Origin of the sequence: Kribbella jejuensis (assembly GCF_006715085.1) — a bacterium.
Lineage (GTDB): Bacteria > Actinomycetota > Actinomycetes > Propionibacteriales > Kribbellaceae > Kribbella > Kribbella jejuensis.
Map to the genome: position 1 here is coordinate 1 of NZ_VFMM01000001.1, position 56,296 is coordinate 56,296.

A 56,296-nucleotide genomic window follows, 5' to 3' on the forward strand; every position below is an offset into this window, starting at 1 on the left:
GGCCGGCAACCGGCGCGTCGACGGGTTCACCAACATCATCTCGAACCCGCACGTCGGGCTGATCTACTTCGTCCCCGGCCGCGGCGACACGCTGCGGATCAACGGCCGCGCCCGGATCGTCAAGGAAGCGCCGTTCTTCGACGAGATGGTGGTCAAGGGCAACCGGCCGCAACTGGCCCTGCTGATCGAGATCGACGAGATCTTCCACCACTGCTCGAAGGCGTTCCTGCGTTCGCAGCTGTGGAAGCCGGAGACCTGGGAGCCGGACGCGATCCCGAGCCGGCCGCGGATCGCGAAGGCCCTGGAGCGTCAGGACGCCGACCTGGCGGAGCTCGAGGAGTACTACGGCGCCGCGTACGAAGAGAAGATCTACAAGGTCAAATACTGAACTACTACAACGGGCGCAGGCCGAAGTACTCCGGGGCGACGATGACAGCCGCCCCGGCTGCCCTCTACGGTTCCGTAGTGTGACCCAGCCCGTCGACGTCCCCGATCTCGGGACCCGAGTGCGCCGCTACACGTTGCCGGTCGTGCTGGCGGTGTTCCTGGTGGTCGGGACGTACGGCGCGGCGCGCGGTCAGACCGACCGTCAGCACCCCGACGCGTTGATGGTCGTACTGCTGCTGATCGCGGCGCTCGCCCTGTTCTGGCGCAGCACCCACCCGGTCCCCGTGTTGTGGGTGATCGCCGCCGCGACGCTCGTCTACATGCTCCGCGAGTATCCGTGGGGTCCCGTGGTCATCCCGTTCGTGATCGCGGTCTTCACCACGATCCGTCTCGGCCACCGATCAGCCGGCTGGGCGGGGCTGATCTCCTTGTACGTCGGTCATGTCGGCGGCCGCCTCATCCTCGGTCTGAATCAGGACGGCATCTACCAGGTGCTGCTCGTCGGCCTGTGCTTCTGCCTCCTCGGGTTCGTCGCCGAACTCTTCCGCGCGCACCGCGACCGCGTGATGGCCGCCGCGAAGACCCGTAGAGAGGAGGAGCTTCGCCGTGCCGGTGAGGAACGTCTACGGATCGCACAGGAGCTCCACGATGTCGTCGCGCACCACATCTCCCTGATCAACGTACAAGCGTCCACCGCGCTTCACCTGGTCGACAGGCAACCCGAGCAGGCAGCCCCGGCGCTCTCGGCGATCAAGGACGCGAGCAAGGAAGCCCTGGTAGAACTCCGCTCGATCGTCGGCATCCTGCGGCAGTCCGACGAGTCCGCGCCTCGCCAGCCGGTCGCCGGGCTCGACCACCTGGACCACCTGGTCAGCCGGACCAAGAGGGCCGGGCTCGACGTCCACAAGATCGTCCACGGGGATCCACGTCCGCTACCGACCGGCCTGGACCGCGCCGCGTTCCGGATCATCCAGGAGTCACTGACGAACGTCGTACGGCACGCCAAAGCCACGTCCGCGACCGTGCGGATCCAGTACGGCGAGCAGGCCCTGGTGCTGCAGATCGACGACAACGGCGAATCGCTGACCGCGCAGCCCCAGGAAGGCAACGGCATCTCCGGCATGCGCGAACGCGCTACCGCGCTGGGCGGCACGCTGACCGTGATCCGTACGCCGGCAGGCGGCCTACGGATCACGGCGACGCTGCCAGTCTAGGAGGGCAGGCGGACGTGGGACGGGTTCAGCTCGGCGACGCTGGAGACACCGAGGAGGGCCATCGTGCGCCGCACCTCCTTGGTCAGGATCTCCGCGGCCCTGGCGACACCGCGTTGCCCGCCGGCCATCAGGCCGTACAGGTACGCGCGGCCGACCAGGCAGGCGTCCGCGCCTAGCGCGATCGACGCGACGATGTCCGCGCCGGACATGATGCCCGTGTCGAGGTAGATCTCCGCGTCGCTGCCGATCGCCTTGCGGACGTCCGGGAGGATCCGCAGCGGTGTCGGGGCACGGTCCAGCTGGCGGCCGCCGTGGTTGGACAGTACGACCGCGTCCGCGCCGGCGTCGACAACCCGGCGAGCGTCCTCGACGGTCTGGATGCCCTTCACGATCAGCGGTCCGTCCCAGATCGAGCGCAACCAGTTCAGGTCGTCGATCGTCATCGTCGGGTCGAACAGCTTGTCCAGCAGCTCTGCGACCGTGCCATCCCAGGTGGACAGCGAGGCGAACGTGAGCGGCCGGGTCGTAAGCAGGTTGGCCCACCAGGCCGGGTGCAGCGACGCGTCCAGCACGGTCTTCACGGTCAGCGACGGCGGGATCGTGAAGCCGTTGCGTACGTCGCGGAGGCGGGCGCCGGCGACCGGTACGTCGACGGTCAGCATCAGCGCTTCGAACCCGGCGGCGGCTGACCGCTTCACGAGGTCCTCACCGGCGTCGCGGTCCTTCCACACGTACAGCTGGAACCACTTGCGGGCGTTCGGTGCGGCGGCCGCGACGTCCTCGATCGAGGTCGTGCCCATCGTGGACAGCGCGTATGGGATGCCGATGTCCTCGGCCACCTTGACGACCGCGCTCTCCCCTTCGTGGTTCATCATCCGGGTGAAGCCGGTGGGCGCGAACGCGAACGGCAGCTCGGAGCGGCGCCCGAGGATCGACGTACCGAGGTCGATCTCGGAGACGTCGCGCAGGATCGACGGCTGCAGCTCCAGCTCCGCGAACAGCCGGCGGGCGCGGCGCAGGCTGATCTCGGCCTCGGCAGCGCCGTCGGTGTAGTCGAAGACCGAGCGTGGCGTCCGGCGGCGGGCGATCGTCCGCAGGTCCGCGATCGTCAGCGCCTTCTCCAGCCGACGGTCGGTCGGGTTCACCGTGATCGGCTTCGGCCGGAGCAACGGCTTCAGCTCGGACCATTTGGGCATCTGACGATCGGTCATCACAACTCCCGGCTGATTCTGTGGTCGGACCACACCCTATCCTGTGGTCCGACCACACCGGTAGAGTGTCCGGATGAAGAACTACGAGCTGGTTCTGCACCGGGTCGAGGCCGACCTCGCGGCCGGGCGGCTGCGGATCGGCGGGCGGCTGCCCGGCGAGCGGACGCTCGCGGAACAGCTCGGGATCAGCCGGCCGTCGGTGCGCGAGGCGGTCCGGGTGCTGGAGGCGATGGGTGTCGTCCGGACCGCGACCGGGTCCGGGCCGGAGGCGGGCGCGGTGATCGTGGCGGAGCCGGAGTCGCCGCTGACCGCCGTACTGCGGTTGCACCTGGCAACGAATCATCTGCCGATGGGAGACGTGGTCGAGACGCGCTTGCTGCTCGAGTCGTGGGCCGCGCGGGAGGCGGCCGGCCGGTCGCTCGAGGCGGGTGAGTTGAAGCTTGCGTCGGAGTTGCTGGATCGGATGGATGACGAGGGCTTGTCGCCGGAGGAGTTCCATCTGCTCGACGCGGAGTTTCATGTCGCGTTGTCGGGGTTGGCCGGGAACGTGCTGATCGCCGCGGTGATGGCTTCGTTGCGGTCCGCGATTCACGGGTACGTGCTGGCCGCGGTGCCGAATCTGCCGGACTGGGAGGCGACAGTAGTCGGCTTGCGCGGCGAGCACCGGGCGATCCTGGCAGCGGTACGCGGCGGCGAGCCGGAACGCGCCGCCGCGTTGGTGGCCGCGCATATCCGCGGGTTCTACCAGGCGGCGCAGCTAGCGGGGTTCAGCGGAGACGACAAGGCGGAGTGAGGGCTCCCCCACCGGCTGGAGGGTTCGACTTTGGTCGGTGGTGGGGCGGGAGGGGGACGCTTACGCTCAGGGGCATGGACGAGTTGTGCGCGCCGCGGAAGCCGCCGAGGTACGGCGAGGTGGTGGCTGTTGCGGCGATCGCAGTGCTGGTGGGGCTGACGATCGTCGGGCGGTTGCCGGACGCGGAGCACCGGAAGTTCCTGCCGTTGGACCTCGTGGTCGGGATCGCCTCGGTCGGGCTGATGCCGTTGGTGTTCCGGCGGCCGGTACCGGGCGCGATCGCGGTCGCCGTACTCGCGGCCTTCTCCCCTGCCGCGACGCCGCCGTCGACCGTCGGCACGTTGAACGTCGCCCTCCGGCAACCGCTCCGTACGTCGATCATGGTCGCGGCGGTCGGCACCGCGAGCCATCTCATTCAGGGCCTCTGGCAACCGATCCACGGACTCCCGTACTTCTGGTACGCCCTCCTGGTCGTCGTCGTCCACGCGGGCCTGCTCGGCTGGGGCCAAGGCACCCAGGCACGCAAGCAACTCCTCGCGTCGTTGCGGGAACGTGCCGTCCGCGCCGAGGCGGAGCAGGGTCGCCGGGTCGCGGAGGCGCGGTCGCTCGAGCGTACGAAGATGGCGCGCGAGATGCACGACGTACTGGCGCATCGGCTGTCGCTGCTCGCGACGTACGCCGGTGCGCTCGAGTACCGTCCGGACTCCTCCCCCGAGAAGCTCGCGAAGGCGGCGGGCGTGATCCGTACCGGCGTACACCAGGCGCTCGACGAGTTGCGCGAGGTGATCAACGTGTTGCGGGACGAGGAGGTGTACGAGGGGCGCCCGCAGCCGACGTTCGGCGATCTGCGCGCGCTGGTGGAGGAATCGCGCGCGGCGGGTTCGGCGATCTCGTACGACGATCGGGTCGCGGACGCCAGCTCGTTGCCTCCGGCAACCGGGAGAACGGCGTACCGGGTCGTGCAGGAGGGGCTGACGAACGCTCGCAAGCATGCTGCCGGATGTCCCGTGAAGGTGATCGTCACCGGGCAGCCGGGCGACGGCTTGCGGATCGAGCTGATCAACCCGGCGTCGAGCGGTACGCCGCTGGTGCCTGGCAGCGGGACCGGTCTTGTCGGGCTGACCGAGCGCGTCCAGCTCGCGGGGGGCACGCTCGACCACGGGCGGGAACCCGGTGGCGCGTTCCGGCTCGCGGCCTCGCTACCGTGGCCCGCATGATCCGGGTACTCGTGGTCGACGACGACGCATTGGTCAGGGCGAGTCTCGAGATGATGCTCGACGGCGCGAACGGGATCTCGGTCGTCGGCCAGGCCGCCGACGGTGACGAAGTACCGGCCGCCGTCGACGCGCACTTCCCGGACATCGTGCTGATGGATCTACGGATGCCGCGCGTCGACGGCATCGTCGCAACCCGCCGGCTCCGGGCGCGGACCAATCCGCCCGAGGTCGTCGTACTGACGACCTTCGACACCGACGAGAACGTCCTGCACGCGCTCCGCGCCGGGGCCAGTGGATTCCTGCTCAAGGACACGCCCCCGGCCCAGATCGTCGAGGCGGTACGGCGGGTCGCGGCCGGGGACCCGATCCTGTCCCCCGCGATCACGCGCCGGCTGATGGATCGCGCTGCGACGCAAGCCGATGCGCACACGATCGCGCAGCAGAAGCTGGAGCGGTTGTCGCCGCGGGAGTACGACGTGATGCTCGCGGTCGCCCGGGGCAAGGCGAACGCGGAGATCGCGACCGAGCTGTTCATGAGCCTCGCGACCGTGAAGGCCCACATCTCGCACATCCTCACCAAGCTGGAGCTCGGCAACCGCACGCAGGTCGCGCTGCTCGCCCACGACGCCGGGCTGGCATAGGCTCCCCGCATGATTCGGGTGTTGCTGGCGGACGATCAGGCGTTGGTGCGGGCCGGGTTCCGGTCGTTGCTGAACTCCGAGGACGACATCACCGTGGTCGGCGAGGTTTCGGACGGCGCGGAGGCGGTCGTGGTCGCGCGGCGCGAGAAGCCCGACGTGGTGCTGATGGACATCCGGATGCCCGGTACCGACGGCCTGGAGGCGACCCGGCGGATCGGGGCCGACCCGGAGCTGTCCGGCGTCCATGTGGTGATCCTGACGACGTTCGACCTGGACGAGTACGTGTTCGAGGCGTTGCGGGTCGGGGCGAGCGGCTTCCTGGTGAAGGACACCGAACCGGTCGAGCTGCTGCAGGCGGTGCGCGTGGTGGCGCGCGGGGACGCGCTGTTGTCGCCCGGGGTGACGCGGCGGCTGGTGGCGGAGTTCGCGTCGCGGTCGCGTCAGCCCTACGCGAGCAAGGAGCTCGACGTACTCACGGAACGCGAGAAGGAGATCGTCGCGCTCGTCGGCGAAGGCCTGTCGAACGACGAGATCGCGCAACGGCTCGTGCTGAGTCCGGCGACCGCCAAGACCCACGTGAGCCGCGCGATGATCAAGCTGGGCGTGCGCGATCGCGCGCAACTCGTCGTCCTCGCGTACCAAACCGGGCTCGTCCGCCCCGGTTGGTTGGGTTGACCTTCCAGTTGGTCGAAGCCTGAGGCTGGCGGGTATGGAGCACCTCGAGGAGATCGCCGCTGCCGTCGAGCTCGGCCGTACTGGTGACCGCGCAGCCGCCCGGCGCCAATTGAACGACCTATGGACTTTCACGGCTGACCGACAGACCCGCTGCGCGATCGCACACTACTTGGCTGATCTGCAGGACGATGTCGACGCCGAGCTCATGTGGGACCTGCGGGCGCTCGAGCTGGTCGAGGACGATGGCTGGCTGCCCTCACTTCACCTGAACCTCGCGGATGACTACCGGCGACTCGCAGAACCTGAGCTGGCGAATGAGCACCTCGAAGCAGCACGTACGCGTCTGTCCGGACTGCCCGAGGACGGTTACGGGCAGGTGATTCGTGGGGGCGTTGGGCATGTGGCGGAGGCGTTGGCGGCGGGGAGCGTGCAGCCGCTGCCGTCCAACCCGAGCACCTGAGAGGTACTCCGCGTGCAGTAGGTGGGGTCACTCCCGGGGGACGACGCGGTGGACGGGGTTGAGCCGGGACCCTCGAGGTATGGATGCGTTGGTGGAGGTCAGTGGGCTGACCAAGAGGTACGGCGAGACGGTTGCGGTTGACGGGGTTGATCTGACCGTGTTGGCGGGTGAGGTTTACGGGTTTCTCGGGCCTAACGGGGCGGGTAAGACGACGACCCTGCGGATCCTCACTGGGTTGATCGCGCCGACCAGCGGGAGGGTGCGGGTGCTCGGTGGTAGGCCAGGTGAGTCGGCGGTGTTGGGGCGAACAGGGTCGATGATCGAGTCGCCCGCGTTCTACCCGTACCTGTCGGGGCTCGACAACCTGCGGCTGCTGGCGGAGTACGCCGGTGTTGAGCGGCGGCGGATCGACGAGGTGCTCGAGCTGGTCGACCTGGCGGAGCGCGCGAAGGACCGGTTCTCGACGTACTCGCTCGGCATGAAGCAGCGGCTCGGTGTCGCGGCCGCGTTGCTCAAGGATCCCGAGCTGGTGATCCTCGACGAGCCGACGAACGGGCTCGACCCGGCCGGGATGCGCGGCATGCGGCGCCTCATCCGCGAGCTCGGTAGCGGCGGGCGGACCGTACTGCTGTCCAGCCACCTGCTCGGCGAGGTACAGCAGATCTGCGACCGGGTCGGCATCATCAACGCCGGCCGGATGGTTGCCGAGCACAACGTCGACGAGCTCCGCGGTGAGCAGGAACTCGTCGTACGGGCCGCGCCCGAGCAGCAGGCGAAGGCGCTACTGGCCCGCTTCGGCACGGTCCATCAGTACGACGACACGCTGCGGGTCCAGGTCGATCCGCGACGGGCCGCCGAGGTGAACCGTGCGCTCGTCGAGGCCGGAATCGAGGTGTCCGAACTGCACACCACCGAACGCGCTCTCGAGGACATCTTCTTCGAGTTGACCAGTGAGGAGAAGGCCGATGTTGGGTAGCTATCGGGCCGAGATCCTCAAGCTGCGCAAGCGATCCGCCGTCTGGGCGCTGTTCGGCGCCGGCCTCGTGCTGAGCCTGATCTTCGGGTACCTGCTGCCGTACGTCGCCTACACGACGGGCGATGACACGCCGGGCACAACCGGCGTACCCCGCGCTGAGGTGCTCCGCGGGATGTTGCCGGAACGCGTCATCGACAACACGATCGGCGGCTACCCGATCTTCGCCGGCGCGCTCGCTCTGGTCCTCGGCGCGATCGTGATCGGGGCCGAGTACACCTGGGGCACTCTCAAGACCGTCCTCACCCAGCACCCGCGCCGCCTGACCATCTTGAGCGCGCAGTTTCTTGCCCTGGGCACCATGATCGCGTTCTGGGTGCTCACCATCTTCGCCGCCTGTGCACTGTGCAGCATCGCCATCGCCGCCGCGGAGAATGGCGCCACCAACTGGCCAAGCCTCGGCGATCTCCTCCAAGGCCTGGCCGGCGGCTGGCTGGTCCTGCTGATGTGGTGCCTGGCCGGCGCCACCCTAGCCGTTGCCTTCCGCAACGTCGCGCTACCGATCGGCCTGGGCGTCGTCTGGATCCTCGGCATCGAAACCCTCCTGGCAGGAGTCGTCAGCAGCCTCCTACCAAGCCTCAAGTGGCTCGCCAACGTACTCCCAGGCACGAACGCCGGCTCCCTGGTCTTCAGCGTGACAGGCATGGCCCCCACCGACGCACCCACGCCGTCCTGGGGGCCTGGACGACCAGGAGACGCGACGTCACCTGATGCCGGCGTGGACCAGGGCTAGTTCGCAGAACATGGCGTTGGCCCAGGAGAACCATTCGCGGGTGTAGTTGTGGGGGTTGTCGACGTCGAAGCCCTCGTGCATCTGGCCGGTGCCGCCGGTGGTGTCGCGGAGGAGCTCCAACAGCTGCTGGCGTTCGGCGGCGGACGTGCTCGAGATGCCCTGGACAGCCAGGGCGATGTGCCAGATGTAGCGCGGGGGTGTGTGCGGGCTGCCGATGCCGGCGGCGACGGTGCCGCTGTAGTAGTACGGGTTGTCAGGGCTGAGCAGTAGCTGACGAGTCGCGAGATAGGTCGGGTCGTCTTCGGCGGCGTACCCGGTGAGGGGGATTCCAAGGAGGCTCGGCATGTTGGCGTCGTCCATCAGCAACGCCTCCCCCAGCCCGTCGACCTCGTACGCGTAAACCCGGCCGTGCACCGGATGCTGCACGATGCCGAACGTGGCGATGCCCTCGTCGATCTCCGCCTTCAGCGCCTTCGCGCGATCGGCCAGCGGCTCGTCCCGCAGGACTTCGGTCGCGATCTCCTGCAGGTAGCCGAGCACCACCGACGCGAACATGTTCCCCGGAACGTTGAAGCCCAACTCGGTCGCGTCGTCACTCGGCCGGAACGCGCTCCACGACATCCCGGTCGGCTTGGTCAACCGGCCGCGTCCCTCCCGGACCAGCGTGTCCGAGTCGCGGTCGTCGTGCCGCTGGAACCGGTACGGCGACCGCGCCTCGTGGTCCTGCTCCACCGTCCACAGGTCGACGATCGCCTCGGCCGCGGCCCGGAACCGGCCGTCGATCACGTCCGCGCGGCCGGTGATCCGCCACAGCCGGTACGCCAGCTCGAGCGGGAAGCACAGCGAGTCGATCTCGTACTTGCGCTCCCACACCCACGGCGACATCTCGGTCTCGTCGGTGACGTGGCCGGCGCCGTTCGGCTCCTTGTTGAAGGCGTTCGCGTACGGATCGAGGACGACGTACTCCAGCTGCCGGTGCAGTACGCCGATCAGGACCTCCTGCAGCCCCGGATCGTCCTTGCACAGCAGCAGGTACGGGCGGAGCTGGGCGGCGGAGTCGCGCAGCCACATCGCCGGGATGTCGCCGGTGAGTACGAACGTCGTCCCGTCCGGCAGCCGCTCGGCGACCGCGGGCAGGTTCTCGGCCATCGAACGCCGGAACATCTCCGCGATCACCTCGTCGCCACTGGCCTGCCGAACGGCCACAACAGCGCGAGCCAGGACCTCGGGGTCGATCATCAAGACGTCTACCTTTCACCAGCGAGAGAAGGGTTGGGCGAGAAGGTCCGGTCCAGGACCAGGCTCGCGGCGCCGATCGCGCCGACATCGGCGCCGAGGGCGGTACCGGTGACCTCGAACGGGTGCACCGCCTGCAGGAGGAACCGGCCGTCGAGAGCCGTACGGACGGCGTCGCCGAGGACCGGAGCGAGTTGTTGCCAGTGCGGACCGCCGAAGACAACGCGGTCCAGGTCGAGCAGGTTCGCGATGTCCTCGACCACCTTGGCGATCCGCGCCGCCAGCGTGGTCACGATGTCGCGGGCCGCACCCGGTTCGCCCGCCGACGCGCACAGTTCGGCGAAGGCGGCTTCGACCGCGAGCCGGTCGTCCAGGTCGATGCCACCGGCAAGTACGCCGGCCCGCACCGCCTGCGCCACCAGATACCGCGGCTGGCTGGCCTCGCCGACGCAGCCGCGCCGTCCGCAGAAACAGACCGGCCCGTCCGGATCGACGATCACGTGACCGATCTCGCCGACGTTGCTGGAGGCGCCGCGGATCACCTCGTCGCCGATCACCAGCCCGGCGCCGACACCTGTACCGAGGTAGAAGAACACGAAGCTCCCGCCCTGCCCGGCCCATCTCTCCGCGGAGGCGGCGGCCGTCACGTCCTTGTCGAGGATGATCGGCAGACCGGTCCGCTCCTGCAACTGGTCGCGCAGCGGGACGAGGTGCCAGGTCGAGAGATTCGGCGGGTCCACGACCACGCCACGTTCGACGTCGATCGGACCGGGCGCGGCGATGCCCACCCCGGTCACGCGCTCGCGCGGCGCACCCGACGCGACGACGACGTCCTCGATCGTCTTGGCGATCCCGTCGATCAGCGGGTCGGGGTCGTCGGCGTACTGGTCGACCACTCGCCGCGCGACCACCTCGCCGGTCAGGTCCAGCAGTACGACGGTGACGACCGACGGGTCGAGGTGGACGCCGACGGCGTACCGGCCGGTGGGTTCGAGTTCGAGGAGCGTCCGTGGTTTGCCGAGGCCCGCGCCGCGGAGCCGGCCCGCCTCGCGGACCAGGCCGGCGTCGAGCAGCCGGCGGGCGATGTTCGAGATCGCCTGCCCGGACAGGCCGGTCGCCTCGGCGAGCTCGACCCGGCTGAGCTGTTCGCTGCGGCGGATCGCGTCCAGGACGACGGCATCGTTGAAGTCCCCGACCCGATCGAGGTTCGTCCCCCGTCTAGCCATGGGGGTCTGCGCCCCACGGCTGCGACCAGTCGTACTCGACCAGCTCGTCGCCAGAGCGCCAGGTCGTCGGCGTGGTGTTCACCAGCCAGTCCGTCGGCTCGATGCCGCCCGGGTCGCCGCCGTCGAGCGCGAGCCGGATGCCGGCGCGCAGCGCGCGGTCCGTTTCGGGGGTTCTTGCGGCCGGGTCGATCGACAGGAACAGCGCCGTACCGGAACGCGCGATCAGGTCGAGGAAGCGCGCGTTCAGCTCCCACGGCGTCTGCGGAGTACACGGGACGCAGTCGGCGTCGACGGTGAAGAACCGGTTGTGTTGCGGGAGGCGGAACGCGAGCGTGTTGACGCCCATCTTGCGGGTCCGTTCCCAGTCGCGGCCGGAGGTGTCGTCGCCGATCCGCTGGATGTCGACGAGGCCAGCGGCGAGGTGGCCGACGGTGTTGCAGCCGATCACCAGCAGGTCGCTCGCGGCGGTCCGGATCTCACGGTACAAGTCCAGGATGATCTCGGCGGTCGTGCGGCTCGGGTCGTGGAACTGCCAGCCGTCGGCGGTCAGGCGCGAGCCCATGGCCGGGCCGAAGTTGCCGAAGACGTCGTACGTGCTGAAGTCGTGCTTGACGAGTTCGAAACCCCAGGACCGGAAGCGATGCAGGTCGGAACGTAAACCGTCCAGTACTTCGGGGTGGGTGGGGTCCAGGGCGCGGCCTGGTTTGTCGTGCGGGACCTTGGACGCCAGCGGGGACGGCTCACGGACCAGGAGGGGACGGAACCAGATCCCCGGGCGGGCGCCGATGTCCTTGATCGCGGAGGCTGTGGCGGCCAGGTCGTCGAAGACACCGGGGATGCCGCGGTCCCACGGGCCGCCGGAGCAGACGCCGCCCGGGTACCAGCCGTCGTCGACGACGCTGAACGGCTTGACCGGGTGCCCGTCGGCGAGCTCGACGATCGTCGACGCGTCCTTGAGGACAGCCTTCTCGTCGAAGTTCTCGCCGTAGGCGTAGTACCAGTTATTGGCCCCGACCACCGGCGCGGGCTCAGGTCGCGCCGGTGGCCGGGTGCTCATGGAGGCGACCGCTGCGTTCAGCGTCTGCCAGGGAGTACCCCCGTCGTCGAATCGTCGCACGACTGCTGCTGCCAGCCTACGACCGCCCAGGTGAACGGGCCCGCCGCCGTTGCGCAGATCCAGCCAGAGCGTGTACCCGTCGCCGTCGACCGTCCAAGCGCAGAACGTGTTCGGCTGTACGTCGACACCCATGCCGAACGTGCCTGCTCCCGAGTGCACGAGGAAGTACCACGGCAGCAGCCGCTCGGGCTGCAGGTGCCGCCATTGCAGGTCGCCGTACGAACGCTCCCACGCGTCGCCGAGGATCAGGGCGTCGGCCGGGAGCTTGTCCGACCAGCGCAGCGCGACCCGGGAGACGCGTTCCGCGGTGACCTCGACGACTCCGTCGTTCCAGCTGATCTCGACGCCCGCGCGGGCCGGGCTGACCAAGCCGGCCGAGGCGTCCGAGCGGTCCGTCTGGACGAAGAAGGCGGTGGGTTCTCTCATTTCCCCAGAGACTTTAGTTAGTGCCTCTCGGGCCGGTCAAGGCGGACACCGCCGCGACGAGACGGTCGACGTCCGACTGGTCGTTGTACGGCGCGAGGCCCGCGCGGACGGCGCCCGCCGCGCCGAGGCCGAGCTGCCGGGCCGGCTCGTACGCGTAGAACGAACCTGCCGGGGCGTTCACGCCGGCCTTCGCAAGGTGGTCGGCGATCGCCGACGGCTCATGTCCTTCGAGCGTGAACAGCAGGGTCGGCGTGCGGTTCGCGGCGTGACCGTACAGCGTGATGCCAGGGATCGCGGCGAGCCGTGCCTCCAGGTCGTCGCGGAGCGCGTCCTCGTGTGTCTCGACGAGTTGGAGCGAGTTGATCAGGCGCTCGCGGCGGGTGCTCCCTGAGCCGCCGAGGCTCGCGATGAACTCGACCGCGGCCGTCGTACCGGCGAGCAGCTCGTACGGCAGTGTCCCGAACTCGAACCGCTCGGGCACGACGTCCGTCGACGGCAGCAGCTTGTCGGGCTTCAGCGTCTCGAGCAGCTCCGGCGCAGCGGTCAGCACACCGAGGTGCGGGCCGAAGAACTTGTACGGCGAGCACACGTAGAAGTCGGCGTACCGCGCGTCGACCGGCGCGTGCGCGGTCAGGTGCACGCCGTCGACGTAGACGAGCGCGCCCACAGCGTGGGCCTGGTCGGCGATCTTCTGCGTGTCGGGGCGGGTGCCGAGGAGGTTGGAGGCGGCCGTGACGGCGACGAGGCGGGTGCGGTCCGTCAGCAGTGGAGCGATGTCGTCGAGCTCGGATGTCTCAGGGTCGAAGCCGAGCCACTTGAGCGTGGCGCCCGCGGCCTCGGCAGCCTGCACCCATGGGCGGACGTTCGCGTCGTGGTCCAGGCGCGTGACGATCACCTCGTCGCCCGGCCTCCAGGTCTTCGCGAGCGTCCGGGAGAAGTCGTACGTGAGTTGCGTCATGCTGCGGCCGAACACGATGCCCTGGCCGGTGGTCCCGAGCAGATCCGCCATCGCCTGGCGGGCGTTCACGACGGTCTCGTCGGCGCGGCGCTCGGCCGGCGTCAGCTGGCCGCGGTTCGCCAGCGCGGACGTCATGGTCGCCGCGACCGCGTCCGCGACGGCTTGCGGGGTCTGCGAACCACCGGGCCCGTCGAAGTGCGCGGCGCCCTCCTCGAGCGCGGGGAACTGCTTGCGGACGGCGACGATATCGAAGGCAGGCTCGGAGGCACTCATGCGCGTCATCCTCTCTCGCTCCTGACATCGGTCGCTACCACCTGCCCGAATACGGATAAAAATGCACGAACTGTCCGCCCCGTGGTGCAGGATGTCAGGAGTGAGCATGCTGACGACTCCTGACACCGCCCCGGCGCGGGCGTGGCTCCCCACGATGATCACCCTCGCGGCGATCTGGGGCTGCAGCTTCCTGTTCATCTCGGTCGGCGTCCGCGAGCTGCCGCCGCTCTACCTGGCGCTCGGCCGGGTGCTGGCCGGTTCCGTCGTACTGCTCGCGATCCTGATCGTGAAGCGCGAGCCGCTGCCGCGGGACCCGCGGCTGTGGGCGCACTCGTTCGTGGTCGGGGCGATCGGCTCGGCCATCCCGTGGACGCTGTTCGGGTACGGCGAGGAGCGGATCCCGTCGCTGCTGGCCGGCATCTGGAACGGCATCACCCCGCTGGTCGTGCTGCCGATCGCGGTGCTGCTCTTCCGGACCGAGAGGTTCTCGGCGCAGCGTGGGTTCGGGTTGCTGATCGGGTTCGTCGGAATGCTCGTCGTGCTCGGGGCGTGGCGCGTGCAGGGCGGCGCCGACCTCGTCGGGCAGGGGTTGTGCATGCTGGCCGCGGTTTTCTACGGGCTCGCGATCCCCTACCAGAAACGGTTCCTGGCCGGTACGACGTTGTCCGGTACGGCACTGTCCACCGCATTGTTGCTGTGCGCATCGGTTCAGCTGGCTGTCGTGGCGCCGCTGGTCACCGGGCAGGCGCCGCCCGCGCCGTGGTCGCTGTCGCTGAAGGTGCTGCTGAGCGTGCTTGCGCTCGGTGCGCTGGGCAGCGGGGTCGCGTTCGTCCTCAACATGCGCAACATCCGGCTGATCGGCGCGAGCCGCTCGTCGATGGTGACGTACCTGATGCCGGTCTTCTCGATCATCGTCGGCGTCATCGTGCTGCACGAGCACCTCACCTGGTACCAGCCGGTCGGCGGCCTGATCGTCCTGCTCGGCGTCGCCGTCTCCCAAGGCGTGTTCACCGGACTCCGTAAGCCGGCAGTCGCCGCAGCGACCACCTAGGAGCGGCGAAGGTTCGGTACCCCGGCGACGACCACCGCGACGAGAGCCAGCAGCGTGCCGACGACCACCGGTGCCGTGATCGGCTTGTCGGCGACCGGGACGAAGATGTCGATGAAGAGGCTGGCGATGAGTTGGCCGGCGATGGTGCCGAGGCCGAGGACGAAGACACCGACGACGCGGACCACGGCGGCCGCGGCGCTGATGAAGATCACGCCGCACATGCCGCCGAGGTACAGCCACGGCTCGCTCGGTAGCTGCCTCGGAGCGCCGCGGAACGCCAGGTCGACGGCGAACACGAGCAGCAGCGCGAGGAAGCCGACGAGAAAGTTCACCACGCCCGCCGCGACCGCGCCGTACGCGTCGGTGGAGGCTGTCCGGGCGACCCGGCCGTTGATGGCCTGCTGTACGGCGGTGCCGACTCCACCGAGCGCGGGCAGGATCGCGAGAAGCAGTCCGCCAGGGTGACTCAGCTGCTCCGACACCGCGAGCCCGACCGCTAACAGCGCGATCGCCGCACCGACGATCCGGAGCGTGGTGAGCGGTTGCGGACCGGCCGGGCCGAAGCCGAGACGATCGACAACGAGGCTGCTGATCGCCTGCCCGGCAACACCCGCCACCAGGAACACCGCGACGCCGATGATCGAGACGGTGATCGACTGCGTCGCGACCAGGAACGCACCGGCGACCCCGCCGAGACACTGCCACCAGCGGAGGCCGCCGTACCCGCGCATCGGCGTACGGATCTGACGCCAGACGTTCGCCAGGCCGCGGCGAACGCCCGGCACCAGGGCGGTGAGGACGAGCAGCACCACCAGGCCGGTGCCGAACGAAATCAGCGCCGCCGGGATCCCGTCGCCGAGCAGGCTGCCGAGCTCACCGTTGATCCTGGACTGGACCGCGACCAGCATCCCGATCCCGAACGCCGAGGTCAGCCCGATCAGGTGGTGGTTCCGGTTCATGTCCCGGCAGACCGGCGGATCAGCGCCAGGTACATCGCGTCGGTGCCGTGCAGGTGCGGCCAGAGCTGTACGTCGGGCCCGTCGCCGAGGTCCGGTACGCCGGGGAACAGTGCGCGAGCGTCCTCGAGGGAGGCGTCGTCGCGGCGATCCAGTACGGCGTCCACGACGGCGCGGGTCTCGTCGGGATGCGGTGAGCAGGTCACATACGCGACGACACCGCCCGGTCGGACGGAGCTGATCGCGGACTCGAGCAGGGCTTCCTGGAGCGGCCGGAGCTCCTCGACGTCCTTCGGCGTACGACGCCAGCGCGCCTCCGGTCGGCGCCGGAGCGCCCCGAGCCCGCTGCACGGGACGTCCGCGAGTACCCGGTCGAACGAGCCCGCCGGCCAGGTCGGCTTCGTACCGTCGCCGACGAGCACCTTGTGGTCGCCCGGGACGGTCCGGAGGTTCTGCCGGACGAGCTCGGCGCGGTGCTTCAGCGGCTCGACCGCGGTCAGTCGCCCGTCCTTGACCAGCGACGCCAGCAACGCCGATTTCCCGCCCGGACCCGCACACAGGTCGAGCCAGTCGGCGTCGTCCCCATCCACCTTCGCCGAGGCCAATGCGATCGCCACCAGCTGGGAACCTTCGTCCTGCACCCCGGCCCGGCCGGCCGCAACGGCCCCGATCCGCCCCGGATCGCCACCGCCCTCGAGCACAGCCCCGAACGGCGACCAGCGCGCTGGGCTGGCACCCGCCGCGACCAACTCGTCCACCTCGGCAAGCCCGGGCCGAGCCACCAGCGATACCCGAGGCGGCTCGTTGTCCGCCACGAGCAACCGCTCCAGCTCGTTCACAGCCTCACCCGGCGGAGCGGCGCCCGGCCCGTCGGAGAGCGCACGGTCGAAGGACTCGACCACCCACCGCGGATGCGCCTCGGCGATTGCCAGGTGGCCCAGCGGGTCGTCCTCCCAGCGGGGCGCGACGGTGGTGATCCACTGGCCCATCTCGCGCTGGCTGATCTTGCGGAGTACCGCGTTGACCAGGCCGGTGCGTTTCTGGCCCAGTTCGGCGCGGGTGAGGCTGACCATCTCGGACACGGCGGCGTACGAGTCGACGCGCATGTTGAGCAGTTGGTGGGTGCCGAGGCGGAGCATGTCGAGTAGTTCGGGGTCGAGCTCGTCGAGCGGGCGTGACACGCTGCGCGCGAGGAAGGCGTCGTACGTGCCCTGCCAGCGCAGCGTCCCGTGGACTAGCTCGGTGCAGAACGCGGCGTCACGCCCGGACAGACGCGAATCCCGGAGCGCCTTGTTCAGCGCGAGGTTCGCGTAGCCGCCTTCGGCGTTGACCTGGCGGATCACCTGGTACGCGACCCGTCGTACCCGATCCGGTGCGCGCTGCGGCCCGCGATGACGCGGAGAACGATCGCTCACGCGATAGGCCCCAGGACATCGTCGTCGGTCAACCGCACGCCACGCGCCCAGTCCGCGGCAGCCATCGGCTTCTTGCCCTGCGGCTGAACCGTCACCAGCTCGACCGCCTTGCTCCCGGTGCCGACCTTCACCGTGGACTTCGTCGCCTGCAGCTCGCCCGGCTTCAGTTCCTCGTCGGTCAGCCGTACGGCGAGCACCTTCAGCCGCTCGCCCCGGAACGTCGTCCACGCGCCCGGCGCCGGGTTGCAGCCGCGGACCAGCCGGTCCACCCGCTGCGCCGGCGCGTGCAGATCCAGCTCCGCGTCCTCGACGGTGATCTTCGGCGCCAGCGTCACGCCGTCCGTTGGCTGCTCGCGGGCCTCGAGGACGCCGGCCTCGATCCCGTCGAGCGTGTCGACGAGCAGCTTCGACCCCGACACCGCGAGCCGGTGCAGCAGATCGCCGGACGTGTCCTCGGGACCGATCGGCTCGGTCAGTACGCCGTACACCGGACCGGCGTCGAGCGCCTTGACGATCCGGAACGTACTCGCACCGGTCACGTCGTCACCGGAGATGATCGAGTGCTGCACGGGCGCCGCACCGCGCCACGCGGGCAGCACCGAGAAGTGCAGGTTGATCCAGCCGTGCTTCGGGATGTCGAGCGCCGCCTGCGGTAGCAGCCCGCCGTACGCGACGACCGGGCAGCAGTCCGGCGCGATCTCGCGCAGCCGCGCCAGGAACTCGGGGTCGCTCGGCTTCACCGGCTTCAGGATCTCGATCCCGCCGAGCTCCTCGGCGTACTGCGCGACCGGCGAGGCGACCAGCTTCCGCCCACGTCCGGCCGGGGCGTCCGGCCGGGTCACGACCCCGACCAGTTCGTGGCGGCTGGCAACGATCGCCTCGAGCGCGGTGACAGCGGGTTCCGGCGTACCGGCGAAGACGACTCTCACAACCCGAATCCGTTCGTGGGGTGGGGGGAAACCTTGATCTGGGGTGGGCCGGACAGGCCGGACCATTCGGCTTCGCGGATCGCCTTCATCGCCTGCTTGCGGGTCTCGCGGTCGAGGCGGTCGACGAACAGCACGCCGTCGAGGTGGTCGGTCTCGTGCTGGATGCAGCGCGCGAGCAGGTCTGATCCCTCGATCACGACCGGGTCGCCGTACATGTTGAAGCCCTTGGCGATCACCGACTGAGCGCGGCGGCAGTCGAACGTCAGGCCGGGGATCGACAGGCAGCCCTCGGGACCGAACTGCTCCTCCTGCGACAGTGTCAGCTCCGGGTTGATCAGGTGCCCGAGCTCACCTTCCACGTGGTACGTGAACACGCGCAGGCCGACGCCGATCTGCGGCGCGGCCAGGCCGGAGCCGGGTGCGTCCTGCATGGTGTCGGTGAGGTCCGCGACCAGGCGGCGCAGCTCGGCGTCGAAGTCGACGACCGGCTCGGCCTTGGTGATCAGCACGGGGTCGCCGAACAGGCGGATGGGTTGGACCGACACAGACACTCCACAACACGTCACGGACCTGGATCGGAACAGTTTAGTTGGCCGCTCAGCCGGGCCGTGCGGTGGATTCCGCTGGGAGGCCCCCTCCCGTTTGTTGCCACAAGCACGTACTGTGGTCCCAGGCGTACCCACAGTCACTGCCGTCACACGCCACTCGGGAGACCCAATGCTCACAGCAGCACGGGGGGCAACTTTGGTCCTCCTAGGTGCACTGCTGGCCCAGGCACCCCTCAGCGCTCAGGCCTACCAACCCCGCGACCCGGAGTTGCGTACACAATCCGGTACGACGCCCACCGGCCAGCCCACCGACCAGCCCGGGGGTTCGCCCACCGTCGGCGCGACGGCGGAGCCCACTGCGGTCGCGAGCGGGGAGCCTACGGCCGATCCGACGGCCCCGGACGGTACGCCGACGGCTCGGTCGTGGAGTGAGGTGGTCAAGGAGGTGACGGAGACGTCGCCGGGTGATGTTCAGTTGCGGTCTGCGGATGCGTCTGCGCAGGCTGCGTCGATGCTTCGGTGTTTCAAGCTCGACACCGAGAACTACTGTCTCGGGCTCGGGTTCGTGGATCAGGTGCCGACCGGGGTTCAGCGGCACGCGTTGATGGAGCAGCCGAGTGTGCGCGCGGCCGACGATGCCGAACAGGACATCGCGACGGGTGACCTCACCCCCGCCGCGTTCGTCGCGCAGCGCGCCGCGCTCCCGAAGAGCCAGCGCGTCACCGCCGAACTCGACGAGATGCAAGCCGCCTGGAACGGCCGCGAGAAAGCCCGCGAACTCCGCGAACTCGCAGAAGCCAACGCACCGGGCACGAGCAACCCGAGCACGCCCCAGCCCACGGGAGCTGGCCAGGCGGGCACAGCCCAGCCCACGGGAGCAGGGCAGGCAGACACGGCTCAGCCGTCGGCTGGCTCCGGGCAGCCGAGTGCTGCGGCCGCGGCGACGGTCGGCCCGACCAGTACACCGACCAGTTCGCCGACTGCCACGCCAACCAGTACGCCGACTGCTACGGCGACGATTGTTCCTACGCGGACGGCTCCGACCACCGGGACTTCCACCACCCCGGCGCCGACGACTCCGGCGGCTCCGGTTGTCGTGCCGGGTTCGGCGTACATCATGAAGGGGTATCAGACGTCTCAGGAGAAGGGGTACTGGTGCGGCCCGGCGACGTTCCAGTCGATCGACTGGGCGGATGACAACCAGAAGGACACCCAGGCGTCCTGGGCCAAGGACCTCGGTTCGACCACCGGTGGTACGGCGATCTCAGCCATGGTGCAGCAGACCAACCTGAAGACCAGTTGGCCGAAGTCCGCCGGCACGTACATCGTGCAGAGTGTCTCGAGCTGGAACGCGCAGACCTTCTTCGCCGTGCACCAGAAGCACCTCGGCGTCTACAAGGCGCCGGTGATCGAACACGTGCAGCTGCTCAAGCGGTACTTCCCGTACCTCGCGTTCAACCACAGCGGCCACTACCAGGTCGGCCGCGGCTACGACCAGAAGAACGGCACGATCGCGATCTTCGAGGTGTTCAACGAGCGCCGCTTCAACAGCCGCGGCAACGTCACCGACGGCCCGCGGAACATCCCCGCGAGCGCACTGTTCAACGCCACCCTGGCCAACTCCTTCCAGAACATCGGGCTGTAGATGCGTCGCCGTACCGTTGCCGTAGGCACCCTTGTCCTGGTCCTGGCCGGCTGCTCCGGCACCAAGCCGGAAACCAGTCCGACGCCCACACCGACGCCCACCCCGGCACCGACGCCGACACCCACCCCGTCAAGACCGACGGATGTGAGTACAGCGTTACCCACCTGGGCGAACGTCCTGCGCCAACCGGTCGACGGCCAGCATCTCGTCACCCAGCAGGGCAGGTACGTCGTCACCCGCGGCAGCGACGAGGCCGGTACGACGACCATCACCGACCGCACCAGCAAGAAGGTTGCGGTCCGGCACGTCCCGGCGACGGACTTCGTCGCCCAGTCCCCCGTCGTGATCGACGACCGCTACGCGCTGCTCGAGGACATCCGCTCCGACGGCCCGGACCCGCAGATCAAGGTCTTGCGGTACGACCTCACCACCGGCAAGGCCAGCACCCCGGCGATCCCACCGGTGTCGGAGCCCGAGATCGGGGCGTACGACGGAACGTTCGCGTACAGCTCCACCGACGCGAAGAACCGCTCCTGCCTGATCGTCGCGGACCTGGCAAACCTGAAGTCCCGCAGCATCACGTGCGTGGCAGCACCCGGGTACGTCGCCGACCCGGTCGTCTCCGCCGACACCGTCACATTCAGCGAGATCATCGCGCCGGAGACCTCCCGCCGCTGCAAACGCGTCCTCACCGCACCACTCACCGGCGGCGCGGCCCAACCGGTGCCCGCGGCAACTAACTGCATCCAGTGGAGCGGCGCCACCCTGAAGGGAGCGACAGTCTGGTCCGAGGTCAGCGCGGCCGACCCGGACCAGTACCAGAGCAAGGCCTACGTCCGGGAGTCCGGGGACTCCCCCGCCCGCCCGCTCGGCACCGTCGTCACCGACACCATCCTTGCCTGCGGCAACTGGATCCTCTGGGAGACGCGGACGGTCAGCCCGACCGGCGCGGAGACGTACCAGATCAACCGCTGGCGGCCCGGCCTGGCCAAACCACAGGTGATGTACGGCGGCAAGCCCGGCGTCGCACTCACCCCGATGACCTGCCAGAACAACACGATCTACGTCGAAGCGGCATACCTCGCGACCACCCCGGCGTACACCGAGACCATCTCAGCCGCGCTCTAACGCCGCGCGTGCCGAATCTTCAACCGTCCGAACCCGATCACGCCCGTGATCCGCACCCGCGGACCGTCGCCGGTCGAGCGCCGCGGCGGCTTGTACCGGGTGTCCTTCCACTCGGTGTGCACCGACTCGAAGTCGACGACCGCGTCGCGCGGCAACGTCAGCTTGACGCCGCCATGCATCACGTTGAGATCGATGTCGACTGCGCCGTCCTCGAACTGCGCCTGCGACAGGTCCAGCCGGACCCGCCCGTACATCGAAACCACCTTGAGGTTCCGCGGCACCCGCCACACACCACGCCGGACGATCCGCCCGGATGCCGCATTGATCGTCGACGTACTGGCCGGCCGCAGGGCCGGGAGGCCGGCGGACGCGACGTCGAGCTCGATCCGGGTCCGCGCGGACAGCACCTGGTGGAGCTGCTGCTCCATCTCCTCGTGGGTCAGATACCCCTCGCTGTACGCCGACTGCACGCGCTCCACGACAGCATTGCGGTCCGCGTCGCCGATGGCAGGGGAGCGATCTTCCGGCATGGAGGTCACTGTAGTGGCAGGCCCCGGTCGCGGAGTTGGGCGCGGAGGTCTGACGCGCCGGTGAACACCTCGGCGTCCAGGCCGACCGCTCGGGCGCCGTCGACGTTGTACGCCATGTCGTCGGTGTAGAACGTCCGCGCCGGATCCAGCCCGAACCGCTCGATCAGGATCCGGTAGATCTTCTCGTCCGGCTTCGCGATCTTCTCGACGCCGGAGACGATCTCGCCGTCGAAGTGCCTCAGGACTCCGAATGCATCCTTGGCGATCTCCCACTTCTCGGCGGAGAAGTTGGTCAGCGCGTACGTCGGTACGCCGGCGGGCTGGAGCTCCGTGAGTACGGCGGCGGTGTCCTCGAAGACCCCCTTCACCATCTTCAGCCAGCCCGTGTCGTACGCCTCGATCCACTCGGCGTGCTCCGGGTGCAGGCTCTTCAGCTCCGCGACGGCCTCGGCCCACGGACGGCCCTCGTCCTGCTTGTGGTTCCAGGCGGGAGTCGCGACGTTGGTCAGGAAGTGTGTCCGCTCCTCCTCGTCCGGAATCAGGTCGGCGTACAGGTAGGTCGGACTCCAGTCCAGCAGCACCCCACCGATGTCGAACACGACCGCGTCGGTCATCCGCTCAGTCCGCTCAGTCATACCCGCCACCCTACGAGACCCGGCGCGAACGGTGCCGCCGCTTTCACGGTCCGCAGGATCGGCGCGGTCTCGATCGCGGTGATGTGCTCGATCGCGCCGAGCCGTTGCGTCAGATACGTGTGCAGCGCGTCCGGCCCGGAGCAGATCGCCTGCGTAACCAGGTTGGTCCGGCCGGTGGTCGCGGCGACGAAGACCAACTCGTCGTGCTCGCCGAGCGCCCGCCCGACTGCGTCGAGGTGCGCGGGCGGTACGGACAGCCACAGCATCGCGCTCGTGGTGAACCCGAGCGCCATCGGATCGACGTCGACGTCGAGGAAGATCGCGCCGCTCTGCAGCAGCTCGTCGAGCCGCCGCGCCACCGTCGTCGTGGACCATCCCGTGCGTACGGCGAGGTCCGCGTGGGTGGCGCGGCCGTCCTCACCGAGGGCCGCGAGAAGCTTCCCGTCCTCGGCGCTCAACCTGGTCGGCTCGCCGGTGCGGGTGGGCGTCAACGCGGCGACCTGCGCGTCGTTGAGTGTCTTGGCGCGTCCACGCCAGGCCGTCGGACCACCGACGTACAGGTGCAGAAGGTACTGCGCCGAGACCGAGGTGATGCTGCTCGTCCGCGGGATGTCGTTCAGGAGCAGGGCGTTGCCGTCGGTCGGCGTACTGTGCACGATCGACACGATCTCGGTGCCGCCGGACGCGAGCTTCACCCAGCTGGTGTCCGGGCGGCGCGAGAGCGCACCGGCGAGATCCCGGGCCGTCTGCGGTGCCGCGGTCAGTCGGAGCAGCCACTGCGAGCGGCCCGCGGCCTGCGGGTCGGGCAGCGCGGTCACGCGGAGCCCAGCCTCGGCGCGGAGGCGGTTGAAGCGGCGCGCAATGGTCTGCGTCGAGACGCCGAGCACCTCGCCGATCCGGCTGTACGGCGCTCTACCGTCGAGCTGCAACGCGTGGAGCAGGGCCCGGTCGATCGCATCCACCATGGTGACAATCATCGCTTGAAGCCCGCTCCAATGGAATATTCCAGGAAATCACGGCCAATAAATGGAAGATCGGCGGCTGAGATCGGATTGTGGCGGCATGAAGAACATGCGATGGATCGGGCTGATCGCCCTCCTGGTCGCCGAGGCGATGAACCTGCTCGACGCGACAATCGTCCAAGTAGCGGCCCCGGTGATCCACACAGACCTCGGCGGCCGGACAGCGGACCTCCAATGGTTCAGCGCGGCGTACACGCTCCCGTTCGCGGCCCTGCTGATCACCGGCGGCCGCCTCGGCGACCGCTTCGGCCGAAGGCGCTGCTTCCAGCTCGGAGTAGCCGTCTTCGTCCTGACGTCGACCGCGTGCGCGCTCGCCTCGACGTCGTCGCTGCTGATCGGTTTCCGCGCGGTGCAGGGCGCGTCCGCCGCGTTGGTCATCCCGGAGACGATCGGCCTGATCAAGACGAGCTTCACCGGTCGCGAACTGTCCAAGGCGCTCGGCACGATCGGCCCGGTGATGGGCCTGGCCGGCATCTCCGGGCCGCTGCTCGGCGGCGTGATCACCGAGGCGACCTCGTGGCGCGCCGTCTTCCTCGTCAACGTGCCGCTCGGTCTCGCTGTGCTCGCCCTCTCACACCTGCTCCCGGAGTCGGCCGCGCCACAGCGGATCGACCTGGTCGGAACGCTGCTGCTGACCGGCGGTACGGCCCTCATCGTCTACCCGATCCTGCAGTCGCAGTCGTGGTACCTCCTCGTTCCAGGCGCTGTGTTGCTCGGACTGTGCTTCCTGCGGAAGGACCTGATCGAGGTGAGCCTGTTCGCGCATCGGGGGTTCGCGCCCGCGCTCATCACGTCGGCGTTGTTCTTCGCGGTGATGAGCGGCGTGACGCTGGTCGTCGTACTTCACCAGCAGCTGACGCTGCACCACACTGTGATGCGTTCAAGCCTCGTGTTGCTGCCGTGGTCCGCCGCGTCCGGGATCGCGTCGCTGGTCGCCGGCCAGTGGCTGGTCGCACGGTTCGGTTCGCGGCTGATGTACGTCGGACTCGGCGTACTGCTGGCCGGTCTGGCGCTCGCGCCGTACGTGTTGCTGCCCTCACTCGCGCTGGGTGGGGTCGGTGTCGGATTGTTTACCACCTCGTTCTTCACCGAGGCATTGCACCGGGTCGAGCCACACCAGACCGGGTCCGCGGCCGGGCTGCTCAACGCGGTGCAGCAGTTCGGCGGGACGCTCGGCGTGGCGGTGTTCGGGACGGTGTTTCTGCGTCACCCGGTCGCGATCGACCGTTCGACGTGGGTGGCGGTCGCGGTCATCGTGGTGACTGCCGCGACCGCGCACCTCATGCGGCGTTTGCCTGAGCGCGGGCGTGCAGAGCCGGTGCCAGCGAGTACTGGCCGATGAAGATCGCGACCCCGAGGACGGCACAGCCCAGCCAGGTCGCCGTCGGGCCGAGGTGCTCGAGCGCGTTCGTACCGGCCAGCGGGCCGACCACCGTACCGACGCCGAACGCCATCCCGGACAGGCCCATGTAGCGGCCGCGCAGGTCGACGGGCGCGAGGTCGGCGAACACCGCGCCGATCACCGCGGCGAACCCGATCTCGCCGATCGTCCACACGACGACCGACAGCGCGTAGCCCCACCAACTGTGCACGACCGCGCCGACACCGAACCCGAGACCCACGACGAGCATCGAGGCCGCGAGCAGTTTCGGCCGGTCGAGCGTCACCATCCACTTGCCGAGGAACGGCTGGATCAGCACGATCACGACACCGTTCAGCGCGATCACCAGCCCGTACGTCCGGGAGGAGAGGCCGTCGTCCGACATCGCCAGCGGGAGCGTCGAGTAGCCCTGCATGTAGATCGTCGCGTAACCGATCTGGATCAGGATCATCAGCAGGAACACGTGGTCGCGGATCACCACCGGCAGCAGTGACCGGCGTACCGAGTCCTCCTCGGGCGCCGGGCGGCTCTCCGGCACCATCGACCAGATCACCAGGCCGGCGATCACCGAGGTGGCCGCGTTCACCCAGAACAGCAGGCCGTACCCGAACGACGCGAGCACACCGGCGGTGACGGTCGAGACCGAGAAACCGAGGTTGATCGCCCAGAACAGCAGGCCGTACGCCCGGACGCGCTCGGTCGGATCGAGCAGATCGGCGACCGTCGCCTGGACCGCCGGGCGGAACAGATCGCCGAGCAGACCGACGAGGAACGCGCAGACCCAGATCAGCGCCATCTCGCGCGCGGATCCGAGCAGGACCAGCGCGGCCGCCGTACCGAAGAAGCAGATCAGCATGGTCAGGCGACGCCCGACGCGGTCGGCCAGGAAGCCGCCGGCGAGCTGCGCGGTGACGGTCCCGGCGCCGACGGCGGCCGCGACGGCTCCGGCCGTACCTGCGGAGAGGTGCCGGCCGTGGGTGAGGTACAGGACGAGGAACGGTTGCACGAAGCTGCCGAGCCGGTTGACCAGCTGACACACCCACAGCGCCCAGAACGCCCGCGGGAGGGCGGTGCTGCGGGGGCTGCCGACGGCGATTGCGCTCATGGGATCAACTCTCCGGGGTCGCCGTGGCATTGTCGACGATTAGTCCCAGGGCTAATCTTGGCCGGTGATCACGATCAGGTTGAACGCGGCGGACGTCGGGCGGATCCGGTTCGCGCTGTCGCCGCTGTGGGAGACCATGACGAGTGTCCGGGCGCTGAGCAACAACACCGCGCGCAGCGTGCACGGCCCGTGGCTGCAGAAGGTCCGGCCGACCATCGAGGGCGACGACCTGACGTTGCTCAAGGCCCTTATTCCGCCGTACGGCTACGTGCCCGACTTCGTCACGCCCGCGCCGCCGCGACGGTCGACGAGCTTCGAGTCGGGCCTGGCCGCGATCGCCGCCACGCCCCATGACCTGGTGGTGAGCGAGCTCGGCAAGCTGCACACCGACACCCCGCATCCGCTGCTGCCCGAGCTGATCGCCGATCCGGCGCGCGGTCTGGAGCGCATCACGTCCGCCTTGGAGTCGTACTGGCGCCGCGCCATCGAACCCGACTGGCGCCGGATGCGCGCCCTGCTCCAGGAAGACCTCGCGTTCCGCCTGGACGAACTGGCGAGCGGCGGCTTGGAACGCCTGTTCCGCAACCTGCACCCGTCGATCCACTACCGCAGCGACCGCATCGAGATCGACCGCCCGTACTGCTGCGACGGCGAACCGATGACCGGCCAGGGCGTCCTGCTGGTCCCCTGCGTCTTCACCTGGCCCGCCGGCCTGGCCGTCACCGCCGCACCGCACGTCCCCACCATCACCTACCCACCTCGGGGTCTCGGCCGCCTCTGGGAAGACCGCCAGGACACCACCGACTCACCCCTCGCCGACCTGGTAGGCCGCACCAGAGCCGCGATCGTCAGCCACCTGGACCTCCCGATGTCCACCACCCACCTGGCCAACCAGCTAGGCGTCTCGGCCCCCACCCTCAGCGTCCACCTCAGCATCCTCCGCAACGCCGGCGTAGTAACGTCCCGCCGCGACGGCCGCACCGTCCTCTACCACCGCACCTCGCTCGGCAACCAACTCCTCTCCGCCTCCACGCCCCTCGCGACAACCGCCTGATCCTTGACAACCGCAGCGACGGTCCGGGAGGTGTCGACGAGGAGGCTTGTCATGACCAAGGACGGCAATTTCAAGAAGGTCGTACGGCGGCACGCGCAGGAGACCGGGCAGCGGTACACCGAAGCCCTGACGGATCTCCAAGGGCTCACCGACCGCATCTACCACGAGCCGGACGGCGACCGGCTGCTCGTCCATCTACGGGATCACTACGGGATCGACGCGGTCGCGGCGACGAAGGTCAGCGTGCACAAGACGTACGTGTTCCGCATCGACCGGAACGACGGCGTGCCGTGGATCGCGCGAGCATTTCCGCCGGCTCGGTCGCGGGCCGACGTCGAGGGCGACGCGGCGATCCTGCGCTTTCTGGAACAGCACGACTATCCAGCGGAACGGCTCGCGGCCGAGGACGCGGTGTCGGAGTGCGACGGAAGCGCCGTTCTCGTCACCGAATACGTCGAGAGCACCCGGCTTCCGGACGAGACCGGGTTCGCGATCATGGGTGATCTGCTCGGCCGACTGCACGCGCTGCCGTTCGACGAATCGGTCAGCCGGCCCGGCGGCGCGAGTGGTGAGGACCCGCGTCGAATGGGGACGCCACGGCAGGATCTCCTGGCCGGCTTGGCGTTTCTCGACGCCGTGGACACGAAGGTCGCGGCGGCCGATCGCGCGCGGTTCGAGCAGCTGCTCGACCAGGTGCGCTCAGCGGACGACGGCGACGGTCTGCCCGAGGGCCTGGTACACGGCAACCTGCTGCATGCTCCCGATCACGCGACCATGGGCAAGAACGGGCCATTGGCAATCAACTGGAAGGCGTCCGGGCGCGGGCCTCGGCTCTCCGATCTGGCGTACCTGCTGTGGGGAACGGGGAACTGGGCTCCGACCAGATCCACCGACGTCGAGCGCGTTGAGGCAGTCGTCAGCGCCTACCGCAAGCACGTCGAGCTGACCGACGAGGAACTCGACCGCCTCGAAGGCGTGATGTACATCAGGCCGCTCTACCTGGTGTGCTTCGGCTATCGCCGCGACCTCACCAACGGTGTGCCCTTCGACGAGTGGTGGTTCCTCGAGCCGGCGGAGTACTTCACGACCACCGCGGCGGCGACCAGGCGAGCGTTCGGACGGTAGCTCAGCCGAAGGTGGGTGGGTCGACCTGGACGCGGACCGTGCCGGGGCTCTTCTTGGTGGCGCGGGCGGATTGGGCTTCCTTGAGGGAACGGACCAGAGTCGCGCCGTGAGTCCGAGGGGTGCGGACCACGGCGCGCGCCGTCTCGTCGTCGATGTCGACCGGGCCGAGGACTTCCAGGCCGGCCGACGGCGGGATCAGGTCGCGGAGGCGGGCGATCAGGTCGTTCACGGACTCGGGCGGGCCGGTGAGTTCCGCGAGTTTGGCGGCCGGGGCGAGGCGGGCGGTACGGCGTTCTTCGATCTCGCGCAGGGCGTAGCCCTCGGGGCTCCAGCGGACGATGGCCTGGAGCGGGAGGGCGGACGGGTCGCCGACGAGGATCACCGGTGCGCCGGCGCGCACCAGAGCGGCGGCGTTGAACCAACGGCGTACAGCTTCTTCGGCAGCTCGGAGGTCGGGGCGGGAGAGCATCAGCCACGTGTCGAGCAGAAGTGCTGCTGCGTACCCGCCCTCGGCCACGGGTTCGGCTCCGGGCGTGGTGACGATCAACGCAGGGGCCTCGGAGACCGAGTCGAGCACGTTGTCGCCGCCCGACGTACGCACGACGACTCCGGGGAACGCGCGCCCGAGTTCCTCCGCCGTACGACGCGCACCGATAATCGCCGCGCGCATCCGGGTGTCGCCACACTCCGGGCAGCGATGGTCGGCCGCCGGCCGTCCGCACACGCTGCAGCTCGCGGGCCCGGATCCCCCGGTACGGCGCAACGTCCCGCCACACGTCGAGCACCGCGACGGCGCCCGGCACGTCTGGCACACCAGGCTCGGCAGGTATCCGGCGCGCGGGACCTGCACCAGCACGGGCCCGGAGCGCAGGCCCTCGCGCGCGATCTCGAACGCCCGGTGCGGCAACCGCGCCGCCCGCGCCGAGGGGTCTCGCGCCAGGTCGATGTCCGACTCCCCCGCGATGTGCACCGACGGCGCCGCCGCGCGGATCACCTTCCGGTCCGCGATCAGCTCGTGCGCGAACCCGGACTCGATCAACGCCGCCGCCTCCGCGGACCGCGCGAACCCCCCGAGGAGCGCGGCACACTGCTGCCGGAACGCCCGCAACAGCAGGACTTCGCGGGCATGTGGGTACGGCGCGCGCGGTTCGGCGTACGACTCGTCGCCGTCGTCCCACATGGCCACCAGCCCGAGATCCGCCACCGGCGCGAAGGCTGCCGCGCGCGTCCCGATCACGACCCGCGCCCGCCCGTGCAACGCGGCCAGGAACGCGCGGTAACGGGCCGTCGGCCCCAGATCCGCCGACAACGTGACGAACCCCGACTCCCCCAGCACCGCCGTACACGCGGCCGCCAACCGCTCCAGGTCCCGCGCGTCGGGCACCAGCAGCAACGCCCCGCGACCGGACGCCGCACACACCGCGGCAGCCTGCGCGAACGCCAGCGGCCAATCAGCCCCCGGTACGGCGGTCCACACCGCCCGCGGTGCCTCGCCCCGCGCGATCGCGTCGAGAAAGCCAGGAGGGTACGGCGACCACTCGGTGCGCGACGTCGACGCCGGCGGGCGCGCGGGCTGGTCGCAGCGCAGCGGCTCGTTCTCCACCTTCGCGTGCCGGGGCGGGACCGCTAGGCGCGTGACATCCGCGAGCACTCCGGCGTACCGGTCGGCGACGGCCCGGCAGAGGTCCGCGATCTCGGGCGTCAACACGCGCTCGGGAGACACCACCTTGCGCAGCCGGACCAGCTTGCCGTCGTGGTCGGATTCGGCCAGTCGCTCCAGCACGAACCCGTCCAGGTCCTTACCGGCGAACCGCACCTTCACCCGCGCGCCGGGCTGCGCGGCCGCGGCCAGGTCGTCCGGCACCAGGTAGTCGAACGGCCGGTCCAGGTGCGGCAGCGACACGTCGACCGCGATCCGGGCCACCGGCAACGTCGTCGTGATCTCGGCCGGTTCCTTGGTGCGCGACTTGCGAACGGTGTCGCGCAGCAGCGTCAACTGCTGCGGGGAATCTCCGTTCGACGTCACCGGGAAATGCTAGTCGGAGGCGGCGACAGTCCGTAGCAGGCGGGTCTGGCGGCTGTGGACAAGCCACGGCCCCGATCGCCTCGCGGTGACCGGGGCCGGGCCCGTACTACTTGTCGACCTACTTGTTGACTGCGGCCTTGAGGGCCTCGACGCGGTCCGTGCGCTCCCAGGTGAAGTCCTCGCCGGTGCGGCCGAAGTGGCCGTTCTTCGCGGTCTGCGCGTAGATCGGCCGGAGCAGCTCGAGGTCACGGATGATCGCGGCCGGCCGCAGGTCGAAGACCTCGCGGACCGCGTCGGCGATCTTGCCGACGTCGACCTGCTCGGTGCCGAAGGTGTCGACGTAGAAGCCGACCGGCGCGGCCTTGCCGATCGCGTACGCGACCTGGCACTCCACCCGGTCCGCCAGCCCGGCGGCGACGATGTTCTTCGCCACCCAGCGCATCGCGTACGCCGCCGAACGGTCGACCTTCGACGGGTCCTTGCCGGAGAACGCGCCACCGCCGTGCCGCGCCATCCCGCCGTAGGTGTCGATGATGATCTTCCGCCCGGTCAGCCCGGCGTCACCCATCGGGCCGCCGATCTCGAACCGGCCGGTCGGGTTCACCAGCAGCTTGTAGTCGCGTGCGTCGATGTCGAACTGCTCGAGCACCGGGTCGACGACGTGCTTTTTGATGTCCGGGGTCAGCATCGTGTCCAGGTTGATGTCGGCCGCGTGCTGGCTGGACACCACCACAGTGTCGACCCGGACCGCCCGGTCCCCGTCGTACTCGATGGTGACCTGGGTCTTACCGTCCGGCCGCAGGTACGCCAGGGTGCCGTTCTTGCGCACCTCGGCGAGCCGCTCGGACAGCCGGTGCGCGATCGTGATCGGCAGCGGCATCAGCTCCGGCGTCTCGTTGGACGCGTAGCCGAACATGAGTCCCTGGTCCCCCGCCCCCTGCAGGTCCAGTTCGTCCTTGGACGCGTCCGAGCGCGTCTCGTACGCCGTGTCGACACCCTGCGCGATGTCCGCCGATTGGCTCCCGATCGCGACCTGCACCCCACAGGACGCGCCGTCGAAGCCCTTCAGGGACGAGTCGTAGCCGATCTCCAGGATGCGCGACCGCACGATCCCCGGGATGTCGACGTACGCCGTCGTGGTGACCTCACCCGCGACAACCACCAGACCCGTCGTGATCAGGGTCTCCACCGCGACCCGGCTCTTCGGGTCCTCGGCCAGCAACGCGTCGAGGATGGAGTCGCTGATCTGGTCAGCAATCTTGTCCGGGTGACCCTCGGTCACGGACTCGGACGTGAAAAGGCGCCTCGCCACAATTCTCCCTCGAATTCCTCGTGTGCCGCCCGGCTGCGCGTTGGCCCGGCCGCGCGGTCCCCCCAATGCACCGGCGGTTGGCGATGCATCTGGGAAGTATGCCAGCAGTTTCCCCTGCAGACCCGGCGGCACTCCGAATTCATCCGGGATACGAGATCGGTGATCACATATTGGACAGCCGGCCGGCTGTCACGCGTGCGCGCCGACCGTCACCTCGCCGAGTGTGAGCGACGGCGCAGCACCGAGGATGGCACCGATCCGGTCCACCTCGGCCTCCAGGAGCTTGCGGCGGCGCCGGTTCAGCGGGGTCAGCGCTTCGACCGTCACGTGCAGTGTCCGGCCGGACTTCTTCTGATGCCAGACGCCGGCGACGACGCCGTCGACGAGCAGCAGCGGGTAGTTCCCGGCCTGCCCGCGGGCGGTCGCGCGGGCGAACGCCTTGCCCGGGAACAGCAGCTCCCGCGGGAAGCTGCCGACGCCGTACGCGTCGAAGTACGGCAACAGCCGCACGCCCTCCACCCGCTCGTCCGGGAACTCGCCGTCGCCCGGGGCATACCAAACCGTATGGTCTGCCAGCGTCGCGCGCGGCAGGTCGTCGAAGTACGGCTTGACCGTCGTCGGCGGCACGTTGAGCCAGCGCGCGAACTGCTGCGGGGTCGCGGGGCCGTAGGAAGAGAGATACCGGTGCAGGAGCTCGGTCAGCGCCTTCTCCGCGGGCATCGGGTCGAACGGGCGGAGACGATGCGGGTTCGAGTACGTCGTGAGCCGCCCACGCAGCGGTCCGTGGCAGAGAACGCCGGCGTGCGCGGCCACGGAGACCGCCTGCCGCCACCGGGCCCAGGCGCCCTGGAACGCCGGGATCGTCGGCGTACGGGCCCATTCGCCGGTGCGCCGTACGACCTCCTCGGTCAGCTCGTCGACGGTCAGGTCGTCGTGCGCGAGAGCCTCGCCGATCGCGACCACGACCTGGTCGATCTCGTCCGCGGTCATCCGGATCGGCGCGGGCTGCTGCCCGCTCGACGGCAACGCCGACAGCGCCCCGGTCCACATCGGCAGATCCTCGAGCGGCAGCAGATGCACGGTCCCCCGCGGCCCGAACGTCTTCACCAGGCTCTCGTCCCGCTGCACCGCCGCCCGGTCAGCCCCGTCCAGCCGCAGCGCCACGGACAATTCCCCCGCGGACGCGATCTGCGCATGAGCGCCACACATCGCCCGGACGGCGTCAACCGCCGTACTCACGGGCTCGACCAAACCGTGCCGCCGCATCCGCCGCGCGACGACGGCCTCCCAGCTGATGTCCATACCCACGACACTAGGGACAGAAGCGGACAGGTTCTGTCCTCTTAGGACCAGTGGGTGGCGACGAGGTTCCAGATGACTCCGGCCAGTGCGTCCTTGCTCCCGGAGGGGACCGGGAGGGCGCTGCCCGAGCGGTCCAGGATGACGGCCTCGTTGAGGTCACTACCGAAGACCTTGCCGCCGGAGACGTCGTTCACGACCAGCAGGTCGCAGCCCTTGCGCTCGAGTTTGGCCCGGCCGAGCTCGAGGATCGTGTGGTCGGTGTCGCCGGTCTCGGCCGCGAACCCGACGATCACCTGGTCGGGACGGGCGCGGTCGTGCGAGATCGTGTGCAGGATGTCCGGGTTCTGCACCAGGTTGACGGCGGGTACGGCACCGTCGGCGGTCTTCTTGATCTTGTGTTCGACCACGTCCGCGGGCCGGAAGTCCGCGACCGCCGCGGCCATCACGATGGCGTCCGCGTCGGCGGCGCGGCCGGTGATCTCGTCGTACAGGTCCTGGGCCGAGACGACCGGAACCACCTGGACCCCGGCCGGGTCGGGCAGCTCGGAATTGGCCGCGACCAGCGTGACCTTGGCGCCGCGGGCGGCCGCGATCCGGGCCAGCGCGTAGCCCTGCTTGCCTGACGAGGAGTTGCCGAGGAACCGCACCGGGTCGAGGTGTTCGCGGGTGCCGCCGGCGCTGATCAGCACGTGCTTCCCGGTGAGGTCGGCGACCTCGTGACCGGCGGCGCGGGCCGCTTCGTCGGCGAGCATCAGCTGGCTGATCGCGAAGATCTCCGACGGCTCCGGCAGCCGGCCGCGGCCGGTGTCGGCGCCGGTCAGCCGCCCGACGGCGGGGTCGAGAACCGTGATCCCGCGCGAGCGCAGGGTCTCGACGTTCGCCTGGGTGGCCGGGTGCTCCCACATCTCGGTGTGCATCGCGGCCGCGAACAGGATCGGGCAGCGCGCCGTGAGCAGGGTGTTCGTGAGCAGGTCGTCGGCGAGCCCGTGCGCGGCCTTGGCGATCAGGTTCGCGGTGGCGGGCGCCACCACGACCAGCTCCGCGGCCTTGCCGATCCGGACGTGCGGAACCTCCTGCACGTCGTCGAACGGGTCCGCCGTCACAGGCTGCCCGGACAGCGCCGCCCAGGTGGCCGCGCCGACGAACTCCAGCGCGGCAGCGGTCGGCACCACTCGGACGCTGTGCCCGGACTCGGTCAGCCGCCGCAGCAGGTCACAGACCTTGTACGCCGCGATGCCGCCGCCGACACCGAGCACGACGTTCGGCTTGTGCGTGGGCACGTGCGGTCCGGATTACTCGGACTTCTCCGCGGCCGCGGCGGCTTCCGCCTCGGCCTCGGGGTCGATGTCGGTGCAGGTCAGCACGCCCTCGTTGATCTCGCGCATCGCGATCGACAGCGGCTTCTCCTGGACGTGCGTCTCGACCAGCGGTCCGACGTACTCCAGCAGGCCCTCGCCGAGCTGGGAGTAGTAGGCGTTGATCTGCCGCGCCCGCTTGGCCGAGTACAGCACGAGCTTGTACTTGGAGTCGGTGTGGGTGAGCAGGTCGTCGATCGGCGGGGAGGTGATGCCGATGGCGACGGGCTGGTTGCCAGACAAGTTCAGCTCTTTCCAGAGATGGAGGGTGATCGAATCAACTTTACCAACTGATCGGCCGCCTCCCGAACCGAGGCGTTCACGATCGTCACGTCGAACTCCTTCTCGGCCGCGAGCTCCAGCACCGCGGTCTCGAGCCGGCGTTCACGCTCCTCGGCGGTCTCGGTCCCGCGACCGACCAGCCGGCGGACCAGTTCGTCCCAGCTCGGCGGGGCCAGGAAGACGAACTGAGCCTCCGGCATGGTCTCGCGGACCTGGCGGGCGCCCTGCAGGTCGATCTCCAGCAGCGCGGGCCGGCCGGTGGCCAGCTTGTCCAGCACCGGCTGCCGGGGTGTGCCGTACCGGGCGGCCTTGTGCACGACCGCCCACTCCAGCAGCTCACCGTCGGCGATCATCCGGTCGAACTCGGCGTCCGACACGAACAGGTAGTGCACGCCGTGCACCTCGTTCGGACGCGGTTTGCGGGTGGTCGCCGAGACCGAGATCCAGATGTCCGGGAACCGTTCGCGGATGTCGGCCGCCACCGTCCCCTTGCCGACCGCGGTCGGGCCGGCCAGCACGGTCAGCCGGGCCGGTGGCCGGTCACCGGATCCAGGTCCGGTGGTGGCGGGGTCGTTCGGGTGCGTGGTCATCGTCACACCAGTGTCCAACGAGCCAGTCAGCGTTTCGGTCTGGCTCACCTGGATCACTCCGCGAATTCGCGCTCGAGCGCGGCGATCTGGTTCGAACCGAGGCCGCGGACCCGACGGGTCTCCGAGATCCCCGCCCGCTCCATGATCTGCTGCGCCCGGACCTTGCCGACGCCCGGGATGCACTGCAGCAGCTGGCTGACCCGCATCTTGCCGATCACGTCGTTCGTCTGCCCCTCGTGCAGCACCTCCGTCGGAGACGCTCCCGAGTGCCGGATCCGGTTCTTGATCTCGGCTCGTTCACGCCGCGCCGCCGCGGCCTTGTCCAGAGCTGCCGCACGCTGCTCCGGGGTCAAAGTAGGAAGTGGCACCGTTTCACCTGTCCCGTTGTATGGCTTCGCAAGGGAACCTAACACGGGTTCCGCCCAGGGTCAGGACGGCGCCGGGCAGTTGTCGCGCGGAGTCTTCACTTCAGGGCCGGTAGGTCGACCTTGCAGCTGTCCTTGGCCTGGGTGGTGATGTTCTTGTACGCCGTCATCACCGTCGGCGTCTGCCGGCTCAGCTTGGCCAGCGCGGCCGCGTCCGAGCCGGCCTGCTTGGCCTTCTCGGCGAATGTGACGACGACGCCCCAGTCGTCCTTGACGGCCTTCGGGGCGGAGCCCTGGAGCTTCTTCGCCTCGTCCAGGATCTTCACGTAGTCGACCGGCTTCTGCGGGTCGACGTCGACCGCCTTGGCGGCGTACTTGGCCAGATCGACGCAGTACGCCTGGTCGTCGGTACAGGCGGTCAGCAGCCCGGCACCGGTGGCCGCGGTCACGAGAACGGCGAGTGTTCGCTTCACGACGTCACGCTACTACCCGACCGGGCCGGTGGGACGGAACGGGCAGCGCCGTCCCACCAGGTCACGCACACCGGGCTGGTCAGTTGCTGCTGCCCATGCTGCTCATGTCGATCTTGCAGGTGTCCTTCGCCTGCTTGGTGATCGCCTGCTGGGCCGACTCGATCTTGGAGAGGTCACCGCCCTTGGCGAGCTCCGCCAGCTTGGTGGTGTCGCCGTTGGCGTCCTTCACCTTCTGGATGTAGTCGATCAGGGTCTTCCAGTCGTCCTTCAGGTCCTTCGGCGCGGACTTCTCGACCTTCTTGGACTGGTCCAGGATCTTGTCGAGGTCCTTGGAGTTCTTGGTGTCCAAGTTCTTGCCGGTGTCGACGTAGCTCTTCAGGTCGTCGCAGTAGTTCCCACCAGAGCAGGCCGTCAGGGCGCCTACGCTCATGGTTACAACGGCCGCGAGGGCTGCCAGCTTCCGCATCGTGTTCCTTCACTGTGTCGCGCGGGAAGACCGTCGCTCCCCGTCCGCCGACACCTTTCCGAAGACCGGGGTCACCGCGACCTCCGGCGCGCCGTGAACAACATCGCACCCGTCGACTGGAACCCGTTCGTGACGTACTGCGTCAGCGCCGAAGGTGACCGCCACGGCGTTCGCGGCGACGATCACGAGGATCGCGATCCAGTCGAGCATCGCGAGCCGCTGCTGCAGTACGACCAGACCGACGAGGGCCGCGAGTACCGGGTTGACGCTCATGAAGACCCCGAAGAACTGAGCCGGAACCCGACGGAGGGTGAGGACGTCGACCAGGAACGGTACGGCGGACGACAGCACGCCGGCGACCAGCGCGTACGACGCGGCGGCGAGCGTCGCGGGATGGTGCAGGAGTACGACGATGCCGACCGGGACGTAGGCGAGACCGGACAGACCCGCGGCCGCCGCGGAACCCGTTGCGCCCGGCAACTCTTTGCCGACGCGACGGTTGAGGAGGATGTAGAACGCCCAGCACGACGCTGCTACGAGGCCCAGAGCAATACCGAGGTAGTCCGTTGTCGGTTGGGGACGGGCAAGTAGCACGACGGCTGGGGCGGCTACGAGTGCGCAGACCAGGTCCAGAGGGCGCCGAGAGCCGAGTAGTGCAACGGAAAGTGGGCCGAGGAATTCCAGGGTGACACCTAGGCCGAGGCCTATCCTGTCGATGGCTGTGTAGAGCGACAGGTTCATGACCGCGAAGACCGCGGCCAGTGCGCCGATCAGGCGCCACTGCGCGGCGGTGATCGAACGCAGGCGCGGGCGGCCGATCGCGAGCAGGACGACCGCGGCCACCCACTGCCGGATCGCGACGACGCCTGCCGGGCTGATCACCGGGAACGCCAGCGCTGCCACCGACGCGCCGACCTGCGTCGACAGGCCGCTGCCGAGCATCATCGCCACTCCGACCAACCGATCTCGCCGCACGCTCAAAAGCCTCGACTCGCCGGCGCCCTGGGCAAAATGCAGACGCGGGGCGATCTATACGCTGGAGTCATGGATATCCGGCAGCTGCGGTGCCTGGTGGAGATCGTCGACTCCGGCACGTTCACCGACGCCGCGATCGAGCTCGGGATCTCCCAGGCGGCGGTGTCCCGCAATCTGCTCGCGCTCGAACGTGAACTCGGGGTGCGCCTGCTGCACCGGACCAGCCGGTCGCTCACCCCGACCACTGCCGGTGTCCGGGTGCTGGCGAGGGCCCGGCACATCCTCGCGGAGCTCGACGAACTGGTGGCCGAGGCGACCAGCGGTCACACGCGGCTGCGGGTCGGCCATGCGTGGTCGGCGTTCGGCAGCCACACGCGCGAGTTCCAGCGTCGATGGGCCGCCGAGCATCCCGGCGTCGAGCTGCAACTGATCCGCACCAACACGACCACCGGCGGGCTCGCCGAAGGCCTGTGCGACCTCGCCGTCGTCCGCAACCACCTCGATCTCCGCCGGTTCGCCCACGTACTGCTGACCCAGGAGCGGCGGTACTGCGCTTTGCCGGCCGACGACCCGCTCACCCGGAAGCGGGCCGTGACGCTCGACCAGCTCCGTACACGGACGCTCGTCATCGACCGGCGTACCGGAAGTACGACGGTCGATCTCTGGCCCGAGGACGGCCGCCCCGCGATCGAGTACACGCAGGACGTCGACGACTGGCTGGCCGCGATCGCCTCGGGCCGCTGCGTCGGCATGACGCCCCAGGCGACCACGACCCAGTACCGCCGCGACGGTGTGACGTACCGCCAGGTGCGCGACGCTCCCCCGGTCGACGTACACCTCATCTGGCACCGCGAGGACCCACATCCCGCGACCGAGTCTGCTGTGCAGCTCCTCACGACGCTCTACTCGAGCAGCGCCACCAGCTGACGACGATCTTGCACACGGTGCAGGAGCTCGCGCAGCTGCTCGATTCCACCGACGGGCCAGCGGTCGAGGAGCCGTCGTACGCCGGGATCCTGGATCCCGGCCGCGAGCGCCCCCGGGAAGTCACCCCAGACGACCTTGAACGGACGCTCCCACAGCTGCTCGATCCCGAGCTCGACCGGTGCCGTGATCGCCCGCTCGTTGTGCAACTCCCCAACCGCCCGGTACGCCGCAGCCAGCGCCTCTTCCCGGTCCTGCCACGTCGTGGTCCGTAGCACGTCCCGCAGCACCGGACCGATCGACGGACCACAGGGCAGGCGGCTGAACGCCGTACCGAACCACTTGGAGTACGGCGCGTACTGCCGCTCGATCAGGAAGCACAACCGCATCAGGTCCTGCACCAGGTGCGCACCGATCAACGCCGAGCCCAACTCGTCGCCGACGTACCCGGCGCGGCCGGTGAGGTTGAGCTCCGGGTGCACCCGCCACCAGGCGGCGATCATCAGGTACCGCCAGAGGTCGTCCGGGTAGTACGTCAACTGGTCACGCACGTCCTGCAGGCCGAGGTCGTCGTGGAACACCGCGCCCGCGGTGGTCATCAGCAGGCCGCTCTCCGGGAACGTCAACCATTCCGCCAGTGTCGGCACCAGCACCGGGTCCCAGCCGAGCTGCAGCCGGAAGTACTCGCGAATCGTGTGCACCTCGACGGAGGCCGCCCGGCCCTCGAACTCCGCCGGGACCTGCAGCTCTGCCGGCGCCTCGGTGAACAACAGGACGCGCGCCTCGCAGTTGTGGTCGGTCGACATCTCGTCGTCGAATCCGAGCACCTCCGACCCTCGCCCCATCAGTGCAGCACTGTGTGGCACATCGACCAACGGTCTCACGACGTCGGCGTAGAACCTCCGGCACAACTCGAGGCCCGAACCCATGGCCAAGACGATCGCATGCCTGGCGTCCTTCTGCAGCTCAGTAGCCGAGGACCGCACGGTAGGCGTCGTTCGCGCGGGCCGCGGCGTCCTGAAGGGCTGTGGCATCCGGGCCGGCGCCCAGGATCTCGCGGGAGCTGGAGGGCACGACGTTGCGGACCGCCGTACCGAACACCTTGGTGAGGCTGTCGGCGGTGCCACCCTGGGCGCCCAGGCCGGGGGCGAGGAGAGGGCCGTTGATGTTCAGGTCCTCGTCGGTGGAACTGATGGTGGCGCCAACGACTGCGCCGAACGAGCCGAGATCGTCGGCGTCGGCGTTCAGCTCCCGGAGGCCGTTGAGTACGGCGCCCGCGACGGTCGAGCCGTCGGCGGTGCGGGCCGACTGGAACTGCGGGCCCTCCGGGTTCGACGTCAGCGCGAGCACGAACAGGCCGGCGCCGGCCTCCAGGGCCTCGTCGATCGCGGGCTGCAGCGAGCCGAACCCGAGGTACGGGCTGACCGTGAGCGCGTCGCACGCCAGCGGGCCCTTCTCGGACAGGTACGCCGACGCGTAGCCGGCCATCGTCGTACCGATGTCGCCGCGCTTGGCGTCGATGATCACCAGTGCGCCCGCCTCCCGGAGCCGGATCGTGGCCTGCTCGAGGACGGCGACACCGCCCGACCCGAACCGCTCGAAGAACGCCGACTGCGGCTTGAACACCGCGACCCGGTCCGCGAGCGCGTCCACGACGCCGTACGTGAACGACGCCAGGCCCTCGACCGTGTCCGGCAGGCCCCACGAATCCAGCAGGTGCTGGTGCGGGTCGATACCGACGCAGAGTGGTCCGCGGGCATCCATGGCGGCGCGCAGCCGCGTTCCGAAAGGCTTGTTGCGCATGTCGCTCTCCAAGATTTCGTTGCTCACGGCAAACTCCTGTTGATCTTCCGGATCAGACCTGGCCCCCGGTAGATCAGGCCGGTGTACACCTGGACCAGACTCGCGCCGGCGTCGAACAGGCGGGTGGCGTCGGCCGGCTCGACGATTCCGCCGACTCCGATCACCGGGAGCGCTCCCCCGGTCTGGCTGTGGATGTGGGCGACGATCTTCGCCGAGATCTCCGCCAGCGGACGGCCCGACAGGCCGCCGATCTCCGCCGCCAACGGGTGCGACCGGACCCCCGGGCGGTCGATCGTGGTGTTGGTGGCGATGATGCCGGCGACGCCGGTGTCGGTGCAGACCTGGAGGAGTTCGTCGATCGCCGTGGTGGTCAGGTCGGGGGCGATCTTCACCAGGATCGGCTTCGGGGCGAGCCCGGACACCGTCAGGGCGGCGGCCTCGCTGTGGAGGGCGGTCAGTAGTTCCCTGAGGTGGCCGGCGTCCTGGAGTTCGCGGAGGCCGGGGGTGTTCGGGGAGCTGACGTTGACCGCGAAGTAGTCGCCGTACCGGTAGAGGCGGCGGAGCGAGGTCACGTAATCGTCGACCGCGTCCGCCAGTGGGGTGATCTTGGACTTCCCGATCGAGATGCCGAGCGGGTAGCCGAGGGCGCCGTACGCCGCCAGCCGGTCGGCGAGTGCGGCGCTGCCGAGGTTGTTGAACCCCATCCGGTTGATCACCGCTTCCTGCTCAACCAGCCGGAACAACCGCGGCTTCTCGTTCCCCGGCTGCGGATGCGCCGTAACAGTCCCCACTTCCACAAACCCGAACCCGACCGCAGGCCACGCCCGCAACGCGACCCCGTTCTTGTCCATCCCCGCGGCAAGCCCCACAGGCGACGGAAACCGAACCCCGAACACGGTCCGAGCCGCCCCGCCAGCCGCCGGCCCGGCGCCGGGTACGCCGAAGAGGCGCGCTCCGGCGCGTGTGGCGCCGGGGATGTGGCCGAGGAGGCGGAGGGCGGCGAGCGTCTGCTCGTGGGCGACCTCCGCGTCACCCCGCCCCAAGCGATACAGCACCGGCCGCACAGCCCGCTCGTACGCCGACCGCCGCGGTCGCGCAGCGCCCGCGGCGCCCGGGACGCCCCCGGCGCCCGGGGCTCCGGGGGCCGGGGGTTCTGTGCTGTCAGGCACCGTGGATCCTTGGGACCCAGTCCTGGAGGGACCGGACGGATATGTCGCCGGCGCGTTGGGCTTCGATGCCTTGGACTGCGGCGGCCAACCCCTGGACCGTGGTGATGCAGGGGATGTTGCGGGCGACCGCCGCGCTGCGGATCTCGTAGCCGTCGAGCCGTGGGGAGCCGCCCTGGGTGATGCCGATCGGGGTGTTGACGATCAGGTTCAGCTCGCCGTCCTGCACCATCTGGACGATCGTCGGCTCCCCGTTGGGCCCGGGACCCTGGCTGCTCTTCCGCACCGTCACGGCCTCGACCCCGTTGCGCCGCAGTACGTCCGCCGTACCTTCGGTCGCATAGATCTGGAAGCCTAGATCCGCCAGCCGCTTGACCGGGAAGATCATGTGCCGCTTGTCCCGGTTCGCGACCGACACGAACACCTTGCCTGCCGCCGGCAGCGGCTGCGACGCCCCCGCCTGCGACTTCGCGAACGCCGTACCGAACGTGTCGTCGATGCCCATCACCTCACCGGTCGAGCGCATCTCCGGCCCGAGCACCGTGTCCACCGACGACCCGTCGATGGTCCGGAACCGATTGAACGGCATCACGGCCTCCTTGACCGCGATCGGCGTCGTCGGAGGCAACGTGCCACCGTCGCCCTCAGCCGGCAGCAGCCCCTCGGACCGCAGTTCGGCGATCGAGGCGCCGAGCATCACCCGGGCGGCCGCCTTCGCCAGCGGCGTAGCGGTTGCCTTGGACACGAACGGCACCGTCCGCGACGCCCGCGGGTTCGCCTCCAGGACGTACAGCACGTCGCCGGCCAGCGCGTACTGCACGTTCAGCAGCCCGCGGACGCCGACGCCGCGCGCGATCGCCTCGGTGGAGCGGCGGATGTTCTCGATGTCGGCGTTCCCGAGCGTGATCGGCGGCAGCGCGCACGACGAGTCGCCCGAGTGCACCCCGGCCTCCTCGATGTGTTCCATCACGCCACCGAGGAACAGTTCGTTCCCGTCGAACAGCCCGTCGACGTCGATCTCCACCGCGTCGTCGAGGAACCGGTCGATCAGCACCGGGTGCTCCCACGACCCGGAGCCGGCGCTCAGCCGGTCCAGCGCCGCGGTCAGCTCGGCGGAGCTGTACACGATCTCCATCCCGCGCCCACCGAGCACGTACGACGGCCGGACGAGCACCGGGAACCCGATCTCCGCCGCGACCGCGTGCGCCTCGTCGGCCGAGAGCGCCGTACCGTGCTTCGGCGCCGGCAGGCCCGCGTCCGCGAGCACCTTGCCGAACGCGCCACGCTCTTCGGCGAGATGGATCGCGGCCGGCGACGTCCCGACGATCGGTACGCCGGCGTCCGCGAGCCGCTGCGCCAACCCCAGCGGCGTCTGCCCGCCGAGCTGCACGATCACGCCCGCGACCGGTCCGGCCTGCAGCTCGGCGTGCACGATCTCGAGGACGTCCTCGCAGGTGAGCGGCTCGAAGTAGAGCCGGTCGGAGGTGTCGTAGTCGGTCGAGACCGTCTCCGGGTTGCAGTTCACCATCACGGTGCAGTACCCGGCTTCGCGCAGCGCCATCGACGCGTGCACGCAGGAGTAGTCGAACTCGATCCCCTGCCCGATCCGGTTCGGCCCGGAGCCGAGGATCAGCACGGCCGGCTCGGTCCGCGGCGCGACCTCGGTCTCCTCGTCGTACGACGAGTAGTGGTACGGCGTCTCCGCCTTGAACTCGGCCGCACAGGTGTCGACCGTCTTGTACACCGGCCGGATCCCGAGCGCCTGCCGAACACCGCGGACGACGTCCTCGGTCAACCCGCGGATCTCGGCCAGCTGCAGGTCCGAGAACCCGTGCCGCTTGGCGAGCCGCAGCACCTCGGGAGTCAGCCGTGGCGCTGCCGCGACCTGCAGTGCGGTCTCGTGGATCAGGTAGAGCTGGTCCACGAACCAAGGATCAATGCGAGTCGCCTCGAAGATCTGCTCCGGGCTCGCGCCGGCGCGGATCGCGTCCATGATCGTGCGCAGCCGCCCGTCGTGCGGCGTCTTGATTGCCTCGAGCAACGGCTCCAGCTCGGACGCGGGCTGGCCGGCCCAGGAGAACCGCGCCTCCGGCTTCTCCAGCGACCGCAGCGCCTTCTGCAGGGCCTCGGTGTAGTTCCGGCCGATCGCCATCGCCTCGCCGACGCTCTTCATGTGCGTGGTCAGCGTGGCGTCCGCGGCCGGGAACTTCTCGAACGCGAACCGCGGCACCTTCACCACCACGTAGTCCAGCGTCGGCTCGAAGCTCGCCGGCGTCTGCTGGGTGATGTCGTTCGGGATCTCGTCCAGCGTGTAGCCGATGGCAACCTTCGCGGCGATCTTCGCGATCGGGAAGCCGGTCGCCTTGGACGCCAGCGCCGAGGACCGCGACACCCGCGGGTTCATCTCGATCACGATCAGCCGGCCGTCGGCGGGGTTGACGGCGAACTGGATGTTGCAGCCGCCGGTGTCGACGCCGACCTCACGGATGATGCCGATGGCAAGGTCCCGCATGACCTGGTACTCGCGGTCGGTCAGCGTCATCGCGGGCGCGACCGTGACCGAGTCGCCGGTGTGCACGCCCATCGGGTCGACGTTCTCGATCGAGCAGATGATCACGACGTTGTCGGCCTTGTCGCGCATCACCTCCAGCTCGTACTCCTTCCAGCCGAGGATCGACTCCTCGATCAGCACCTCGGTGGTCGGCGAGGCCTGCAGCCCGGCGCCGGCGATCCGGCGCAGGTCGGCCTCGTCGTACGCCATCCCGCTGCCGACGCCGCCCATCGTGAACGACGGCCGGACGACGAGCGGGTACCCGAGCTGGTCAGCCGCGCCCATCACGTCGTCGAGCGTGTGGCAGATCACCGACCGCGCCACGGACGCGCCGAGCTTCTCGACGATGTGCTTGAACGACTCCCGGTTCTCACCGCGCTGAATCGCGTCGACGGACGCGCCGATCAGCTCCACGCCGTACTTCTCCAGCACGCCGTTCTCGTGCAGGGCGATCGCCGCGTTCAGGGCGGTCTGGCCGCCAAGAGTGGCGAGCAGCGCGTTCGGGCGCTCCTTCTCGATCACCTTCTCGACGTACTCCGGCGTGATCGGCTCGACGTAGGTCGCGTCGGCGAACTCCGGATCGGTCATGATCGTGGCCGGGTTGGAGTTCACCAGGATCACCCGGAAGCCCTCCTCGCGCAGCACCCGGCACGCCTGGGTCCCGGAGTAGTCGAACTCGCAGGCCTGACCGATCACGATCGGCCCGGACCCGATCACCAGGACCGACTCGATGTCTGTGCGACGTGGCATCAGGCCCGTCCCTCCATCAGCTCGACGAAGCGGTCGAACAGGTACGCCGAATCGTGCGGACCTGCTGCGGCTTCTGGGTGGTACTGCACCGAGAAAGCAAGCACCCGGCCGTCGCGACCGGTCAGCTTGAGCCCCTCGACCACGTTGTCGTTGAGCGAGACATGCGACACCTCGGCGGTTCCGTACGGCGTCTGCACCGTCTCCTCGATCGGTGCGTCGACCGCGAAACCATGGTTCTGCGCCGTGATCTCGACCTTGCCGGTGGCCCGGTCGAGCACCGGCTGGTTGATGCCGCGGTGCCCGTACTTCAGCTTGAACGTCCCGAGCCCGAGCGCCCGCCCGAACACCTGGTTACCGAAGCAGATGCCGAAGTACGGCTTGTTCTGCTCCAGCAGCTGCTTGAGCAGGGTGGTCGGGTGCTCGGTGGTCTCCGGGTCGCCCGGCCCGTTGCTCATGAAGATGCCGTCCGGGTTCACCGCGAGCACGTCCTCCAGCGACGTCGTCGCCGGCATCACGTGCACCTCGATGCCGCGCTCGGACATCCGTTTCGGCGTCATCGACTTGATCCCGAGGTCCAGCGCGACCACGGTGAAGCGCTTCTCCCCTTCGGCGGGGACGACGTACGGCTCGAACGTCGTCACTTCCGAGGCCAGGTCCGCGCCCACCATCGGCGGCTGCTCGAGCACCTGCCGCAGCAGTTCGCCGGCGTCCAGGATCTCGGTGGAGATGCCGGCCCGCATCGCGCCGCGCTCGCGCAGGTGCCGGGTCAGCGCGCGGGTGTCGATCCCGGAGATCCCGACGATGTTCTGCGCCTGCAGCTGCTCGTCGAGCGAGCGCTTGGCCCGCCAGTTCGACGGCACCCGGGCCGGGTCGCGGACGACGTACCCGGCGACCCAGATCTTCTGCGACTCGTCGTCCTCGTCGTTGATCCCGGTGTTGCCGATGTGCGGCGCGGTCTGGGTGACGATCTGCCGGTGGTACGACGGGTCGGTCAGTGTCTCCTGGTACCCGGTCATCCCGGTGGTGAACACCGCCTCGCCGAACGTGGATCCGGTCGCGCCGTACGACGTACCGGCGAACGCGCGGCCGTCCTCAAGGACCAGCAAAGCGGGCTGACTCATTGTGCTCCGATCAGAGTCGAGATGGATTCGGTCAGGGCAGCGGTGTCGGTCTTGCGACGGGGCCGGAACCCCGTGTCCAGCGAGCGGCCGTCATGCGTCCAGGTGACCACCACCAGACCGGACTTCTCAGCGGTCACCTTGCCGGCGATGCCGCGGTCGGTCCGGACGGCGGTCAGGTGGTCCGCGGGGATGAAGACATCCGCCGCGCCCTGCCGGTGGAAGATCAGGCCGTCCGCGCTGACGGCCAGGTCCGCGATGCTGCGGACGCCCAGTTCGTGGACGGCGATCCGGTCCATCCAGTCGCCGGCGGTGGTCGTGGCGACGTACACGCCCTCGACGCCGCGGGTGTCAGATTCTGGTGCCGTGGGCAGCGGCGCCAGATCGGCCTGGCGGGACTGGCGGTTCCGCCAGCCCCGGTACATCCCGAAGTAGCCCGCCGCGAGGATCAGCAGCGTGCCGAGAATGCCTAGTACGGCCTTCACCGGGTCAGCTCACCGTCCAGGACGGTCGGCGTACCGCGCAGGAAGGTCGCGACGACCTTGCCGGGCAGCGTCATCCCGTCGAACGGCGTGTTCCGCGACAGCGACACCGACTCCTCGGGTACGACGGTCCGCTCGACCCGCGGGTCGTACAGCACGACGTTCGCGGGCGCACCGGCGACCAGCGGCTGTCCGTGGTCAGCGGCCTGACCGATCGCGGCCGGCCGGTAGCTCATCCGGTCCGCGACCTCGGCCCAGGTCAGCAGCTTGGTGTCGACCATCGCGTGCTGGACGACGCTGAGCGCCGTCTCCAGTCCGGTCATCCCGAACGCGGCCGCGCTCCACTCGCAGTCCTTGTCCTCGACCGGGTGCGGCGCGTGGTCGGTGGCGACGATGTCGATCGTGCCGTCGGCCAGGCCCTCGCGGACCGCCTCGACGTCCGCCTTGGTCCGCAGCGGCGGGTTCACCTTGTACACCGGGTTGTAGGAGGCGGCCAGGTCCTCGGTCAGCAGCAGGTGGTGCGGGGTGACCTCGGCGGTCACCTCGAGCCCGCGGCGCTTGGCGGCGCGGACGATCTCGACCGAGCCCTTGGTGGACAGGTGGCAGACGTGCAGCTTCGAGCCGACGTGCGCGTTCAGCAGGATGTCGCGGGCGATGATCGCCTCCTCGGCGACACTCGGCCAGCCGGTCAGCCCGAGTACGCCGGACAGCGCGCCCTCGTTCATCTGCGCGCCCTGGGTCAGCCGCGGCTCCTGCGCGTGCTGGGCGATCACGCCGTCGAACGCCTTCACGTACTCGAGGGCGCGGCGCATCAGCGCGGCGTCCCAGACGCAGTCGCCGTCGTCGGAGAACACCCGGACCCGGGCGGCCGAGTCGGCCATCGCGCCGAGCTCCGCGAGCTGCGTGCCCTTCCGGCCGACGGTCACCGCGCCGATCGGGTACACATCGGCGTACCCGGCGTCCCGGCCGAGCCGCCAGACCTGCTCGACGACACCCGCGGTGTCGGCGACCGGGTCGGTGTTGGCCATCGCGAACACCGCGGTGAATCCGCCCTTGGCGGCGGCCCGGGTGCCGGTGAACACGGTCTCGGCGTCCTCACGGCCCGGCTCGCGCAGGTGCGTGTGCAGGTCGACCAGCCCGGGCAGCGCGACGAGTCCGGCGGCGTCGATGGTCGTCGTACCGTCGGGTGCCTGCAGGTTGGTGCCTGTGGCAACGATCTCGCCGTTGTCGATCAGCAGGTCCGCCACCTCACCGCCGAGGATCCTGGCTCCGGTGATCAGATACGCGGTCATGCGGTCGGTTCTCCTTCGTTGGTGCCGGACAACAACAGGTAGAGGACGGCCATCCGGATCGCCACGCCGTTGGTGACCTGTTCGACGATCACCGAGCGGGTCGAGTCGGCGACCTCGGCGCTGATCTCCATACCGCGGTTCATCGGGCCGGGGTGCAGCACGATCGCCTCGTCCGGCAGCTGCGCCATCCGGTTCCGGTCGAGCCCGTAGCGCCGGGTGTACTCGCGGGCGCTCGGGAAGAACGCGTCGTTCATCCGCTCCCGCTGCACCCGCAGCATCATCACCGCGTCGCTCTTCGGCAGCACCGAGTCGAAGTCGTACGACGTGGTGCACGGCCAGTTGCTCATGTCGACCGGCAGCAGCGTCGGCGGGGAGACAACGGTCACCTCGGCGCCGAGCGTGGACAGCAGCAGGACGTTCGAGCGGGCGACCCGGGAGTGCAGGACGTCGCCGACGATCGTGATCCGGCGGCCGTCCAGCGAGCCGAGGTGGCGGCGCATCGTGAACGCGTCGAGCAGCGCCTGCGTCGGGTGCTCGTGGGTGCCGTCGCCGGCGTTCACCACGGAGCCGGTCATCCAGCCGGACTTCGCCAGCAGGTGCGGCGCGCCGGACGAACCGTGCCGGCAGACGACACCGTCGGCGCCCATCGCCTGCAGCGTCAGCGCCGTGTCCTTCAGGCTCTCGCCCTTGCTCACGCTGGAGCCCTTGGCGGAGAAGTTGATGACGTCCGCGGACAGCCGCTTCGCGGCGGCCTCGAACGAGATCCGGGTCCGGGTCGAATCCTCGAAGAACAGGTTCACCACGGTCCGGCCGCGCAGCGCGGGCAGCTTCTTGATCGGGCGGTCGGCCAGCGACCGCATCTCCTCGGCGGTGTCGAGGATCAGGTTCGCCTCGTCCCGGCTCAGGTCGGCCGCGCTCAGCAGATGCTTCACTTCGCCCCCTTGTCGGCGATCAGGACGGCGTCCTCGCCGTCGAACTCGTCGAGGTGGACCGTGACCCGCTCGACCAGCGAGGTGGGCAGGTTCTTGCCCACGTAGTCGGCGCGGATCGGCAGTTCGCGGTGGCCGCGGTCGACCAGGACCGCGAGCTGGACCGCGCGCGGGCGGCCGATGTCGCCGAGGGCGTCGAGCGCGGCGCGGATCGTCCGGCCGGAGAACAGCACGTCGTCGACGAGTACGACGACCTTGCCGTCGATGCCGTCCGCGGGAATGTCGGTGTGCTCCAGGCCCCGCGGCGGCTTGAGACCGATGTCGTCGCGGTACATGGTCACGTCGAGTGACCCTGTCGGTACGCTCTGCCCCTCGACGGCCTGGATCCGGGCCGAGATGCGCCGCGCCAGCGGAACTCCGCGGCTCGGGATGCCGAGCAGGACGACCGGGTCGGCACCACGGTTGCGCTCGAGGATCTCGTGCGCGATCCGGGTCAGTGCCCGGGATATGTCGGAAGCGTCGAGGACTTCGCGGCTGCTGCTGCGCTGCAGCGGCTCCGCGAGCCCGGGTTGCTCTGCACTCTGGGCAGGGCTCATCGCTACCGTTCCTCCTTTTCTGTCTCTCGGGACAGGTCTTTAAAGGACGTTCGGACCGCTTGACATGGTATCGGATGTGACACGCCGTCTTGACGCTGGCCTCGCCCCCAGAATATTGTTACTCTGTGTAATCGAGGGGGGCTGAGTAAAACTATTTGGCCAGAACCGAGCTGTTCCGGCAGCCCGGAATGACGAACTAGTCGGAGGGAAGAACCAGCGTGCCTAGCGAATACGCGAAGACACTGGGTGGCAAGTTACGTGCCATCCGCCAGCAGCAAGGCCTGTCGCTGCATGGCGTGGAAGAGAAGTCCAAGGGTCGCTGGAAGGCGGTCGTCGTCGGCTCGTACGAGCGTGGCGATCGAGCCGTCACGGTCCAGAAGCTCGCGGAACTCGCCGATTTCTACGGCGTACCGATCCGTGAACTGCTTCCTGGAAACGCCAGCGCGGCGGCTGCGGCTGCTGCTCCGCCCCGGTTGATCCTCGACCTGGAGGCCCTGCAACACCTCGACGCGAGCGAGGCCGGTCCGCTGACGCGGTACGCGGCCACGATCCAGGCTCAGCGTGGGGACTACAACGGAAAGGTGCTGTCGATCCGTCAGGACGACATGCGGACGCTCGCGGTGATCTACGACGAGTCGCCGACGACGCTGACCGAGCGCTTCATCTCCTGGGGTGTCCTGAACCCCGAGGCGAAGGGTGACGTCGAAGAGTCGTCCGAGGCCGCCGGCGCCTGACGTCAGCTTCCGGGCTGACACCAGGTGAAGGCAACTGACGGTCGGGGCTTGTAGCAGCTGGCCCGCGGCCGCCCGCCTTCCCAACTCGTACCACCGCACAAAGGTGGCCCGGGACCGTACCGAGACGGTCACCGGGCCAGGTAGCAGAACCGATAGCAAGAAGTAGAACGAAGAGAGGGTCTCGCCCCCTCCGGAGATCTCAGAGGCCGAGCGTCGGCTTCAACTGCAGCAGCCGGGCCAGCAGCCCGTTCACGAACGCCGGGGACTCGTCGGTCGACAGGTCCCGCGCCAGCGCCACTGCCTCGCTCACCGCGACCACGTCCGGGACCTGGTCGTCGTACAGGAGCTCGTAGGCACCGATGCGCAGGATGTTCCGGTCCACGGCCGGCATCCGGTCCAGTGTCCAGCCCACCGAGTGGGTCTCCAGCAGCTCGTCGATCTGCTCGATGTGTTTCGCGACCCCTTCGACCAGCGCCACGGTGAACTCGTTCACCGGCGGGTCGTTGTCGGCCACCCGGTCGGCCAGGGTGCCGCCGACCGGCAGCCCCCTGACCTCGGACTCGAACAGCACGTCGAGGGCGCGCTTGCGGGCCTTGCTCCGGGCAGACATGTTTTCTTGTGCCGGCTTTCTGGGTCAGGAGTTGACGCGGCCGAGGTAGTCCCCGGTCCGGGTGTCCACCTTGACCTTCTCGCCGGTGGTCAGGAACAGCGGGACCTGGATGGTGTAGCCGGTCTCCAGCTTGGCCGGCTTGGTGCCGCCGGTGGAGCGGTCGCCCTGCAGACCGGGCTCGGTGTACTCCACGAGCAGCTCGACCGAGGCCGGGAGCTCGACGTACAGCGGGAGGTCGTCGTGGACCGCGACGACGGCGTCCTGGTTCTCCAGCAGGAAGTGCGCGGCGTCACCGACCACGTCGGGCTGGATCTGCAGCTGCTCGTACGTCGACTTGTCCATGAACACGTACGCCGAACCGTCGTTGTACAGGTAGGTCATGTCGCGCTTGTCGACGGTGGCCACCTCGACCTTGACGTCGGCGTTGAAGGTCTTGTCGACCACCTTGCCGGAAAGCACGTTCTTCAGCTTGGTGCGGACGACGGCGCCGCCCTTGCCCGGCTTGTGATGCTGGAACCAGACGACGGACCACAGCTGCCCGTCCAGGTCGAGCACCATGCCGTTCTTGAGGTCGTTCGTCGTTGCCACGCGGGTAAGCCCTTCGAAATCGATCAGCGGTAACACGAGATTGTAGCGGTCGGCACCGCTTTCCTCCGATTCGGCGGACCTTGGTTGGCCGTAGGCTGACTCTGATCGCCCACCGAGTGCCAGGAGGCCGTGCGATGACGGGGTTCGTGATCTTCGTCGTGGTGATGATCGTGCTCGGGCTGATCAACAAGGCGAAGCAGCAGTCCGGCGGGGGCAGTGCGAAGCAGAACGCGCGCGTGCAGGCGCTGGTGCAGAAGATCCAGGCGCAACAGGGCGGCAACCAGCCGATCCAGTTCCAGGGGCAGTACACCCAGGCCGCGCGCCCCGGCGGTCCTCCCCCGGCGCCGGCTCAGACCTTTCCGGGCCGGTCCTCGTTGCCGGTGCAGGCCGGTGCGCCGCAGGGCAGCCAGCAGGCCGCGGCCGTACTGCAGCAGCTCCTCCAGCAGGGCCGTCAGGCACCTCGTCCGGGCGAGTGGGCTCCCCCGGGGCAGACCGTCGGATACCAGGCCCCCGGGCAGTTCCAGCCGGCCCAGCAGTTCCAGGCGGTTCAGCAGTTCCAGCCGGCTCAGCAGTTCCCGGTGCAGTACAACCCCGGCCCGTACCAGCCTCCTGCGCATCGTCCGCCGCAGAACAACCTGCCGGCGCCGCGACAGGACCTGGACACCCGCGTACGGGACCTGATGAAGGCCGGCAACGAGGTCGGCGCCGTCCGGTTGCTCAGCGAGGAACGTCAACTCGGCATCCTCGAAGCACAGCAGTACGCGCGTTCACTGGTGACACCGCAGCGGACCGCCGTACCCGATCAGCCCAATGAGCCCGACGAGGACGACGGTCGGTACGTCGGCTCGGCCGCGTTCGCGGAGTCGATCTTCAACCTGGACGACCGCGAGGAGAACGTCTGGGCCAGCGGTTGGGTGGACACACCCGAGCCCGACGACCGGTCCGACATCGACGAGCTCTGGCAGACCGTCAGCAACCCGCCGCGGCCGACTCCTCCGGCAGCACGCTGAGGTAGCCGCCCCCGGTCGATCGTCAGTCCCGCTCGTCCCCCAGCGACTCCAGCAAGGCCCGCAACAGCCCGGCCAGCTGCTCGCGCTCACCTTTGGACAGACCGGCCAGCAATTGCGCCTCGGTGTCGACGTGAGTCGGCAGCACTTTGTCGATCAGCTCGAGTCCTGCATCCGTCAGCGTCACCAGTACGCCGCGGCGATCCGTCTCGCTCGGCGCTCGCGTCACCAGGCCGCGCGCCTCGAGCCGGTCCAGCCGCTGGCTGATCGCGCCCGAGGTGACCATCGACGAGTGCATCAGCCCGGCCGGCGTCAGGCTGTGCTCCGGGTTGCTGCGCCGCAGCGTGGCCAGTACGTCGAACGACGCACGGTCGAGATCGTGCTTGGCGAAGTTCCGTCGCAGCTCGGCGTCGAAGAGTGCCCCCAGCCGGCTCATCCGGCCGATGATCCCCATCGGCGATGGATCCAGGTCCGGCCGCCGCTCGCGCCACTGCTCGAGCACCAGGTCGACGTGATCTGCCATCCGCCCAGCCTAGCGCCAGTTCGCTTAGCGATGAGAGACTTGAAACTATCTTAGCGGTGAGATACTTTGTCTTAGTGCTAAGGAATCGACTGTTGGTCCTCACGGCGATCGCGCCGATGTTCTGGGGTACGACGTACCTCGTCACCACCGAGCTGCTCCCACCCCACCGTCCACTGCTGGCCGCGCTCCTGCGCGCCTTGCCGGCCGGCCTGCTTCTCGTGGCGATCACTCGGGTACTGCCACACGGGAGCTGGTGGTGGCGTGCATTGGTTCTCGGCACCCTCAACATCGGGGCGTTCAACGCCCTGCTGTTCGTCGGCGCCTATCGACTCCCAGGCGGCGTGGCCGCGACGGTCGGCGCCATCCAGCCGCTCCTGGTCGCTCTCCTGTCTGCGGCATTGCTACGACAGCGCCTGTCGCTCCGGACCGTTCTTATGGCGCTGGCAGGCATCTTCGGCGTCGGTCTGCTCGTACTGCGAGCCACTGCACGGCTGGACACGTGGGGCGTGCTGGCCGCTCTCGGCGGTGCAATCGTGATGGCGTTCGGCGTCGTACTGAGCAAGCGGTGGACGTCACCCGCTCCCCTGCTGGCGACGACTGGCTGGCAGCTGGTCGCGGGCGGGCTGGTGCTACTGCCGATCACGTTCCTGGTCGAGGGCTCGCTGCCCGACTTCACAGTGCGGAATGTTGCGGGGTACGCGTACCTGGCGGTGTTCGGTTCTGCGGTTGCTTATGCGCTGTGGTTCCGGGGGCTTCGGGAGCTCGCTCCTACCGAGGTGGCGTTCATGGGACTGCTCAGCCCGGTCGTGGCGACCACACTGGGCTGGCTGGTCCTTGGGCAGCGGCTGGCTCCGCTGCAGATCCTCGGTGGTGTCATCGTGCTGGCAGCGCTCCTCGGCGCCCAGCTGCGCCGCTCAGATCAGCCCTTGCCGGAGGGCGTAGGCGACGGCGTGGGAGCGGTTGCGGAGCTGGAGACGACTGGTGACGTCGTGGAGGACGTTCTTGACCGTCCGCTCCGAGTATGAGAGCTCCCGGGCGATCTCCTGCGTGTCCTTGCCATCAGCAACCAACCTGAGCACCTGGGTCTCGCGATCGGACAGCACGGAGCCGGACAGCCCGGAGCCGGGCAGCCGGTGCACGGTCGACGGCTGACCGAGCAACCGGCCCATCAGCTCGGTCGGCAGGTTGCCGTCGCCGGCCGCGGCCACCAGCACCAGATGCACGATCCGGTCCCCGGTCGCCTCGGTACGGCGTAGTACGCCGGCGACGCCCAGCTGGACTGCGGTCATCAGCGCGTCGTCGTCGATCGAGCTGCCGATCAGCACGATCCGGCGGCACCCGCGCTGCGTCGCCGCCCGCAGGACCTGAACGGCGGCACCGTCGAGCGCGTCGACGGCGACCAGGGCCACCGCGGCAGCCTCCGGATCGTCGATCAGCCGGACCTCCGGACGATGCCCCAGCGTGTACACCAGCCCGAACTGCGAGAGCGGGTCGAGCGCCTTCACCCAGACCGGAATCGTCATCCTGTGCCCCCAAGTCGAGCGTGCCGAATGCTGCCCACACTCACCTGATGCCCGAAGGGGCAGTTTGGTTATTCCAGCGTGGTGAGGGCGCGCAGGGCCAGCCGGTACGAGTCCAGGCCGAAGCCGGCGATGGTGCCGGTGGCGACGCCGGCGACCACGCTGGTGTGCCGGAAGTCCTCGCGGGTGGCCGGGTTGGTCAGGTGGATCTCGATCAGCGGCGCGGTCCGCTGCGCGATCGCGTCGCGCAACGAGTACGAGTAGTGGGTGAAGGCGGCCGGGTTCAGCACGACCGGCGTCCGGGTGTCGGCGGCCTCGTGCAACCAGCCGACCAGCTCCGCCTCGTCGTCGGTCTGCCGCACCTCGACCTCGAGGCCGAGCTCGGCCCCGGTCTTCTCACACACGCCGACCAGCTCGGCGAACGTCGTCGTACCGTACTTCTCCGGCTCCCGTGACCCCAGCCGCCCGAGGTTCGGCCCGTTCAGCACCAGCACGCGATGACTCACATCCATCACCCTAGTCTGCCGAACGCCCGCTCGGCCTCGGCGACCGCGGTCGGGTAGCGGTTGTCCGCGGACTGGCCCCGCGCGATCGCCTGCCAGTTGCGGTAGGCCAGGATGCGCTGGGTCGAGAGCAGCTGGGCGGCCAGCAACGCCGCCTCCAGATCGCCGCCGAGCGCCTCGGCAAGGGCGCGCTCGTCGTCATCCATGAACTCGCGCAGCCGGGTCGCGAGCGCCGGCGTACTGAACACGAGGTTGTAGTAGGCAACGACCTGGGACACGTCGTTCAGCCCGGTGGTCGGCTCCCGGTCGGCGAGCCCGGCCAGGAAGTGCGCGCGGAGCGCCTCGACCGGCGACGCCGGCGACTGCTCGACCACCCGGGCGGCCTCCCGGCGGTGGTCCTCGATCCGGTGCATGACCAGGTCTTCCTTGCTCGGGAAGTACTTGAACAGGGTCGGCTTGGACACGTCGACCGCCGCCGCGATATCGGTCACCGGAACCGCGTCGAAGCCGTGCTCGAGGAACAGCTCGATCGCCGCCTTGGACAAGGCGTCGTGCGTCTGCTGCTTCTTCCGCTCGCGGAGACCACTCACGCCGTCATGTTAACCTAGGCAAAAGATTAACTCGGTTAATGTTTGGGGAAGTGTGATGCCTGATCTCGACGAGGAGCGGGCGTACGCCGATCGCTGCCGGGACGCGTTGCGCCGGATGGTCGCGGGTGCGCGGGAGAACGTCGCCGTCGGCGAGCACACCTGGGGCGACCGGTACACGGCCGAGCGGCTGGGCTTCTACCTGAAGACGCTGGCCCGGGACATCGGCGAGGAGGGCGACAACCCGCCGTTCTTCGGCGCCATCGCCTATGGAGCGGCGGCCGGCGAACACTCGCGGCAGCGCTACTACCTCGGCCGGCGGCACATCTCGGATGCGATCGGCCGCCCGCCGCTGGTGATCGACTGGCGCGCTCCGGTGTCGGCCGCCTTCTACCAGGCCTCCGCGGTTGAGCCCCGCGGGATCGACACCCGCCGCCGCTTCGGCTGGTCGGCGAACAGGCTGACGAGCTTCGAGGACGAGCACCTACTGTCCGGCGCGCCGGCGGGCGACAGCGAGCTGGTCCGGCGGGAGATCGAGCGCGCCCGGGTCGGCCCGATGCGCGACATCGTGGCGACGATCCAACCCGAGCAGGACACGCTCGTGCGGACCGGCCTCGACGTCTCAGTCTGCATCCAAGGCGCCCCGGGAACGGGCAAGACCGCGGTCGGCCTGCACCGCGCGGCCTACCTGTTGTACGCGTACCGCTCCCGGCTGCAGCGCAACGGCGTACTCGTCCTCGGCCCGAACCGGGCCTTCCTGCACTACATCTCCGCCGTGCTGCCGACGCTCGGCGAGGTCGACGTGGAGCAGACGACGATCGAGCAACTGCTGGATCGCGAGGTCCGCGCGGTCGACGAGCCTGCCGCGGCCGCGGTGAAGCACGACGCCCGGATGGCCGACGTACTGCACGACGCCGTGTACCGGCGGATCGGCCGCCCGGATCGGGCGGTGGTGGTCGCCGACGAGTCGTACAAGTGGCGGGTGAACCAGCACGAGTTCGCCGAGATGGTCGATGAGATCCGGACCGAGGCCACGACGTACCTGACCGGGCGCGAGCGCCTCGTCGCGCGGATCGTCGCCGCCCTGCAACGCCAAGCCGAGGCCCGCGGGCAGAACTGCAACGGCGTATGGCTGCGCCGGATGGCCCGCGCCGTCACGCCGTACGTCGAGGAGGTCTGGCCGCTGCTCAAGGCCGACGAGGTGCTCGCGTCCTTGCTGAGCGATCCCCGGGAGGCCACCGGCCTCACTTGCGAGGAGCAGCAGGCGATCGCGTGGCCGCGACCACGGAAGGCGAAGACCGCGCGCTGGACGGCCGCCGACGCGGTCCTGCTGGACGAGGTCG

Annotated in this window: 58 protein-coding genes (1 of these 58 cut by a window edge); 20 read left to right on the forward strand and 38 right to left on the reverse strand. The window is 69.3% G+C overall.

Going from position 1 to position 56,296, the window contains the following annotated elements; genetic code table 11:
• Both FB475_RS00005 and FB475_RS00010 read left to right on the forward strand, forming a co-directional pair.
• Positions 1-388 (forward strand): PNPOx family protein (locus FB475_RS00005; protein WP_185758969.1); only part of this gene is annotated, 388 nt, incomplete at its 5' end.
• A 79-nt stretch (positions 389-467) separates the two neighbouring features.
• Complete coding sequence (locus tag FB475_RS00010; RefSeq protein WP_238331880.1) at positions 468-1,601, forward strand: sensor histidine kinase; 1,134 nt, start codon at positions 468-470, stop codon at positions 1,599-1,601.
• On the opposite strand, the gene FB475_RS00015 is transcribed toward FB475_RS00010, so the two are convergent.
• Positions 1,598-2,812 carry an alpha-hydroxy acid oxidase gene (locus FB475_RS00015; RefSeq protein ID WP_141851272.1) on the reverse strand — a complete coding sequence of 405 codons (1,215 nt, stop codon included), beginning with the start codon at positions 2,810-2,812 and terminating at the stop codon, positions 1,598-1,600. The genes FB475_RS00010 and FB475_RS00015 overlap by 4 nt on opposite strands.
• Before the next feature lie 73 nt (positions 2,813-2,885).
• Here FB475_RS00015 and FB475_RS00020 point away from each other — a divergent pair, with 73 nt between their 5' ends.
• The 7 genes from FB475_RS00020 (at position 2,886) to FB475_RS00050 (ending at position 8,364) form a co-directional block, all read left to right on the forward strand.
• A complete protein-coding gene (locus tag FB475_RS00020; protein ID WP_141851274.1) occupies positions 2,886-3,605 on the forward strand; it encodes a FadR/GntR family transcriptional regulator in 720 nt (239 codons plus the stop codon).
• Positions 3,606-3,679: 74 nt separating this feature from the next.
• Positions 3,680-4,822 (forward strand): sensor histidine kinase, encoded by a 1,143-nt coding sequence (locus FB475_RS00025; RefSeq protein WP_141851276.1) that lies wholly within the window; start codon positions 3,680-3,682, stop codon positions 4,820-4,822.
• Positions 4,819-5,463, forward strand: a complete 645-nt coding sequence (locus tag FB475_RS00030; RefSeq protein WP_141851278.1) for a response regulator — start codon at positions 4,819-4,821, stop codon at positions 5,461-5,463. The genes FB475_RS00025 and FB475_RS00030 overlap by 4 nt, the downstream gene beginning before the upstream one ends.
• A 9-nt stretch (positions 5,464-5,472) precedes the next feature.
• Entirely contained in the window at positions 5,473-6,138 is a 666-nt protein-coding gene (locus FB475_RS00035) for a response regulator (RefSeq protein WP_141851280.1), read from the forward strand.
• Between the two features lie 34 nt (positions 6,139-6,172).
• Positions 6,173-6,598, forward strand: a complete 426-nt coding sequence (locus tag FB475_RS00040; RefSeq protein ID WP_141851282.1) for a hypothetical protein — start codon at positions 6,173-6,175, stop codon at positions 6,596-6,598.
• Positions 6,599-6,677: 79 nt separating this feature from the next.
• The gene (locus FB475_RS00045; RefSeq protein WP_141851284.1) at positions 6,678-7,574 is read left to right on the forward strand and encodes an ABC transporter ATP-binding protein; all 897 of its coding nucleotides are present in this window, start codon (positions 6,678-6,680) and stop codon (positions 7,572-7,574) included.
• Positions 7,564-8,364 carry an ABC transporter permease gene (locus FB475_RS00050; protein ID WP_141851286.1) on the forward strand — a complete coding sequence of 267 codons (801 nt, stop codon included), beginning with the start codon at positions 7,564-7,566 and terminating at the stop codon, positions 8,362-8,364. Before FB475_RS00045 ends, FB475_RS00050 begins: the two co-directional genes overlap by 11 nt.
• Here the strand turns inward: FB475_RS00050 and FB475_RS00055 are convergent.
• Genes FB475_RS00055 through FB475_RS00070 form a run of 4 tightly spaced genes read right to left on the reverse strand, consistent with a single transcriptional unit; the run spans position 8,335 to position 13,600 of the window.
• A complete protein-coding gene (locus FB475_RS00055) occupies positions 8,335-9,603 on the reverse strand; it encodes a glycoside hydrolase family 125 protein (protein ID WP_141851288.1) in 1,269 nt (422 codons plus the stop codon). The genes FB475_RS00050 and FB475_RS00055 overlap by 30 nt on opposite strands.
• 8 nt (positions 9,604-9,611) lie before the next feature.
• Positions 9,612-10,826 (reverse strand): ROK family transcriptional regulator, encoded by a 1,215-nt coding sequence (locus FB475_RS00060; protein ID WP_141851290.1) that lies wholly within the window; start codon positions 10,824-10,826, stop codon positions 9,612-9,614.
• A complete protein-coding gene (locus tag FB475_RS00065) occupies positions 10,819-12,369 on the reverse strand; it encodes an alpha-amylase family protein (RefSeq protein WP_141851292.1) in 1,551 nt (516 codons plus the stop codon). The genes FB475_RS00060 and FB475_RS00065 overlap by 8 nt, the downstream gene beginning before the upstream one ends.
• Before the next feature lie 13 nt (positions 12,370-12,382).
• Positions 12,383-13,600, reverse strand: coding sequence for a cysteine desulfurase-like protein (locus FB475_RS00070; protein ID WP_141851294.1), 1,218 nt, complete (start codon positions 13,598-13,600; stop codon positions 12,383-12,385).
• Between the two features lie 106 nt (positions 13,601-13,706).
• Between FB475_RS00070 and FB475_RS00075 the strand changes: the two genes are divergently transcribed.
• Positions 13,707-14,651, forward strand: a complete 945-nt coding sequence (locus FB475_RS00075) for a DMT family transporter (RefSeq protein WP_141851296.1) — start codon at positions 13,707-13,709, stop codon at positions 14,649-14,651.
• Here FB475_RS00075 and FB475_RS00080 read toward each other — a convergent pair.
• From FB475_RS00080 to def, 4 genes are read right to left on the reverse strand one after another with little or no spacing between them, the layout of a single operon-like run.
• Positions 14,648-15,610, reverse strand: coding sequence for a DMT family transporter (locus FB475_RS00080; RefSeq protein ID WP_141851298.1), 963 nt, complete (start codon positions 15,608-15,610; stop codon positions 14,648-14,650). The genes FB475_RS00075 and FB475_RS00080 overlap by 4 nt on opposite strands.
• On the reverse strand, positions 15,607-17,022 hold the full coding sequence (locus tag FB475_RS00085) for an RsmB/NOP family class I SAM-dependent RNA methyltransferase (protein ID WP_141851300.1): 1,416 nt from the start codon (positions 17,020-17,022) through the stop codon (positions 15,607-15,609). Before FB475_RS00085 ends, FB475_RS00080 begins: the two co-directional genes overlap by 4 nt.
• Positions 17,019-17,951, reverse strand: coding sequence for a methionyl-tRNA formyltransferase (gene fmt, locus FB475_RS00090; protein ID WP_141851302.1), 933 nt, complete (start codon positions 17,949-17,951; stop codon positions 17,019-17,021). Before fmt ends, FB475_RS00085 begins: the two co-directional genes overlap by 4 nt.
• Complete coding sequence (gene def / locus FB475_RS00095; RefSeq protein ID WP_141851304.1) at positions 17,948-18,496, reverse strand: peptide deformylase; 549 nt, start codon at positions 18,494-18,496, stop codon at positions 17,948-17,950. The genes fmt and def overlap by 4 nt, the downstream gene beginning before the upstream one ends.
• Positions 18,497-18,668: 172 nt before the next feature.
• On the opposite strand from def, the gene FB475_RS00100 reads away from it, so the two are divergent.
• Both FB475_RS00100 and FB475_RS00105 read left to right on the forward strand, forming a co-directional pair.
• Positions 18,669-20,144 carry a C39 family peptidase gene (locus FB475_RS00100; protein WP_141851306.1) on the forward strand — a complete coding sequence of 492 codons (1,476 nt, stop codon included), beginning with the start codon at positions 18,669-18,671 and terminating at the stop codon, positions 20,142-20,144.
• Between the two features lie 144 nt (positions 20,145-20,288).
• A complete protein-coding gene (locus tag FB475_RS00105; protein WP_238332244.1) occupies positions 20,289-21,272 on the forward strand; it encodes a hypothetical protein in 984 nt (327 codons plus the stop codon).
• On the opposite strand, the gene FB475_RS00110 is transcribed toward FB475_RS00105, so the two are convergent.
• From FB475_RS00110 to FB475_RS00120, 3 genes are read right to left on the reverse strand one after another with little or no spacing between them, the layout of a single operon-like run.
• Positions 21,269-21,802: a DUF1707 SHOCT-like domain-containing protein gene (locus FB475_RS00110; RefSeq protein ID WP_202878213.1), complete on the reverse strand. Its 534-nt coding sequence runs from the start codon at positions 21,800-21,802 to the stop codon at positions 21,269-21,271. The genes FB475_RS00105 and FB475_RS00110 overlap by 4 nt on opposite strands.
• Before the next feature lie 5 nt (positions 21,803-21,807).
• A complete protein-coding gene (locus FB475_RS00115; RefSeq protein ID WP_141851310.1) occupies positions 21,808-22,437 on the reverse strand; it encodes an HAD family hydrolase in 630 nt (209 codons plus the stop codon).
• Positions 22,434-23,402, reverse strand: coding sequence for an Lrp/AsnC family transcriptional regulator (locus FB475_RS00120; RefSeq protein WP_141851312.1), 969 nt, complete (start codon positions 23,400-23,402; stop codon positions 22,434-22,436). Before FB475_RS00120 ends, FB475_RS00115 begins: the two co-directional genes overlap by 4 nt.
• Positions 23,403-23,499: 97 nt before the next feature.
• Here FB475_RS00120 and FB475_RS00125 point away from each other — a divergent pair, with 97 nt between their 5' ends.
• Entirely contained in the window at positions 23,500-24,801 is a 1,302-nt protein-coding gene (locus FB475_RS00125; protein WP_141851314.1) for an MFS transporter, read from the forward strand.
• On the opposite strand, the gene FB475_RS00130 is transcribed toward FB475_RS00125, so the two are convergent.
• Positions 24,740-25,945, reverse strand: coding sequence for an MDR family MFS transporter (locus tag FB475_RS00130; protein WP_141851316.1), 1,206 nt, complete (start codon positions 25,943-25,945; stop codon positions 24,740-24,742). The two genes, FB475_RS00125 and FB475_RS00130, sit on opposite strands and share 62 nt — an antisense overlap.
• Before the next feature lie 64 nt (positions 25,946-26,009).
• On the opposite strand from FB475_RS00130, the gene FB475_RS00135 reads away from it, so the two are divergent.
• Together FB475_RS00135 and FB475_RS00140 are read left to right on the forward strand one after the other, a co-directional pair.
• On the forward strand, positions 26,010-26,999 hold the full coding sequence (locus FB475_RS00135) for an ArsR/SmtB family transcription factor (protein ID WP_141851318.1): 990 nt from the start codon (positions 26,010-26,012) through the stop codon (positions 26,997-26,999).
• Between the two features lie 51 nt (positions 27,000-27,050).
• Positions 27,051-28,124 carry a phosphotransferase enzyme family protein gene (locus FB475_RS00140; RefSeq protein WP_141851320.1) on the forward strand — a complete coding sequence of 358 codons (1,074 nt, stop codon included), beginning with the start codon at positions 27,051-27,053 and terminating at the stop codon, positions 28,122-28,124.
• A 1-nt stretch (position 28,125) separates the two neighbouring features.
• Here FB475_RS00140 and FB475_RS00145 read toward each other — a convergent pair whose 3' ends face one another.
• The 10 genes from FB475_RS00145 to FB475_RS00190 all read right to left on the reverse strand — a co-directional run bounded on the left by FB475_RS00145 (position 28,126) and on the right by FB475_RS00190 (position 37,270).
• The gene (locus FB475_RS00145) at positions 28,126-30,150 is read right to left on the reverse strand and encodes a primosomal protein N' (protein ID WP_141851322.1); all 2,025 of its coding nucleotides are present in this window, start codon (positions 30,148-30,150) and stop codon (positions 28,126-28,128) included.
• Between the two features lie 118 nt (positions 30,151-30,268).
• Positions 30,269-31,462 carry a methionine adenosyltransferase gene (metK, locus tag FB475_RS00150; protein WP_141851324.1) on the reverse strand — a complete coding sequence of 398 codons (1,194 nt, stop codon included), beginning with the start codon at positions 31,460-31,462 and terminating at the stop codon, positions 30,269-30,271.
• Positions 31,463-31,651: 189 nt separating this feature from the next.
• Positions 31,652-32,764, reverse strand: coding sequence for a winged helix DNA-binding domain-containing protein (locus FB475_RS00155; protein ID WP_141851326.1), 1,113 nt, complete (start codon positions 32,762-32,764; stop codon positions 31,652-31,654).
• Positions 32,765-32,805: 41 nt separating this feature from the next.
• Entirely contained in the window at positions 32,806-34,044 is a 1,239-nt protein-coding gene (coaBC, locus tag FB475_RS00160; RefSeq protein WP_141851328.1) for a bifunctional phosphopantothenoylcysteine decarboxylase/phosphopantothenate--cysteine ligase CoaBC, read from the reverse strand.
• 12 nt (positions 34,045-34,056) lie between these two features.
• Positions 34,057-34,362: a DNA-directed RNA polymerase subunit omega gene (gene rpoZ, locus FB475_RS00165; RefSeq protein ID WP_141851330.1), complete on the reverse strand. Its 306-nt coding sequence runs from the start codon at positions 34,360-34,362 to the stop codon at positions 34,057-34,059.
• A gap of 2 nt (positions 34,363-34,364) precedes the next feature.
• Complete coding sequence (gene gmk, locus FB475_RS00170) at positions 34,365-34,991, reverse strand: guanylate kinase (RefSeq protein WP_141857712.1); 627 nt, start codon at positions 34,989-34,991, stop codon at positions 34,365-34,367.
• Positions 34,992-35,044: 53 nt separating this feature from the next.
• Positions 35,045-35,359, reverse strand: coding sequence for an integration host factor, actinobacterial type (mihF, locus tag FB475_RS00175; RefSeq protein WP_141851332.1), 315 nt, complete (start codon positions 35,357-35,359; stop codon positions 35,045-35,047).
• Between the two features lie 95 nt (positions 35,360-35,454).
• Complete coding sequence (locus FB475_RS00180) at positions 35,455-35,829, reverse strand: hypothetical protein (RefSeq protein ID WP_238331881.1); 375 nt, start codon at positions 35,827-35,829, stop codon at positions 35,455-35,457.
• A 79-nt stretch (positions 35,830-35,908) separates the two neighbouring features.
• Positions 35,909-36,259, reverse strand: coding sequence for a hypothetical protein (locus FB475_RS00185; protein WP_238331882.1), 351 nt, complete (start codon positions 36,257-36,259; stop codon positions 35,909-35,911).
• Between the two features lie 45 nt (positions 36,260-36,304).
• Positions 36,305-37,270, reverse strand: a complete 966-nt coding sequence (locus tag FB475_RS00190) for an EamA family transporter (RefSeq protein ID WP_238331883.1) — start codon at positions 37,268-37,270, stop codon at positions 36,305-36,307.
• A 69-nt stretch (positions 37,271-37,339) separates the two neighbouring features.
• Here FB475_RS00190 and FB475_RS00195 point away from each other — a divergent pair, with 69 nt between their 5' ends.
• Complete coding sequence (locus tag FB475_RS00195; protein ID WP_141851336.1) at positions 37,340-38,197, forward strand: LysR family transcriptional regulator; 858 nt, start codon at positions 37,340-37,342, stop codon at positions 38,195-38,197.
• On the opposite strand, the gene FB475_RS00200 is transcribed toward FB475_RS00195, so the two are convergent.
• The 9 genes from FB475_RS00200 to pyrR form a co-directional block, all read right to left on the reverse strand.
• On the reverse strand, positions 38,173-39,039 hold the full coding sequence (locus FB475_RS00200) for a DUF4037 domain-containing protein (protein WP_202878215.1): 867 nt from the start codon (positions 39,037-39,039) through the stop codon (positions 38,173-38,175). The genes FB475_RS00195 and FB475_RS00200 overlap by 25 nt on opposite strands.
• Positions 39,040-39,160: 121 nt before the next feature.
• On the reverse strand, positions 39,161-39,997 hold the full coding sequence (pyrF, locus tag FB475_RS00205; RefSeq protein ID WP_141857715.1) for an orotidine-5'-phosphate decarboxylase: 837 nt from the start codon (positions 39,995-39,997) through the stop codon (positions 39,161-39,163).
• A 23-nt stretch (positions 39,998-40,020) separates the two neighbouring features.
• Complete coding sequence (locus tag FB475_RS00210; protein WP_272952049.1) at positions 40,021-41,166, reverse strand: quinone-dependent dihydroorotate dehydrogenase; 1,146 nt, start codon at positions 41,164-41,166, stop codon at positions 40,021-40,023.
• Complete coding sequence (gene carB, locus FB475_RS00215; protein WP_141851340.1) at positions 41,159-44,464, reverse strand: carbamoyl-phosphate synthase large subunit; 3,306 nt, start codon at positions 44,462-44,464, stop codon at positions 41,159-41,161. Before carB ends, FB475_RS00210 begins: the two co-directional genes overlap by 8 nt.
• Positions 44,464-45,585: a glutamine-hydrolyzing carbamoyl-phosphate synthase small subunit gene (gene carA / locus FB475_RS00220; protein ID WP_141851342.1), complete on the reverse strand. Its 1,122-nt coding sequence runs from the start codon at positions 45,583-45,585 to the stop codon at positions 44,464-44,466. The genes carB and carA overlap by 1 nt, the downstream gene beginning before the upstream one ends.
• The gene (locus FB475_RS00225) at positions 45,582-46,067 is read right to left on the reverse strand and encodes a PH-like domain-containing protein (protein ID WP_141851344.1); all 486 of its coding nucleotides are present in this window, start codon (positions 46,065-46,067) and stop codon (positions 45,582-45,584) included. Before FB475_RS00225 ends, carA begins: the two co-directional genes overlap by 4 nt.
• Positions 46,064-47,356: a dihydroorotase gene (locus tag FB475_RS00230; RefSeq protein ID WP_141851346.1), complete on the reverse strand. Its 1,293-nt coding sequence runs from the start codon at positions 47,354-47,356 to the stop codon at positions 46,064-46,066. Before FB475_RS00230 ends, FB475_RS00225 begins: the two co-directional genes overlap by 4 nt.
• Positions 47,353-48,288: an aspartate carbamoyltransferase catalytic subunit gene (locus FB475_RS00235; protein ID WP_141851348.1), complete on the reverse strand. Its 936-nt coding sequence runs from the start codon at positions 48,286-48,288 to the stop codon at positions 47,353-47,355. The genes FB475_RS00230 and FB475_RS00235 overlap by 4 nt, the downstream gene beginning before the upstream one ends.
• Positions 48,285-48,881, reverse strand: a complete 597-nt coding sequence (pyrR, locus tag FB475_RS00240) for a bifunctional pyr operon transcriptional regulator/uracil phosphoribosyltransferase PyrR (protein ID WP_238331884.1) — start codon at positions 48,879-48,881, stop codon at positions 48,285-48,287. The genes FB475_RS00235 and pyrR overlap by 4 nt, the downstream gene beginning before the upstream one ends.
• Positions 48,882-49,099: 218 nt before the next feature.
• On the opposite strand from pyrR, the gene bldD reads away from it, so the two are divergent.
• Entirely contained in the window at positions 49,100-49,615 is a 516-nt protein-coding gene (gene bldD / locus FB475_RS00245) for a transcriptional regulator BldD (RefSeq protein ID WP_141851350.1), read from the forward strand.
• 199 nt (positions 49,616-49,814) lie between these two features.
• Here bldD and nusB read toward each other — a convergent pair whose 3' ends face one another.
• Both nusB and efp read right to left on the reverse strand, forming a co-directional pair.
• Complete coding sequence (gene nusB, locus FB475_RS00250; protein ID WP_141851352.1) at positions 49,815-50,225, reverse strand: transcription antitermination factor NusB; 411 nt, start codon at positions 50,223-50,225, stop codon at positions 49,815-49,817.
• 24 nt (positions 50,226-50,249) lie between these two features.
• Positions 50,250-50,813, reverse strand: coding sequence for an elongation factor P (gene efp / locus FB475_RS00255; RefSeq protein ID WP_141851354.1), 564 nt, complete (start codon positions 50,811-50,813; stop codon positions 50,250-50,252).
• A gap of 134 nt (positions 50,814-50,947) precedes the next feature.
• Between efp and FB475_RS00260 the strand changes: the two genes are divergently transcribed.
• Positions 50,948-51,823 (forward strand): hypothetical protein, encoded by an 876-nt coding sequence (locus FB475_RS00260; RefSeq protein WP_141851356.1) that lies wholly within the window; start codon positions 50,948-50,950, stop codon positions 51,821-51,823.
• A gap of 22 nt (positions 51,824-51,845) precedes the next feature.
• On the opposite strand, the gene FB475_RS00265 is transcribed toward FB475_RS00260, so the two are convergent.
• On the reverse strand, positions 51,846-52,343 hold the full coding sequence (locus FB475_RS00265; RefSeq protein WP_141851358.1) for a MarR family winged helix-turn-helix transcriptional regulator: 498 nt from the start codon (positions 52,341-52,343) through the stop codon (positions 51,846-51,848).
• Between the two features lie 92 nt (positions 52,344-52,435).
• Here FB475_RS00265 and FB475_RS00270 point away from each other — a divergent pair, with 92 nt between their 5' ends.
• Positions 52,436-53,368: an EamA family transporter gene (locus FB475_RS00270; protein ID WP_238331885.1), complete on the forward strand. Its 933-nt coding sequence runs from the start codon at positions 52,436-52,438 to the stop codon at positions 53,366-53,368.
• Here FB475_RS00270 and FB475_RS00275 read toward each other — a convergent pair.
• The 3 genes from FB475_RS00275 to FB475_RS00285 all read right to left on the reverse strand — a co-directional run bounded on the left by FB475_RS00275 (position 53,258) and on the right by FB475_RS00285 (position 54,956).
• Positions 53,258-53,866 carry a response regulator transcription factor gene (locus FB475_RS00275; protein ID WP_141851362.1) on the reverse strand — a complete coding sequence of 203 codons (609 nt, stop codon included), beginning with the start codon at positions 53,864-53,866 and terminating at the stop codon, positions 53,258-53,260. The two genes, FB475_RS00270 and FB475_RS00275, sit on opposite strands and share 111 nt — an antisense overlap.
• Positions 53,867-53,934: 68 nt before the next feature.
• The gene (gene aroQ / locus FB475_RS00280; protein WP_141857718.1) at positions 53,935-54,369 is read right to left on the reverse strand and encodes a type II 3-dehydroquinate dehydratase; all 435 of its coding nucleotides are present in this window, start codon (positions 54,367-54,369) and stop codon (positions 53,935-53,937) included.
• A 5-nt stretch (positions 54,370-54,374) separates the two neighbouring features.
• Positions 54,375-54,956, reverse strand: coding sequence for a TetR/AcrR family transcriptional regulator (locus tag FB475_RS00285; protein WP_141851365.1), 582 nt, complete (start codon positions 54,954-54,956; stop codon positions 54,375-54,377).
• 55 nt (positions 54,957-55,011) lie between these two features.
• Between FB475_RS00285 and FB475_RS00290 the strand changes: the two genes are divergently transcribed.
• On the forward strand, positions 55,012-56,296 hold the 5' portion of the coding sequence (locus FB475_RS00290; protein ID WP_141851367.1) for a HelD family protein. 683 nt of this gene lie beyond the right edge of the window; the window shows 1,285 of its 1,968 coding nt (coding positions 1-1,285); it begins with the start codon at positions 55,012-55,014; its stop codon lies off the right edge, out of view.

Excerpts from the sequence above, each read along its gene's own strand:
- FB475_RS00230 (WP_141851346.1), bottom strand. The coding sequence starts at position 47,356 with ATGACCGCGTATCTGATCACCGGAGCCAGGATCCTCGGCGGTGAGGTG.
- FB475_RS00030 (WP_141851278.1), top strand. The coding sequence starts at position 4,819 with ATGATCCGGGTACTCGTGGTCGACGACGACGCATTGGTCAGGGCGAGT.
- FB475_RS00045 (WP_141851284.1), top strand. The coding sequence starts at position 6,678 with ATGGATGCGTTGGTGGAGGTCAGTGGGCTGACCAAGAGGTACGGCGAG.
- FB475_RS00040 (WP_141851282.1), top strand. The coding sequence starts at position 6,173 with ATGGAGCACCTCGAGGAGATCGCCGCTGCCGTCGAGCTCGGCCGTACT.
- FB475_RS00115 (WP_141851310.1), bottom strand. The coding sequence starts at position 22,437 with ATGACTGAGCGGACTGAGCGGATGACCGACGCGGTCGTGTTCGACATC.
- FB475_RS00065 (WP_141851292.1), bottom strand. The coding sequence starts at position 12,369 with ATGAGAGAACCCACCGCCTTCTTCGTCCAGACGGACCGCTCGGACGCC.
- FB475_RS00020 (WP_141851274.1), top strand. The coding sequence starts at position 2,886 with ATGAAGAACTACGAGCTGGTTCTGCACCGGGTCGAGGCCGACCTCGCG.
- FB475_RS00050 (WP_141851286.1), top strand. The coding sequence starts at position 7,564 with ATGTTGGGTAGCTATCGGGCCGAGATCCTCAAGCTGCGCAAGCGATCC.
- FB475_RS00195 (WP_141851336.1), top strand. The coding sequence starts at position 37,340 with ATGGATATCCGGCAGCTGCGGTGCCTGGTGGAGATCGTCGACTCCGGC.
- FB475_RS00060 (WP_141851290.1), bottom strand. The coding sequence starts at position 10,826 with ATGGCTAGACGGGGGACGAACCTCGATCGGGTCGGGGACTTCAACGAT.
- FB475_RS00200 (WP_202878215.1), bottom strand. The coding sequence starts at position 39,039 with ATGGGGCGAGGGTCGGAGGTGCTCGGATTCGACGACGAGATGTCGACC.
- FB475_RS00075 (WP_141851296.1), top strand. The coding sequence starts at position 13,707 with ATGCTGACGACTCCTGACACCGCCCCGGCGCGGGCGTGGCTCCCCACG.
- FB475_RS00070 (WP_141851294.1), bottom strand. The coding sequence starts at position 13,600 with ATGAGTGCCTCCGAGCCTGCCTTCGATATCGTCGCCGTCCGCAAGCAG.
- FB475_RS00155 (WP_141851326.1), bottom strand. The coding sequence starts at position 32,764 with ATGGACATCAGCTGGGAGGCCGTCGTCGCGCGGCGGATGCGGCGGCAC.
- nusB (WP_141851352.1), bottom strand. The coding sequence starts at position 50,225 with ATGTCTGCCCGGAGCAAGGCCCGCAAGCGCGCCCTCGACGTGCTGTTC.
- carA (WP_141851342.1), bottom strand. The coding sequence starts at position 45,585 with ATGAGTCAGCCCGCTTTGCTGGTCCTTGAGGACGGCCGCGCGTTCGCC.
- pyrR (WP_238331884.1), bottom strand. The coding sequence starts at position 48,881 with ATGAGCCCTGCCCAGAGTGCAGAGCAACCCGGGCTCGCGGAGCCGCTG.
- FB475_RS00080 (WP_141851298.1), bottom strand. The coding sequence starts at position 15,610 with ATGAACCGGAACCACCACCTGATCGGGCTGACCTCGGCGTTCGGGATC.
- FB475_RS00265 (WP_141851358.1), bottom strand. The coding sequence starts at position 52,343 with ATGGCAGATCACGTCGACCTGGTGCTCGAGCAGTGGCGCGAGCGGCGG.
- FB475_RS00035 (WP_141851280.1), top strand. The coding sequence starts at position 5,473 with ATGATTCGGGTGTTGCTGGCGGACGATCAGGCGTTGGTGCGGGCCGGG.
- FB475_RS00185 (WP_238331882.1), bottom strand. The coding sequence starts at position 36,259 with ATGAGCGTAGGCGCCCTGACGGCCTGCTCTGGTGGGAACTACTGCGAC.
- FB475_RS00140 (WP_141851320.1), top strand. The coding sequence starts at position 27,051 with ATGACCAAGGACGGCAATTTCAAGAAGGTCGTACGGCGGCACGCGCAG.
- FB475_RS00120 (WP_141851312.1), bottom strand. The coding sequence starts at position 23,402 with ATGGTGGATGCGATCGACCGGGCCCTGCTCCACGCGTTGCAGCTCGAC.
- FB475_RS00110 (WP_202878213.1), bottom strand. The coding sequence starts at position 21,802 with ATGCCGGAAGATCGCTCCCCTGCCATCGGCGACGCGGACCGCAATGCT.
- pyrF (WP_141857715.1), bottom strand. The coding sequence starts at position 39,997 with ATGCGCAACAAGCCTTTCGGAACGCGGCTGCGCGCCGCCATGGATGCC.
- FB475_RS00100 (WP_141851306.1), top strand. The coding sequence starts at position 18,669 with ATGCTCACAGCAGCACGGGGGGCAACTTTGGTCCTCCTAGGTGCACTG.
- FB475_RS00130 (WP_141851316.1), bottom strand. The coding sequence starts at position 25,945 with ATGAGCGCAATCGCCGTCGGCAGCCCCCGCAGCACCGCCCTCCCGCGG.
- FB475_RS00260 (WP_141851356.1), top strand. The coding sequence starts at position 50,948 with ATGACGGGGTTCGTGATCTTCGTCGTGGTGATGATCGTGCTCGGGCTG.
- FB475_RS00025 (WP_141851276.1), top strand. The coding sequence starts at position 3,680 with ATGGACGAGTTGTGCGCGCCGCGGAAGCCGCCGAGGTACGGCGAGGTG.
- FB475_RS00055 (WP_141851288.1), bottom strand. The coding sequence starts at position 9,603 with ATGATCGACCCCGAGGTCCTGGCTCGCGCTGTTGTGGCCGTTCGGCAG.
- FB475_RS00275 (WP_141851362.1), bottom strand. The coding sequence starts at position 53,866 with ATGACGATTCCGGTCTGGGTGAAGGCGCTCGACCCGCTCTCGCAGTTC.
- gmk (WP_141857712.1), bottom strand. The coding sequence starts at position 34,991 with ATGACCACGCACCCGAACGACCCCGCCACCACCGGACCTGGATCCGGT.
- carB (WP_141851340.1), bottom strand. The coding sequence starts at position 44,464 with ATGCCACGTCGCACAGACATCGAGTCGGTCCTGGTGATCGGGTCCGGG.
- FB475_RS00015 (WP_141851272.1), bottom strand. The coding sequence starts at position 2,812 with ATGACCGATCGTCAGATGCCCAAATGGTCCGAGCTGAAGCCGTTGCTC.
- FB475_RS00125 (WP_141851314.1), top strand. The coding sequence starts at position 23,500 with ATGAAGAACATGCGATGGATCGGGCTGATCGCCCTCCTGGTCGCCGAG.